Source organism: Nocardia sp. NPDC056541, from assembly GCF_042794235.1.
Taxonomy (GTDB): Bacteria; Actinomycetota; Actinomycetes; order Mycobacteriales; family Mycobacteriaceae; genus Nocardia.
The window spans coordinates 1-56,346 of sequence record NZ_JBHTUD010000024.1; the positions used below are offsets into that span (position 1 = coordinate 1).

General features: G+C 67.4%; 52 protein-coding genes, 1 tRNA gene and 1 pseudogene (1 of these 54 only partly in view). 33 read left to right on the forward strand and 21 right to left on the reverse strand.

The window, feature by feature from the left end; translation table 11 throughout:
- Positions 1-81 precede the first annotated feature (81 nt).
- A complete protein-coding gene (locus ACFQ9R_RS30405) occupies positions 82-2,112 on the reverse strand; it encodes an FAD-dependent oxidoreductase (RefSeq protein ID WP_378995503.1) in 2,031 nt (676 codons plus the stop codon).
- Positions 2,109-2,663 carry a PadR family transcriptional regulator gene (locus tag ACFQ9R_RS30410; RefSeq protein WP_378995505.1) on the reverse strand — a complete coding sequence of 185 codons (555 nt, stop codon included), beginning with the start codon at positions 2,661-2,663 and terminating at the stop codon, positions 2,109-2,111. The genes ACFQ9R_RS30405 and ACFQ9R_RS30410 overlap by 4 nt, the downstream gene beginning before the upstream one ends.
- A gap of 109 nt (positions 2,664-2,772) precedes the next feature.
- Here ACFQ9R_RS30410 and ACFQ9R_RS30415 point away from each other — a divergent pair, with 109 nt between their 5' ends.
- Entirely contained in the window at positions 2,773-4,110 is a 1,338-nt protein-coding gene (locus ACFQ9R_RS30415; protein ID WP_378995507.1) for an MFS transporter, read from the forward strand.
- Positions 4,111-4,162: 52 nt separating this feature from the next.
- On the opposite strand, the gene ACFQ9R_RS30420 is transcribed toward ACFQ9R_RS30415, so the two are convergent.
- Positions 4,163-4,810: a TetR family transcriptional regulator gene (locus ACFQ9R_RS30420; RefSeq protein ID WP_378630033.1), complete on the reverse strand. Its 648-nt coding sequence runs from the start codon at positions 4,808-4,810 to the stop codon at positions 4,163-4,165.
- Positions 4,811-4,965: 155 nt separating this feature from the next.
- Between ACFQ9R_RS30420 and ACFQ9R_RS30425 the strand changes: the two genes are divergently transcribed.
- From ACFQ9R_RS30425 to ACFQ9R_RS30435, 3 genes are read left to right on the forward strand one after another with little or no spacing between them, the layout of a single operon-like run.
- The gene (locus ACFQ9R_RS30425; RefSeq protein ID WP_378995509.1) at positions 4,966-6,057 is read left to right on the forward strand and encodes a ferredoxin reductase; all 1,092 of its coding nucleotides are present in this window, start codon (positions 4,966-4,968) and stop codon (positions 6,055-6,057) included.
- Between the two features lie 36 nt (positions 6,058-6,093).
- Positions 6,094-7,242 (forward strand): fatty acid desaturase family protein, encoded by a 1,149-nt coding sequence (locus ACFQ9R_RS30430; protein ID WP_378995511.1) that lies wholly within the window; start codon positions 6,094-6,096, stop codon positions 7,240-7,242.
- Positions 7,243-7,560, forward strand: a complete 318-nt coding sequence (locus tag ACFQ9R_RS30435; RefSeq protein WP_378995513.1) for a hypothetical protein — start codon at positions 7,243-7,245, stop codon at positions 7,558-7,560.
- 4 nt (positions 7,561-7,564) lie between these two features.
- Here the strand turns inward: ACFQ9R_RS30435 and ACFQ9R_RS30440 are convergent, their stop codons facing one another.
- Positions 7,565-8,095, reverse strand: coding sequence for a DUF4254 domain-containing protein (locus ACFQ9R_RS30440; RefSeq protein WP_378995515.1), 531 nt, complete (start codon positions 8,093-8,095; stop codon positions 7,565-7,567).
- 335 nt (positions 8,096-8,430) lie between these two features.
- Here ACFQ9R_RS30440 and ACFQ9R_RS30445 point away from each other — a divergent pair, with 335 nt between their 5' ends.
- Positions 8,431-8,751, forward strand: a complete 321-nt coding sequence (locus ACFQ9R_RS30445) for a hypothetical protein (RefSeq protein WP_378629895.1) — start codon at positions 8,431-8,433, stop codon at positions 8,749-8,751.
- 2 nt (positions 8,752-8,753) lie between these two features.
- Here ACFQ9R_RS30445 and ACFQ9R_RS30450 read toward each other — a convergent pair whose 3' ends face one another.
- The 4 genes from ACFQ9R_RS30450 to ACFQ9R_RS30465 all read right to left on the reverse strand — a co-directional run bounded on the left by ACFQ9R_RS30450 (position 8,754) and on the right by ACFQ9R_RS30465 (position 12,247).
- Complete coding sequence (locus ACFQ9R_RS30450) at positions 8,754-9,746, reverse strand: ATP-binding cassette domain-containing protein (RefSeq protein WP_378995517.1); 993 nt, start codon at positions 9,744-9,746, stop codon at positions 8,754-8,756.
- Between the two features lie 2 nt (positions 9,747-9,748).
- Positions 9,749-10,582, reverse strand: coding sequence for an ABC-2 family transporter protein (locus ACFQ9R_RS30455; RefSeq protein ID WP_266298325.1), 834 nt, complete (start codon positions 10,580-10,582; stop codon positions 9,749-9,751).
- Positions 10,575-11,438, reverse strand: a complete 864-nt coding sequence (locus ACFQ9R_RS30460; protein ID WP_378995519.1) for an ABC transporter permease — start codon at positions 11,436-11,438, stop codon at positions 10,575-10,577. The genes ACFQ9R_RS30455 and ACFQ9R_RS30460 overlap by 8 nt, the downstream gene beginning before the upstream one ends.
- Positions 11,439-11,713: 275 nt before the next feature.
- A complete protein-coding gene (locus tag ACFQ9R_RS30465) occupies positions 11,714-12,247 on the reverse strand; it encodes an OmpA family protein (protein WP_378995521.1) in 534 nt (177 codons plus the stop codon).
- A gap of 411 nt (positions 12,248-12,658) precedes the next feature.
- Between ACFQ9R_RS30465 and ACFQ9R_RS30470 the strand changes: the two genes are divergently transcribed.
- Entirely contained in the window at positions 12,659-13,225 is a 567-nt protein-coding gene (locus tag ACFQ9R_RS30470; RefSeq protein WP_378995523.1) for a nucleoside deaminase, read from the forward strand.
- A 1-nt stretch (position 13,226) separates the two neighbouring features.
- The gene (locus ACFQ9R_RS30475) at positions 13,227-14,198 is read left to right on the forward strand and encodes an antibiotic biosynthesis monooxygenase (protein WP_378995526.1); all 972 of its coding nucleotides are present in this window, start codon (positions 13,227-13,229) and stop codon (positions 14,196-14,198) included.
- Between the two features lie 118 nt (positions 14,199-14,316).
- Here ACFQ9R_RS30475 and ACFQ9R_RS30480 read toward each other — a convergent pair whose 3' ends face one another.
- Positions 14,317-15,135, reverse strand: a complete 819-nt coding sequence (locus ACFQ9R_RS30480) for an MBL fold metallo-hydrolase (protein ID WP_378995528.1) — start codon at positions 15,133-15,135, stop codon at positions 14,317-14,319.
- Between the two features lie 108 nt (positions 15,136-15,243).
- On the opposite strand from ACFQ9R_RS30480, the gene ACFQ9R_RS30485 reads away from it, so the two are divergent.
- Positions 15,244-15,852 (forward strand): helix-turn-helix domain-containing protein, encoded by a 609-nt coding sequence (locus ACFQ9R_RS30485; protein ID WP_378995530.1) that lies wholly within the window; start codon positions 15,244-15,246, stop codon positions 15,850-15,852.
- An 82-nt stretch (positions 15,853-15,934) separates the two neighbouring features.
- Here the strand turns inward: ACFQ9R_RS30485 and ACFQ9R_RS30490 are convergent, their stop codons facing one another.
- Positions 15,935-16,342: a RidA family protein gene (locus ACFQ9R_RS30490; protein ID WP_378995532.1), complete on the reverse strand. Its 408-nt coding sequence runs from the start codon at positions 16,340-16,342 to the stop codon at positions 15,935-15,937.
- A 228-nt stretch (positions 16,343-16,570) separates the two neighbouring features.
- Here ACFQ9R_RS30490 and ACFQ9R_RS30495 point away from each other — a divergent pair, with 228 nt between their 5' ends.
- Positions 16,571-19,315: an AAA family ATPase gene (locus ACFQ9R_RS30495; RefSeq protein WP_378995534.1), complete on the forward strand. Its 2,745-nt coding sequence runs from the start codon at positions 16,571-16,573 to the stop codon at positions 19,313-19,315.
- Here ACFQ9R_RS30495 and ACFQ9R_RS30500 read toward each other — a convergent pair.
- Positions 19,304-19,951 carry a TetR/AcrR family transcriptional regulator gene (locus tag ACFQ9R_RS30500; protein ID WP_378995536.1) on the reverse strand — a complete coding sequence of 216 codons (648 nt, stop codon included), beginning with the start codon at positions 19,949-19,951 and terminating at the stop codon, positions 19,304-19,306. The two genes, ACFQ9R_RS30495 and ACFQ9R_RS30500, sit on opposite strands and share 12 nt — an antisense overlap.
- 103 nt (positions 19,952-20,054) lie before the next feature.
- Between ACFQ9R_RS30500 and ACFQ9R_RS30505 the strand changes: the two genes are divergently transcribed.
- From ACFQ9R_RS30505 to ACFQ9R_RS30520, 4 genes are all read left to right on the forward strand, one after another.
- On the forward strand, positions 20,055-20,759 hold the full coding sequence (locus ACFQ9R_RS30505; RefSeq protein WP_378995538.1) for a hypothetical protein: 705 nt from the start codon (positions 20,055-20,057) through the stop codon (positions 20,757-20,759).
- Between the two features lie 38 nt (positions 20,760-20,797).
- Complete coding sequence (locus ACFQ9R_RS30510) at positions 20,798-22,330, forward strand: alpha/beta hydrolase (RefSeq protein ID WP_378995540.1); 1,533 nt, start codon at positions 20,798-20,800, stop codon at positions 22,328-22,330.
- Between the two features lie 80 nt (positions 22,331-22,410).
- Complete coding sequence (locus ACFQ9R_RS30515; RefSeq protein ID WP_378995543.1) at positions 22,411-23,226, forward strand: MerR family transcriptional regulator; 816 nt, start codon at positions 22,411-22,413, stop codon at positions 23,224-23,226.
- A 24-nt stretch (positions 23,227-23,250) separates the two neighbouring features.
- The gene (locus ACFQ9R_RS30520; RefSeq protein WP_378995545.1) at positions 23,251-23,991 is read left to right on the forward strand and encodes an SDR family NAD(P)-dependent oxidoreductase; all 741 of its coding nucleotides are present in this window, start codon (positions 23,251-23,253) and stop codon (positions 23,989-23,991) included.
- A 403-nt stretch (positions 23,992-24,394) separates the two neighbouring features.
- Here the strand turns inward: ACFQ9R_RS30520 and ACFQ9R_RS30525 are convergent.
- A tRNA-Arg gene (locus ACFQ9R_RS30525) sits at positions 24,395-24,468 on the reverse strand.
- Positions 24,469-24,604: 136 nt separating this feature from the next.
- Between ACFQ9R_RS30525 and ACFQ9R_RS30530 the strand changes: the two genes are divergently transcribed.
- From ACFQ9R_RS30530 to ACFQ9R_RS30560, 7 genes are all read left to right on the forward strand, one after another.
- A complete protein-coding gene (locus ACFQ9R_RS30530; protein WP_378995547.1) occupies positions 24,605-26,653 on the forward strand; it encodes a cytochrome c oxidase assembly protein in 2,049 nt (682 codons plus the stop codon).
- Positions 26,650-27,627, forward strand: a complete 978-nt coding sequence (locus ACFQ9R_RS30535) for a serine/threonine dehydratase (RefSeq protein WP_378995549.1) — start codon at positions 26,650-26,652, stop codon at positions 27,625-27,627. The genes ACFQ9R_RS30530 and ACFQ9R_RS30535 overlap by 4 nt, the downstream gene beginning before the upstream one ends.
- Before the next feature lie 127 nt (positions 27,628-27,754).
- Positions 27,755-28,321 (forward strand): single-stranded DNA-binding protein, encoded by a 567-nt coding sequence (locus ACFQ9R_RS30540; protein WP_378995551.1) that lies wholly within the window; start codon positions 27,755-27,757, stop codon positions 28,319-28,321.
- A gap of 69 nt (positions 28,322-28,390) precedes the next feature.
- The gene (gene ettA, locus ACFQ9R_RS30545; protein ID WP_378995554.1) at positions 28,391-30,067 is read left to right on the forward strand and encodes an energy-dependent translational throttle protein EttA; all 1,677 of its coding nucleotides are present in this window, start codon (positions 28,391-28,393) and stop codon (positions 30,065-30,067) included.
- 233 nt (positions 30,068-30,300) lie between these two features.
- Entirely contained in the window at positions 30,301-35,187 is a 4,887-nt protein-coding gene (locus ACFQ9R_RS30550) for an NAD-glutamate dehydrogenase (RefSeq protein WP_378995556.1), read from the forward strand.
- Positions 35,188-35,228: 41 nt separating this feature from the next.
- A complete protein-coding gene (locus ACFQ9R_RS30555) occupies positions 35,229-35,654 on the forward strand; it encodes an acyl-CoA thioesterase (protein ID WP_378995642.1) in 426 nt (141 codons plus the stop codon).
- Between the two features lie 4 nt (positions 35,655-35,658).
- Positions 35,659-36,333 carry a hypothetical protein gene (locus ACFQ9R_RS30560; protein ID WP_378995558.1) on the forward strand — a complete coding sequence of 225 codons (675 nt, stop codon included), beginning with the start codon at positions 35,659-35,661 and terminating at the stop codon, positions 36,331-36,333.
- 98 nt (positions 36,334-36,431) lie between these two features.
- Here ACFQ9R_RS30560 and ACFQ9R_RS30565 read toward each other — a convergent pair whose 3' ends face one another.
- Positions 36,432-36,752, reverse strand: a complete 321-nt coding sequence (locus ACFQ9R_RS30565) for an AzlD domain-containing protein (protein ID WP_378995560.1) — start codon at positions 36,750-36,752, stop codon at positions 36,432-36,434.
- Positions 36,749-37,441, reverse strand: a complete 693-nt coding sequence (locus ACFQ9R_RS30570; RefSeq protein ID WP_378995562.1) for an AzlC family ABC transporter permease — start codon at positions 37,439-37,441, stop codon at positions 36,749-36,751. Before ACFQ9R_RS30570 ends, ACFQ9R_RS30565 begins: the two co-directional genes overlap by 4 nt.
- A gap of 67 nt (positions 37,442-37,508) precedes the next feature.
- Here ACFQ9R_RS30570 and ACFQ9R_RS30575 point away from each other — a divergent pair, with 67 nt between their 5' ends.
- On the forward strand, positions 37,509-38,078 hold the full coding sequence (locus tag ACFQ9R_RS30575; protein ID WP_101464034.1) for a helix-turn-helix domain-containing protein: 570 nt from the start codon (positions 37,509-37,511) through the stop codon (positions 38,076-38,078).
- Positions 38,079-38,139: 61 nt separating this feature from the next.
- Here ACFQ9R_RS30575 and ACFQ9R_RS30580 read toward each other — a convergent pair whose 3' ends face one another.
- On the reverse strand, positions 38,140-38,853 hold the full coding sequence (locus ACFQ9R_RS30580; protein ID WP_378629923.1) for an HNH endonuclease: 714 nt from the start codon (positions 38,851-38,853) through the stop codon (positions 38,140-38,142).
- 164 nt (positions 38,854-39,017) lie between these two features.
- Between ACFQ9R_RS30580 and ACFQ9R_RS30585 the strand changes: the two genes are divergently transcribed.
- The 4 genes from ACFQ9R_RS30585 (at position 39,018) to ACFQ9R_RS30600 (ending at position 42,042) form a co-directional block, all read left to right on the forward strand.
- Positions 39,018-39,428, forward strand: a complete 411-nt coding sequence (locus ACFQ9R_RS30585) for a globin (RefSeq protein ID WP_101464033.1) — start codon at positions 39,018-39,020, stop codon at positions 39,426-39,428.
- A 208-nt stretch (positions 39,429-39,636) separates the two neighbouring features.
- Entirely contained in the window at positions 39,637-41,238 is a 1,602-nt protein-coding gene (locus ACFQ9R_RS30590) for an alpha-amylase family glycosyl hydrolase (RefSeq protein WP_378995567.1), read from the forward strand.
- A gap of 74 nt (positions 41,239-41,312) precedes the next feature.
- A complete protein-coding gene (locus tag ACFQ9R_RS30595) occupies positions 41,313-41,591 on the forward strand; it encodes a hypothetical protein (protein WP_194829561.1) in 279 nt (92 codons plus the stop codon).
- Positions 41,578-42,042, forward strand: coding sequence for a DUF5130 domain-containing protein (locus ACFQ9R_RS30600; RefSeq protein WP_378995570.1), 465 nt, complete (start codon positions 41,578-41,580; stop codon positions 42,040-42,042). The genes ACFQ9R_RS30595 and ACFQ9R_RS30600 overlap by 14 nt, the downstream gene beginning before the upstream one ends.
- Positions 42,043-42,096: 54 nt before the next feature.
- Here ACFQ9R_RS30600 and ACFQ9R_RS30605 read toward each other — a convergent pair whose 3' ends face one another.
- Positions 42,097-42,366 carry a helix-turn-helix domain-containing protein gene (locus ACFQ9R_RS30605; RefSeq protein WP_378995572.1) on the reverse strand — a complete coding sequence of 90 codons (270 nt, stop codon included), beginning with the start codon at positions 42,364-42,366 and terminating at the stop codon, positions 42,097-42,099.
- Between the two features lie 154 nt (positions 42,367-42,520).
- Between ACFQ9R_RS30605 and ACFQ9R_RS30610 the strand changes: the two genes are divergently transcribed.
- The 4 genes and pseudogenes from ACFQ9R_RS30610 (at position 42,521) to ACFQ9R_RS30625 (ending at position 46,488) form a co-directional block, all read left to right on the forward strand.
- Entirely contained in the window at positions 42,521-43,666 is a 1,146-nt protein-coding gene (locus ACFQ9R_RS30610; protein ID WP_378995575.1) for an MFS transporter, read from the forward strand.
- 63 nt (positions 43,667-43,729) lie between these two features.
- Positions 43,730-44,595 (forward strand): annotated as a pseudogene (locus ACFQ9R_RS30615) (alpha/beta fold hydrolase).
- A gap of 133 nt (positions 44,596-44,728) precedes the next feature.
- Positions 44,729-45,907: an alpha/beta hydrolase family protein gene (locus tag ACFQ9R_RS30620; RefSeq protein ID WP_378995577.1), complete on the forward strand. Its 1,179-nt coding sequence runs from the start codon at positions 44,729-44,731 to the stop codon at positions 45,905-45,907.
- Between the two features lie 179 nt (positions 45,908-46,086).
- Complete coding sequence (locus tag ACFQ9R_RS30625) at positions 46,087-46,488, forward strand: helix-turn-helix domain-containing protein (RefSeq protein WP_378995579.1); 402 nt, start codon at positions 46,087-46,089, stop codon at positions 46,486-46,488.
- 27 nt (positions 46,489-46,515) lie between these two features.
- Here ACFQ9R_RS30625 and ACFQ9R_RS30630 read toward each other — a convergent pair whose 3' ends face one another.
- Entirely contained in the window at positions 46,516-47,130 is a 615-nt protein-coding gene (locus ACFQ9R_RS30630; protein ID WP_378995581.1) for a TetR/AcrR family transcriptional regulator, read from the reverse strand.
- Positions 47,131-47,190: 60 nt separating this feature from the next.
- Here ACFQ9R_RS30630 and ACFQ9R_RS30635 point away from each other — a divergent pair, with 60 nt between their 5' ends.
- From ACFQ9R_RS30635 to ACFQ9R_RS30645, 3 genes are all read left to right on the forward strand, one after another.
- Positions 47,191-48,183 (forward strand): patatin-like phospholipase family protein, encoded by a 993-nt coding sequence (locus tag ACFQ9R_RS30635; RefSeq protein WP_378995583.1) that lies wholly within the window; start codon positions 47,191-47,193, stop codon positions 48,181-48,183.
- 157 nt (positions 48,184-48,340) lie between these two features.
- Entirely contained in the window at positions 48,341-49,813 is a 1,473-nt protein-coding gene (locus ACFQ9R_RS30640) for a flavin-containing monooxygenase (protein ID WP_378995585.1), read from the forward strand.
- A 76-nt stretch (positions 49,814-49,889) separates the two neighbouring features.
- A complete protein-coding gene (locus ACFQ9R_RS30645) occupies positions 49,890-50,723 on the forward strand; it encodes an SDR family oxidoreductase (RefSeq protein WP_378995587.1) in 834 nt (277 codons plus the stop codon).
- Positions 50,724-50,741: 18 nt separating this feature from the next.
- On the opposite strand, the gene ACFQ9R_RS30650 is transcribed toward ACFQ9R_RS30645, so the two are convergent.
- The 3 genes from ACFQ9R_RS30650 to pepN all read right to left on the reverse strand — a co-directional run bounded on the left by ACFQ9R_RS30650 (position 50,742) and on the right by pepN (position 54,839).
- A complete protein-coding gene (locus ACFQ9R_RS30650) occupies positions 50,742-51,332 on the reverse strand; it encodes a ClpP family protease (RefSeq protein WP_378995589.1) in 591 nt (196 codons plus the stop codon).
- A gap of 132 nt (positions 51,333-51,464) precedes the next feature.
- Positions 51,465-52,070 carry a ClpP family protease gene (locus ACFQ9R_RS30655; protein ID WP_378995592.1) on the reverse strand — a complete coding sequence of 202 codons (606 nt, stop codon included), beginning with the start codon at positions 52,068-52,070 and terminating at the stop codon, positions 51,465-51,467.
- Between the two features lie 177 nt (positions 52,071-52,247).
- Positions 52,248-54,839, reverse strand: coding sequence for an aminopeptidase N (pepN, locus tag ACFQ9R_RS30660; protein ID WP_378995594.1), 2,592 nt, complete (start codon positions 54,837-54,839; stop codon positions 52,248-52,250).
- Positions 54,840-55,094: 255 nt separating this feature from the next.
- Here pepN and ACFQ9R_RS30665 point away from each other — a divergent pair, with 255 nt between their 5' ends.
- Positions 55,095-55,931: a phosphoribosylaminoimidazolesuccinocarboxamide synthase gene (locus tag ACFQ9R_RS30665; protein WP_378995596.1), complete on the forward strand. Its 837-nt coding sequence runs from the start codon at positions 55,095-55,097 to the stop codon at positions 55,929-55,931.
- Positions 55,932-56,015: 84 nt separating this feature from the next.
- On the opposite strand, the gene ACFQ9R_RS30670 is transcribed toward ACFQ9R_RS30665, so the two are convergent.
- Positions 56,016-56,346, reverse strand: partial view of a winged helix-turn-helix transcriptional regulator gene (locus tag ACFQ9R_RS30670; RefSeq protein ID WP_378995598.1) — the 3' portion only. It continues 26 nt past the right edge of the window; only the last 331 of its 357 coding nucleotides appear in the window; its start codon lies off the right edge, out of view; its stop codon occupies positions 56,016-56,018.

Consider the following 56,346-nt stretch of genomic DNA (forward strand, 5'->3'; position numbering starts at 1 on the left):
CCGTTGCGTCCGCGGCGTAGCCGCCAGCAACGGTGGCTAACTCGCGGCCCTCAGGGGCCGCGCTCGAGCGCGCCAGCGCTCCTACAACACAGCCGCCAGGCGAGTGCCCTGGTTGATCGCGCGCTTGGCATCCAGTTCGGCGGCCAGGTCGGCGCCGCCGATGAGGTGCAGGTCGACACCCGCGGCGCGCAGCGGCTCTTCGAGTTCGCGCACGGATTCCTGTCCGGCGCAGACGATCACGTTGTCGACCTCGATCACCCGCGGGTTCTCGTGCTTCTCGCCGAAGCTGATGTGCAGGCCCGCGTCGTCGATGCGGTCGTAGTTCACGCCGCCGACCTGCTCGACACCCTTGGCCTTGAGGGCCGCGCGGTGCACCCACCCGGAGGTCTTGCCGAGGTCCTTGCCGAACGGGGTCGACTTGCGCTGCAACAGCACCACGTCGCGCGCCGCGGGGGAGGGCTTGGGCTCCTTGAGCTGGCCGGGCGCCTGCTCGTTCTCGGAATCGACGCCCCACTCCTCTTTCCACTCGTCGAGCTTGAGCGTGGGATGTCCTTCGACGGTGAGGTATTCGCTCACGTCGTAGCCGATGCCGCCCGCGCCGATCACGGCGACCTTCTTGCCGACCGGCTTCTCCTCCTTCACCAGTTCGGCGTAGGAGAGCACCATCGGGTGATCGATCCCGGGGATGTTGGGGATGCGTGGACGAACACCGGTCGCCAGGATCACCGAGTCGTACTTGCCCGCGATCAATTCCTCAGCGGTTACCCGCTTTTGGAGATGCAGGGTGACGCCGGTGACGTCGATCTTGCGGCGGAAGTAGCGGATCGACTCGTCGAACTCCTCCTTGCCGGGGATGCGGCGGGCGATGTCGAACTGGCCACCGATCTTGTCGTCGGATTCGAACAGGTCGACGCGGTGGCCGCGCTCGGCCAGACTCACCGCGGCCGACAGCCCGGCCGGGCCCGCACCGACGACGGCGATTCGCTTGGCGCGCCGAGTCGGCAGCAAGTTCAATGTGGTCTCGCTGCCCGCACGCGGGTTGACCAGGCACGACACCTTCTTGTTGCCGAAGGCGTGGTCGAGGCAGGCCTGGTTGCAGGCGATGCAGGTGTTGATCTCGTCGGCCCGATCCTGCTCGGCCTTGTTGGCCCATTCGGCGTCGGCCAGCAGCGGGCGGGCCATGGAGATCAGCGCCGCGTCACCGCGGGTCAGGATCTCCTCGGCGACCTCGGGCATGTTGATCCGGTTCGAGGCGCAGACCGGGATGTTCACCTTGCGCGCGATCTTGGCGGTGAACTCCACGAACGCCGCGCGCGGCACCGAGGTGACGATGGTGGGCACCCGCGCCTCGTGCCAGCCGATGTCGGTGTTGAGGATGTCGACGCCGACGGCCTCCAATTCCTGTGCCAGGGCGACGATTTCGTCGAAGGTCTGGCCCTTCTCCACGAGCTCGGCCATCGACAACCGGAACACGATGATGAAATCGGGGCCCACCTCGGCGCGGATGCGGCGGGCGATCTCGACGGGCAGCCGACGCCGGTTCTCCGGGGTGCCTCCCCACTTGTCGGTGCGCTTGTTCACCCGCGGTGCGAGGAACTGGTTGAGGAAATAACCCTCACCGCCCATGATCTCGCAGCCGTCGTACCCGGCGAACTTGGCCAGGCCCGCGCAGCGCGCGTAATCGTCGATGGTGCGCTCCACGCCCTTCGACGACAGCGCCCGAGGCTTGAACGGGTTGATCGCGGACTTGATCGCCGACGCCGAAACGCTGGTCGGCATGTAGGAATAGCGCCCCGCGTGCAGGATCTGGATGGCGATCTTGCCGCCCTCGGCGTGCACCGCCTTGGTGATCGTGCGATGCCGGTACGCCTCGGTCTTGTTGGTGAGCTTGCCGCCGAGCGGCAGCAACCAGCCGGTGCGGTTGGGGGCGTAGCCGCCGGTGATGATCAGGCCGACACCGCCGCGGGCACGCTCGGCGAAGTAGGCGGCCAGTTTGTTGGTGTCCCAGGCGCGGTCCTCGAGACCGGTATGCATGGAGCCCATGACCACGCGGTTGCGCAGCGTGGTGTGGCCGAGGTCGAGTGGCTCGAACAGATGGGGATAGGCAGTCATGGGCGGTCGTCACCTTTTCGCGGTCGCAGGGCCTGCAGTACTTCGTCGCACCATTCGAGGTAGCCGGTCTCCGCGCGGATGCCCGCGCGAAGCACCAGATACTGGTGCAGAGCGGTGCCGGAGAGCTGGTCCGGCACCGGGAAGAATTTCTTTTCGCTGAGGCGGTACTCGTCGAGGCGCTGGGCGTGCTGGCCGCGATGGCGCTGCACCTCGGCGCAGACGGCATCGATGTCGCCGTACGCGGCGGCGCGGATCTTCACGCCCAGTTCGTCGCGGGCGGGGGTGGCATCGGTGGGCTCGGCGAGCCAGCGGGCGATCTCGGCCTGACCGGCCGGAGCCACCGAGTACACCTTCTTGTCGGGTTTGCCCTGCTGGTTCACCGATTCGACGGTGACCCAGCCGGAGGACTCCATCCGCTTGAGCACCCGGTAGATCTGCTGGTGGGTGGCACTCCAGAAGTAGCCGATCGACTTGTCGAATCGGCGAGCGAGCTCATACCCCGACCCGGCCCGCTCGGTGAGCGAGACCAGTAGCGCGTGCTCCAGTGCCATGGCACGAGAGTATCCGGAACGCTGGGTACTATGCAACCAGGTTCATATGAACTGACGGCGCGGATGTAATAGACGGCGGGGGTGCCGGTTCGCCGTTACTCTTCGGCTTATGACCGAGGTGAACGCGGCCGAAACCGTCGGCGAGGCGGCCGGACGCGGGCAGGTGCTGGCGTGGGGACTCTGGGACTGGGGATCGTCGGCGTTCCAGGCTGTGACGCTGACCTTCGTCTTCGCGGTGTATCTCACCGACAAGGTGGGCGAGGATCTACCGGGCACGACCCCGGCCAGTGCGTGGCTGGGCTGGGCGCTGGCGGGGGCGGGACTGATCGTCGCGCTGACCGCGCCGGTCTGCGGGCAGTACTTCGACGCGGTCGGTTCCCGTAAACGGGCCTTGGCGACCTTGACGGCGCTGACGGTCGGCGCGATGTCGCTGATGTTCTTCGTGCGCGACGACTATCACGATCTCTGGCTCGGCCTGGCACTGCTCGCGTTCGCCTCGGCCACCTTCGAACTCGCCGGCGTCCCCTACAACGCGATGATGCGGCAGGTGTCGACACCTGCCACGGTGGGGCGGGTCTCCGGATTCGGCTGGGCGATGGGCTATTTCGGTGGCATCGTGCTGCTGCTGATCTGCTACGCGGGGTTCTTGGCCGGGGACGGTGACACCCGCGGCCTGCTCGCGATGCCCACCGATCAGGGCCTCAATGTCCGGCTCGTCATCGTGCTCGCGGCGGTGTGGTTCACGGTGTTCGCGCTGCCGGTGCTGTTCGCGGTCCCCGAGATGCCGCGCACCGGCGCCGACCCCGGCGCCGCGAAAGTCGGCTTCCTCGGTTCCTACCGGGTGCTCGCCCGGGACGTGCGGGAGCTGTGGGGTCAGGATCGGCACACGGTGTACTTCCTGCTGGCCAGCGCGGTGTTCCGGGACGGTCTGGCAGGCGTGTTCACCTTCGGCGGGGTGCTCGCGGTGACGGTGTACGGGTTCGCCGACGCCGATGTGCTGCTGTTCGGGATCGCCGCGAACGTCGTCGCGGGGGCGGCCGCGGTCGTGGCCGGGCGGTTCGACGACCGGATCGGGCCCAAGCGGGTGATCGTGGCGTCACTGGTCGGGATGCTCGGGTGCGGTCTCGCGCTGCTGATGGTGTCGGGCTCGACGATGTTCTGGATCTTCGGGCTCGCGCTCACGGTGTTCGTCGGTCCCGCGCAGGCCTCGGCCCGTTCGTTCCTGGCGCGACTGGCACCGCCGGGACGGGAAGGTCAGCTGTTCGGTTTGTACACCACGACCGGCCGGGCGGTGTCGTTCCTGGCGCCCGCCCTGTTCGGGGTGTTCGTCTCGACCTTCCACAGCGATCGCGCCGGCATCGCCGGACTTCTGGTCGTGCTGGCGGCGGGTCTGCTGGTGCTGCTCCCGGTGCGTGCGCCCTCGCGCGCGGTATCCGCCGATATGTGACACCTCACCGATGGGGCGCCCGTCGAATTGTGTGTACGCCCGTACTCTGAGTTCAGTCCGCGTTTTTGGGTACCCAGCCCGCGATGCCCAACGCGATCAGGCGCATCTGCATCACGGTGCGCTCCACGATCGCCGATTCCTCACGGGGGGTGGACGCGACGAACGCAGCGATACCGTCGGTCACGGTGGTGACCAGTAGATCCGCGGCGATCTCCAGCTCGGTGGTGCTCCACGAATCCAGTGCACGCAGGCGCGACAGATCGGCGACGATCTCGCGCACGATGAGCTGCATCTCCATCGCGATCGCCTGACGCAGCGGAGCAGGCCCGCCGTGACGCTCGCGAATGAGGAAACCGAACAGGGCGCGTTTGGCGCGAACCTGTTCGAAGACGAAGCGGACCGTATCGGCCAGATGCGCGTCCGGTTTCCGCCTGACCTCGCGCAATGCCAGCCGCAGCGCGGTGACGCCCTCGTCGACGATGGTCGCGCCGAGGTCGTCGAGCGAGGCGAAGTGGCGGTAGAAGGCGGTGGGCACGATGCCGGCCGAACGGGCGATCTCACGCAGGCTCAATGCCGCGAATCCGCGCTCCGAGGCCAAGGCCAGGGTGCCGTCGAGCAGGGCTGCCCGGGTATGCGCTTTGCGCTCGTTGCGGGTTCCTGCCTGCTCAGTCACATCGGTGAGCATACATCCGTTCACCATAGCGGCCTTCGTCATGATGTTGTCCGCCTCACATTATTGCCGGTTGACAGTGGCCCGGGGTCATCGGGCACACTGGTGAGTGTACAGACGTGCACTGAAATTTGAAGCGCACGTCGCAGGACTTCTCCGTACTTCGCAATAAGGGGCAACACGACATGGTGGGACTGATCGATCTGGTGCAGACGTTGACGACGCCGCACCCGCTGGACCGGTACCTGGAGCTCGTCCGCCCCGGGCTCACCGCTCGGGAGCTGCGCGCCGAGGTCACTCATGTCTCCCACGCGGTGCCCGGCTCGGTGACGCTCACCCTGCGCGCCTCACGGCAGTGGCGCGGCCACGCCGCCGGTCAGTACGTGCAGATCGGCGTCTCGATCAACGGCGTGCGCCACACCCGCTGCTACTCGCCGATCGACCCGGAGAGTCGTGGCGAGCGCTACCTGCAGCTCACCGTCAAGGCGCACCCGGGCGGGCTCGTCTCGAACTACCTGCACGCCAACGCGAAACCGGGCATGGTCGTCGACCTGGCGCCCGCCTCCGGTGTGTTCCACCTGCCCGAGCGTCGGCCCGACAAGGTGCTGCTGGTCAGCGGTGGCAGCGGGATCACGCCGGTACTGTCGATGTTGCGGACCCTCGACGCCGAGGGATACACCGGGCAGGTCACCTTCCTGCACTACGCCCGTCAGCCCGAGATGGTGCCGCATCGGGCCGAGCTGTCCTCGATCGCGCAGCGTCGCGCCAACTTCCGCATCGAATACCGCTACCCGGTCGAGCCGGGCACGGTGATCGACGGTGAAACCTCCACCGGCAGTGGATTCTTCGACTACGACGAGCTCGAGCGGGTGGCACCCTGGTTCGCCGACGCGCAGACCTTCGTGTGCGGGCCGCCGCCGCTGATGCGCGCGGTGCACACGATCTTCGAGGCCGAGGGTCTGCAAGACCGGGTGCTCAGTGAGGAATTCACACTCACCACGGTCCCGTCGGATCCGTCGGAGGCCACCGGCACCGTCACCTTCTCCGGCAGCGACGTCGCCGCCGACAACACCGGAGCAACGCTGCTCGAGCAGGCCGAAGCGTCCGGCCTGACCCCGGAATACGGCTGCCGCATGGGGATCTGCTTCTCCTGCACCGCGACCAAGGTCTCCGGCTGCACCCGCAATATCCGCACCGGCGAACTCGACGCCGAGCCCGACAAGCAGATCCAGGTCTGCATCAACACAGCTGTCGGCGACGTCGACATCGCACTGTAGAACGACACCGAAATACCAGCAAGGGGAGATACAGCCATGACGATCCTCACCGAAGGCAAAGACGGTCCGGTCATCCTGAGCCCGGAGCAGGTCGAAGAACTCGGCGCCGCGCTCGACGCGATCCGCGCCCGCGTCGTCGACGATCTCGGCGAACGCGACCGCGACTACATCTACAACATCATCAAGACCCAGCGCGGCTTCGAGATCGCCGGCCGCGGCCTGATGTACCTGGGCTTTCTGCCGCCGTTCTGGCTGGCCGGCGTCGCCGCCCTCGGTGTGTCGAAGATCCTCGACAACATGGAGATCGGCCACAACGTCATGCACGGCCAGTACGACTGGATGCGTGAGCGCGGCATCAACTCCCGCGAATTCGACTGGGACACGGTCTGCCCGGCCGACCAGTGGAAGCACTCGCACAACTACATGCACCACACCTACACCAACATCGTCGACATGGACCGCGACATCGGTTACGGCATCCTGCGGATCGACGAGGCGCAGAAGTGGAACCCCTACTACCTGGGCAACCCGCTCTACGCCTTCCTGCTGATGACGTTCTTCGAGTGGGGCGTGATGCTGCACGACCTCGAAGCCGACAACATCATCAAGGGCAAGCGCAAGTGGTCCGACCTCAAGCCGCTGCTCAAGGGGCAGGGCAAGAAGGCGGGCAAGCAGGTCCTCAAGGACTACGTGATGTTCCCGGCGCTCACCGGCCCGCTGTTCCTGCACACGCTGGCAGGCAACGCGGCCGCGAACCTGGTGCGCAATGTGTGGACCTACTCGATCATCTTCTGTGGTCACTTCCCCTCGGGCGTGCAGACGTTCTCCAAGGAGGAGACCGAGGTCGAGACCCGCGGTGAGTGGTACGTGCGTCAGATGCTCGGCTCGGCCAACATCAACGGCTCGCGGCTGTTCCACATCATGTCGGGCAACCTCTCGCACCAGATCGAGCACCACCTGTTCCCCGATATCCCGGCGAACCGGTACCCGGAGATCGCGCCCGAGGTGAAGGCGCTGGCCGAGAAGTACGGCCTGCCCTACAACACCGGTCGTTTCTCCAAGCAGATCGGTTCGGTCTGGGTCAAGATCTTCCAGCTCGCGCTGCCCGATCGTTTCGTGAAGAGGGCGCCCAAGCCCGGTGTTATCGTTATGCGTAATCGGAAGGCAACCGAAGTGGGCGTGTAAATGGTCGGCAAATTCGAAAGCAATAAGGATCTGGTCCAGGAACTGACGTCCTCCGGTGCCCAGCGGGTCGGCAAGATCGCGACTCTGATCACCGGAACGGTCGCCGAGGTCGCTCGGGAGATCGGTGAGTTCGTCACCGACGCGATCGAGATGCGAGAAGCCGCGGCCGCCGCTCGTCGCGACGCGGCGCAGGACCGGGCCGAGGCGGAGTTCGCGAAGGCGCGCGATGTCGAGACCGACCCGGTCGACCTCGACACCGCGACCGACGGCGATCTCGATTCGGCGCCCGTGTTCGCCGAGCCGGGCGACAAGGCCTGACGATTCACCACACCGGCAACCGCCTGCGGTGTTCGGTGACATCGGTGATCAGATCCCGGTAGCCGTCGGTCAATTCGGCAAGACGACACCACTGCAGATGGGTGCGAGCCTCCCGCTGCCGTGGTGTCGTTGTCGTTGGGGCCGGTCCCGCGATGGCCTGCTGGGCGGCGATCCATTTCGCCGCCATCCGGTCGATCACCGCGCCGAGGGTCTCGGTGTGCAGCGAGGCGCCGTCGCGGTGTTCCACATGGGCGGCGACCCAGCCGTCAATGCGGGCGATCAGCGCGCCGCGGTCGTTGTCGATGTCGTCGACCAGGCGCGCGCACGCCGCCCCGGTGCTGCTCGAGGCGGCGGGGTCGCGTGCCTGCTCCAGCACTCTGCGCCGGCGATCGTGGCAGCTCGCGAGCCCGCGGGCGGCGTCGAGAACCCGGTGCGGTGCCGGGTCGGGGTGGTCGGTTTCCAGAAAGGCCCGCAACAGCGCTGAAGGAGTCGGCAGCTGTGCGGCATCCAAACGGTGGCCGTGATCGATCGGCATGGGCACGCCCCCTGATAACACTGTTGTGCATGGATACGCCAGAGCCGAGGAGGATGGGTGTGGGGGTGCACTCCCCGGCACCGGCGTAGCCCCGCCCGGACGTCGACAAGAGTCCGCGACGCTGCGGGTGGAGAAGACGGCCCGGGGGAAATCGGGACCCTTTCAGGAAAGCGCGATTCGGCGCCGACGCGCAATAGCGTGGTGGACAAACCCGGTGGTCGGCGGAAATTGTTATCCACCATTACGGCCGGGTCTCCCCACGAGCACTCCCGGGTAACCGCGGTGGCACATTTCCGGCAATCATTTCGGCGCCGAATGCACTAACCTCGATAATTGTGCCCGCTTACGTCTCATCGCCCGAGCTGACCTTCGGGTTCCTGTTCGCCCTGGAGGACCCGGAGCGCATCGCCGATGTCGTGCGCGGCCTCATGGAACGCCGTGCGGTATCGGTGTTCCGGCTCGCGCGCCTGTCCGACGACGACGGCCCCCCCGAGCGCTACGTCGTGAACTGGGCTGCCATCCCGCAGATTTCGATCACCACCGGAGCCCCCGACGACGAGGAACTGCGCGCGCAGCGGATCATGCTGGTCAACGCCTTCCTGGGGGAGGGCGGCGAGGTGAGCATGTACTCGGGAAACCCGGACGGACCGAGCTGAATTCAGCGGGTCGACTCGTAGATCCGGCGGACTACGTCCTCGATATCGGGCTCCTCGATCGACAGATCGCGCACCTGCGCCCGGTCCGACACCGCCGCCAGTAAAGCCGCGGCAGTGGTCTTCTCGGCGTCGAACGCCAGGCGCTGGCGCATGCCGCCCGCCTCGCTGGACAGCAACTGTGCCCCACACGGCAGATCATCGAGATCCGGTGCGGGAGCGGCCAGGTCGACCACCAGCACCCGGCGCGCGCCGACGGTGGCGCCGAGCCCGGCCAGTGAACCGTCGTACACCAGCCTGCCGTAATCGACGACGAGCACCCGATCACAGAGTCGTTCGATATCGCCCATATCGTGGGTGGTGAGCAGCAGCGTGGTGCCGCGCTCGATCCGTTCGGCGCGCAGGAACTCCCGTAATCGTTGTTTGGACAGCACATCCAGGCCGATCGTCGGCTCGTCCAGGATCACCAGCTCGGGCGAATGCAACAGTGCGGCCGCAACTTCCGCGCGCATGCGCTGACCGAGCGAGAGCTGGCGGACAGGGGTGTCGAGGGTGTCGGCCATTTCCAGCTGTTCCACCAGTTCGTGGGTCCGCTTGTCGGCGATATCGGGATCGAGGCGATGGATCGCGGCCAGGATCGCGAACGATTCGTGCAGCGGCAGGTCCCACCACAGCTGCGAACGCTGCCCAAACACGACGCCGATGCGCGAGGCGAGCTCCTTACGCTGACGCACCGGCTCGAGGCCGCAGGTACGCACGGTTCCGGTGGTCGGCACCAGGATGCCGGTGAGCATCTTGATGGTCGTCGACTTGCCCGCGCCGTTGGCGCCGATGTAGCCGACCGCCGAGCCGCGTTCGATCCGGAAACTCATCCGGTCGACGGCGGTGATGGTGTCGCGATGTCGGCGCCAGCGGCTGCCGTTCTTGCGATAGACGGTGAATTGCCGGGTGAGGTCATCGATGTCGATGATCGGATCCTGGTGCTCGTGCTCGTCCATCGTTATCCCCCTCCTCCCTGATAGTGCCTCGTACCGATCCGCCATGCCGCCGATGCGAGCAGCCACACCCACGCCGCGGCGAGTGGCGTCAGCCACGCCGACCACGCGGGCAACAGTGGTGGGCCCGGCAAACCGAGCAGGGCGATCGTCGGCACGTATGCCGTGAACGCGACGGGAATCGCGAACCCGAACAACAGTTTCAGCGGTGTCGGGAACACCGAGGCCGGCTGCATCGCGGCGAACGAACCGCCGTAGGTGAAGCTGTTGGTGAGCTCGGCACCGTCGATCAAGAAGAACTGTAGTCCGGCCGCGCATACGAAAAGGCCACAGAACAGCGCGATTCCACTGATCAGGGTGATCACGATCAAGGTAACCGGGGCGATGCCCCAGTCGATATCGTTGCGCCACAGCCCGATCCCGAGCACGATCACCGCGACCGCGGCCCGCGCGAGTCTGCGTAACGAGATGTCACTGGTCACCAGCTGCAACAGCAACGGTTGTGGGCGAAGGTGATACGCGTCGAGGGTGCCCATCCTGATCATCGAGGGCAGGGAATCCAGATGCCCGACCGCGACCTGGGCCAGCGCGAAGGAGGTGTTGGACAGCCCGAACAGCAGCAGCGCGGCATCCACATCGAGGCCGCCGAGGGTCTTCACGTTGTGGAAGATGACCCACACCTCGGCGAACTCCACCAGCCCGATCAGGAAGGCACTGAACACCTCGGTGGCGAACGAAAGGCGGTACACCTGCTGTGCTTTCACACGCGAACGCAATACTGCGAGATAGGGAGTGAACCAGGTCCCGGCAACAACGCGCGCGGAATCCGGTTCAGCCACCCTGTACCTCCAGCCTGCGTTGTCCCGCCCGCAGCAACACCCTGCCGAGCAGTCCGATCACCAACACCCAGAAGCCTTGTATCGCAACGATGATCAAGGCGTCCGACCCGGCGGCGCGCCCTGACAGCGTATCGATCGGGGCCTGCAGGATGGAGGGAAACGGCGTAGACATGGCGACGACACGCAACCAGTCGGGGAACATGTGCACCGGGACGAAAAGCCCGGCCAGGAACGTTCCGACGATCTGATACAGCACCCGGATGCCGCGGATCTCGACCACCCAGAACCCGATCAGCGCCACCGCGAACAGGCACAGAAACGACAGGGCCACCGCGAGCAGCACACTGATCAGGCCGAGCAGATAGGCCACCGGCGTACTCGGCATCGACAAACCGAAGGTGGCGGCGCCGATGACGATGCTCGGCACCCCGCGCGGCAGGATCGTGCAGGCGGCGCGGCCCATGTCGGTGGCCAGGTAGCCGAGTTGCACGTCGATCGGACGCAGGAAATCGATCGCGACGTCACCGGTCTTGATCCGGTCGACCAGGTCGATCTGCGGTCCCATGAACTGAGTGGCGCCCAGTAACGCCTGCGACAACCACACATAGGCCCCGATGGTGCCCTCGTCGTACCCGCCGAAATCACCGGCGGCACGCACCGCCGCGACCATCACCGCCGCACGAACGAACCCGAACACACAGTTGGTGAACAGCCCGGCGAACATCGCCAGCTTGTATTGGGCCTGCCGCTTGAATCCCGCCCGCGCCAGCGTCCAATACACCCGGAAAGCCCCGGGCTTGCGACGTCGCCGCACCGCGAAGGCAAGCCCACCATCCCCCGCCACATTGCCCCGCACAATCAGTCAACTCTAGGCCGATCGCCACGAATCAGGACGAGAACGGCGCGGATCGCCGACGCCCGCCGCGCACCGGGCTATCGGCACATGCTCAGTCCTTGGGGAAGCCCGTCGCGAACAAGATCGCGATGGCGACCGAGCTGACCACGGAGATGGCAAGGATGATCCACATGGGGCGAAAGATTACCCGGCCGGGGGCACCACCCCGGCATCGCACCGCCGTGACCGGCATCAGTGCAGGTCACGGCGGTGTCTGGGAGGTCGGCGGCAGCCCGCTATTTGTCGACCACGGTGATCGCGGCCTCGTTGGCGTCGACCTCCGGGTCGGAGGGATTCGCGTCGGCCTTCACCGTGATGCGCGACTTGTCGATGCCGTCGCTCTCGAGGGCGGCCGCGATGTTGTCACCGCGCGCCTCGGCCAGGGATTTCGCCGAGGCGGTATTCGAATCCTCGGCGTAGGTCGTGATCTGGATCTCGGTGTCGTTGCCCCGCAACGGGACGGCTACCGCTTTGAGAGTCGCGACGGCAGCCGTGCTGAGATCGGAACTACCCGCGTCGAAGGTGATCGGTGCGGCGGCCAAGACCGTGTTGATCGCGTCCTGCACCGCTTGCTCCGCGGTGTCGCGCACCGTGCTCATCATCGAGGATGCCGTCGCGGCGACGCTGCTGCGCATGGCGTCGGTCTGGGTGGTCTGGGTGGTCGTGGTGGCTGCCGGTGCGGAGGAGTCGTCATCGGAGCTACACGCCGCGGTCATCAGCAGGACCACCGCGATCGAGGCGATCCCACAGACGCTGTTTCTGAGTTTCAACGGATTCTCCTTGTGTGTGAATGCCGGACAGTGGGTCGTGCGGAAGAGCTGCGGTTCGGCCGGTTCGCTGGATCGCAGAACAGTGCCGCGATGGCGAGAGTCACACAGCGGCGGCGTGTGCGGCTCACCCGAAAAGGGTGAGTCGGCCGAACATGGCGAACTCGGCACGGTTGCCGTCGGCCGCGCCCTGCCTCAGGACACGGAGCGGTGTCCAAAACCAGGCAAATGCGTCGCCATTGCGCACGCTGTTCCGCAGCGGTCGGGCCGGAGGTAGATTCGATATGCGGCAGAGGCTGAATTGCGTGTGCGGTCGGGCCGCGACGGCATCGAAAAGCCGTCAGGTGTGGCGCCGGGAGAATACGCCGTGTGCCTGTCAAGTGCGTCCGATCCACAATTCGAGGTGCAATACCTATGACACCGGATGAACTCATGGAAGAAGCATGCAGGCTGGCGAAAGAGTCTGTCGACAACGATTGGGGTGGACCGTTCGGCGCGGTGATCGCGAAGGACGGGGTGATCGTCGCGCGCGGGCAGAATCGGGTGCTGCTCACCGGTGATGCCACCGCACACGCCGAAATAGAAACCATCCGCAAGGCCACCCAGGTCCTCAACGGCGAGGCCCCGAGTATTTCCAAAGAGCATCAGAACGAGTCGACGCTCGAATTGGTCCCGCGACCTGAAGGATCACCCGACAAGGTCCCGGAACGCGCGAAGATGTTGATGGGGATGGAGATATTCATCAGCGGCGCACCGTGTCCCATGTGTATGAGCGCAATCTATTGGGCACGTCTCGACGCCGTGCATTTCGCGAGCGACCTGGCCGACACCAGCGAAATCGGCTTCGACGACGCGTATCAATACGAGGACTTCACCAGGCCCCTGCCCGAGCGGTCCGTGAAAATCGAACAGTTCCGCAGGGATCTGGGCGCCGAAGCGTACAAGACCTGGGCCGAAAAGGCCGATAAGCACCCGTACTGACATGACGGCCTCGAAGGCGCCGTCGCCGAGGCCCGCCGCGGCGACGGTGGTCATCACTCAGCAGCCCCGAGTCGGCCGCGAGAGCGAGTTCCGGCGGTGGCAGGCGGAGGTGAACGACGCTGCGGCGACCTTCCCCGGATTCCTCGGCGCCGACGTGACGCCACCGGGCGACGCTCAGTCCGACTGGTCGGTCGTCTATCGGTTCGACGACATCGTCAACCTCAAGCGCTGGCTCGCCAGCGATACGCGCGACGAACTTCTCGCCCGCGGAACCGGGCTGTTCGAACGGCCGTCGACGCAGCATGTGCTGGTCGACGAGCCGGCCGAAGAGGTAGCGACCGTCGTCGTCTCCCATCCCGTGGCAGCCGACCGCGAAACGGAATTCATCGCGTGGCAGGACCGGATGACCGAGGTCGAACGGACATTTCGAGGTTTTCGCGGATCCGGGCTGCACCGGCCGATCCCCGGTGTTCAGAGTGACTGGACGATCATCTATTCCTTCGCTTCGGCCGAACATCTCGACCATTGGCTCGAATCGCCCCAGCGCAAGGCCCTGCTCGAAGAGGCGCCGGACTTCAGGGACTTCGAGGTTCACCGAATCGCCAACCCCTACGGGTCGTGGTTTCCGCCGAGCCGGACCGGCGAGGACGGCGGTCCGGCATCGTGGAAGACGGCCCTGTCGGTCCTGGTAGGGCTGTATCCGACGGTCGTGATCCTCACTGTGATCATCGCCGAGGTCTGGCCCGGCGCGCAGCTGTGGATCAGCCTGCTGGTCGGGAACATCCTGTCGGTCAGCCTGCTGACCTGGGTGGTGATGCCGGTCGTCACCCGCGCGCTGGGATTCTGGATGCGATCGGACCCCCGCCCCGATCCCCGCACCGACCTGGTCGGTCTCGCCTGCTCGGTGGGTTTCCTGACGCTCGCCGCGATCTTCTTCTATCTGGTGACAAGGGTGTTCTGGACGCTCCCGTGACGTCGATTTCGTCAATAGGCCCGGTGAAGTCCAACTGTTCCCGGTTCGTCTCGGCTGGCAGGCGAGTTCGGCCTCCTGGGCCGCCATGACGAGCGTGGCCCCGCGCCGACAGGCTCGATCAGCCGATCGGTGGTGCGAGATATTCCAGCGCGTAACCATCGCCGGAGGGGGTTACGCGGGCGATGCCGGGTGAGTCGAGGTGGGCGCCTGCCACGAAGTGGTCCGGTTGAGTCAGCTGTTCGAGCAGGGCCGCTCGCGCGGCGCGGGCCTGGGACTGGTTGCCGTCGAACTCCCAGGTCACGTTCGGCTGATCGAATTGGAGCGTGGGGACGTGGACGGTGTCACCCCAGACGAGAAGGTGGCCGGTGGCGCTGCTGACGTCGTAGACGGTGTGACCGGGTGTGTGGCCCGGTGTCGGAATCGCGGTGACCCAGTCGTTGATCGTGACTTTCTCGGACACGGGTACGACCCGGTCGCGGATCGGCTCGAGCCGCCCCGTGAACACCGAGGTGTCGCCCGCGCCGATCCACACCCGCTCGAGTTCGGGGAACGCCTCCGAACCGTCCGGCGTGATCAGGCCGCTCACGTGGTCTTCGTGGTTGTGGGTGATGGCGACATCGGTGACCTGCGCCCGGTCGATTCCCGCTTCGTCGAGTGCGTCGTAGATCAATCCCATGGTGGGGTCGTGCCAGACGTCGGACGCGCCGGCGTCGATGAGAACCGACCGCGTGCCGTCGGTGACGAAGAAGGCGTTGACCGACAGCCGCAAGTTGTCGCCGGCCAGCGGCACGGCGGTCGGCAGCGCGGGGAGCGGGCGCCCGTCCTCGCCGCGGAGCCGTGTCGGTGGCATGTCGATGTACCCGTCTCGCAACGAGATCACCTGCAGACCGCCGAATTCGAACGTGGCATGGTGCCGACCACTCGAGATCAAACGCATGGAGCCTCCATCGTGTTGGGCGCGTATCGCGCCTCTCCGATGGAAGACTAAATCTTCTTTAGGAGAAAGTCTACACTGCAGCGAGGTATCCATCGATCGAGGAGCACGGTGGTCGAGCAAGACGCAAACGTGGCCGAATCACAGGATCGTGATGACCTGGCAGGCGCGTTCGGCCGTAACGTACGGCGACGCCGTGAGGAAGCGGGCCTGACGCTGGAACAGCTGTCCACACAGTCGTCGGTCAGCCGGGCGATGCTGTCCAAGGTCGAACGCGGTGAGAAGAGCCCGACAATCGGTGTCGCGTCCAGGATCGCCCACGCGCTCGACGCGTCGCTCTCGGACCTGGTCGGTGGAGCAGCTGCGGCCGCGTCCGGTGTGGCCGTTGTCCTGCGCAAGAACGATCGCCCCGTTTTCCGTGACCCGGAAACCGGCTTCGAACGGCACATGGTGTCGGCGGCCCCGGGGGCGGGAGGCGGCGAGATGGTTGTCCATTACCTCCCCGCACAGGTCTCTACCGGGTTGCTGCCCGCGTATCCGGCGGGTACGGAGAAGCAACTCGTGGTACTCGAAGGCACCCTCACCGTCGCGATCGGCGGGATCATCGAAATCCTGAATACAGGCGACTCCCTGTTCTTCCAGGCCGACGCGGACCACGGCTTCGCCAACCGAACGGACGCGCCCTGTGAATACATCATGGTCATCTCGCGCAGAACCTGAACGGCCGCAGCTCGCGGGCCCGGACGAGGCCGGCGGCCGATGGCCATGGTCGGCGTTTGCCGACCGTGGCCATCCTCATGAATCAGTCCAGGACGGCAGTGGCTTCGATCTCCACCAGGAGGTCGGGCCTCCACAGGGTCTGTACGCCGATGACGGTGACAGGAGGCAGCGGCGCACTGAAGCCGTCGGATTCCTGGGCCCGTGAGGTGCCTTCCCACAGTTCGTCGGCCATGTCGGTGGTCCAGCCGGCGACGTAGAAGGTCAATCGGGCGATGTCGGTGACATCGCCCCCCGCGCCCCTCACCGCTGTCGCGACGTTGCGAAGGGCATCATGGACCTGCGATGCGAGGTCGGTCGCGGTCGTTTCACCGAGAGGCGTCACGGCCAGCTGTCCGGCCAGCAGAAGCAGCCGCGACCCGGTGGTCGTGGCGACGGGCGCATAGTCCTTCTGTTGGAGCAGGCCGTCGGGGTGGCTGAGGTGCGCGGTCATCGTGGATCTCCTTCGTCTTCGGTCGCGAGCGCACTCGATGCCACGTCCACGGCGATCGAGTCCTGCCAGCGAGCCAACACCGTGTGGTCACCACACAGTCAAGATGTCCACGTCCGCGCACCCGTGCAGGCTCGACCGGGGTGGCAGCCGGCCCACTCTCGTGCGTCATGAACCACGCGGGGTGTTGTGTACCCTGCGGTGCAGGACATACTTGCGGATCGGACGCCTATGAAGCTGACGACGCTGCTGGGCCGTCGCGCGGAACGCGAGGCGGTCGAAAAGCTGCTCGAGGCCGCGCGCGTGGGTAACAGCGGGACGATCATCCTGCGCGGGCAACCCGGGATCGGCAAGACGGCGCTCTTGGACTATGCCCGAGAAGCCGGCAGCCCGGTCTTCCGCGTGGTGGGCTGCGTCGGTGTGGAGTCCGAGGCGCTCTTCGCTTTTGCCGCCCTGCACCAACTGTGCGCGCCGCTGCTCGACGAAGCGAAACGGCTTCCCGAGTCTCAGCGCGTCGCTATCGATGTGGCTTTCGGCAGTCGCGGTGGGCCTGCGCCCGATATGTTCCTGGTCGGCCTGGCGACATTGAACCTCCTGACCGACGCTGCCGAAGCTGCGCCCCTGCTGTGCCTCATCGACGACGCGCAGTGGCTCGACCCGGCGTCGGCGCAGGTCCTCGCGTTCGTGAGTCGGCGGATCGCACACGAGCGGGTGGCGATGATGTTCGCCTCACGCGAGCTCGAGACCGACGGCCTCCACCCCGTGACCGCCGATGCGGTGGAGTTGCGCCTGGAGGGCCTGCGGGATGCCGACTCGCGCTCGCTGCTCATGCGGGGGGCACACGCTCCCGTGGACGAGAAAGTGCGCGATCGGATCCTCGCAGAAGCGAGAGGTAACCCGTTGGCGCTGCTGGAGTTTCCGCGCCGCGCTCGTCTGACTGAACTCGCGGGAGGTTTCGAATCGCCCGGCGCGCTCAACGTTCCTCGTCGGATCGAAGAGGGATTCCGGCGTCGCTCGGCAGGGCTGTCCGAAGACGCCCAGCTCTTGCTTCTGCTCGCCGCAGCGGACGCGACCGGGGATGCGGTGCTGCTGTGGCGAGCAGCCGAAGAGTTGGGGATAACGCCGGCGGCCGTCGAACCTGCCCAGGAGACCGGGCTGATAGAAGTCGATACCAGAGTGCGGTTTCGTCACCCCTTGGTGCGCTCGGCTGTGTACCGGTCCGCTACGCCGGAGACTCGTCGCCGCGCTCACCGCGCACTCGCCGCAGCGACTGATCCCCGCACCGATCCTGATCGCCGAGCCTGGCACCACGCATCCGGGGTCGTGGGGGTCAGTGAGGACGCAGCGGCCGAACTCGAGCGATCCGCCGAACGGACACGCGCCCGCGGTGGCGTCGCGGCGGCGGCGGCATTCCTTCAGCGCGCCACGGAACTCACCCCTGAACCCGCGGTACGTGCACGGCGAGCGCTGGCGGCTGCGCATGCCAAACACGACGCGGGAGCATCGGCGGCCGCCGAGGAACTGCTCACGGTCGCCGAACTGGGCCCGCTCGATGAGCTCCAGCGCGCCCGAGTCGATCTACTTCGAGCGCGAATCACCTTTCATCTGACCCAGAGCAACGACGTTCCCGCGATGTTGCTCGAAGCCGCCAGGAACCTGACGGTTCTCGACCCGGCACTGGCGCGCGAAACCTACCTGCACGCCATCGACGCAGCCCTGGTCGTCGACGCCTCCAGCGTGGCCGAGGTTGCCGACGTGGCGCGATCGGCGCCGCCACCTCCGGGTGAACCGAGCCCGCCGGATCTGCTTCTCGACGCGTTGGTGGCGACATTCGCGATCGGGTACGCAGCGGGCGCCCCTCCTGTTCGACGCGCGATGGAAGCGTTCCGCGACCATGGCTTCGATGGGGAGGCGACGGGCGAGATGGGCAGCCGACGGTGGTTATGGCTGGCGACCCGAACCGCGGCGGCTTTCTTCGACGATGACATCGGCATCACGCTCGCCGACAGGAACGTACGGCTCGCACGCGAGGCGGGCGCGCTGACGACGCTTCCACTGTCCCTCGTCGCGTTGTCCTCGGCATTGGTTCTGACAGGCGACCTCTCCCGCGCCGCGGAAGTCGCGGCTGAGGAAGCTGCGATCACCACGGCGACAGATGCCGTACCGCTGCTGTACGGACAGCTCTACGTCGCCGCGTGGGGCGGGCACGAACTCGACACGCGAAGGTTGTTCAAGGCCAGTGTCGCGAACGCAGGTGAAAGGCTCTCCGAAGCGGCGACCGCACACTACGCGCTCGCGGTGCTTCTCAACGGTCTTGGCCAGTATGGGGCTGCGCGCGACGCTGCTGCCTGGTCGAACGAGATGGGCGAGCTCGTGAACAGCAGTCTCACCCTTCCCGAGCTGGTCGAGGCGTCGGTTCGGGCGAACGACCCGGATGGGGCAAGCGCTGCGGCGGACGAGCTCTCCACGCGAGCTGCCGCCAGCGGCACTGCCTGGGCGCTCGGGCTCGCCGCCCGTTCGCGAGCCCTCGTCACCACCGATCCCACCGCTGAGACCTGTTACCAAGAGGCGATCCGCCACCTTCAGAACAGCAGAATGAAAGGTCATCTCGCGCGGACCCACCTCGTCTACGGCGAGTGGTTGCGACGAGAAGGACGTCGACAGTCGGCTCGTGAACAACTTCGCACCGCACACGAGATGCTCACAGACATGCGCGCCGACGCGTTTGCCGCGCGCGCTGCACGGGAATTGCGCGCCACTGGACAGCATCCGCGCAATCGCTCAACCGAACCCGGCACCGAACTCACCGCTCACGAGCAACTGGTGGCTCGCCTCGTCGCGACGGGGTCAACCTCCAGGGAGGTGGCTACCCAGCTGTTCCTGAGTCCCCGCACTATCGATGCCCACCTGCGCAACATCTACCGCAAACTCGGCATCAGCTCCCGCAAACAGCTCCGCGACCTGCTAAACCCCTGAGGGAGCCTGCGGATCGGCCCGCTCCCGGACGGCTTGTTCGGAAGGCGGATAGGCGCCGCGCAGACGGAGCATGGTCGCCGTCACCACGGCACGGATGTCCGTTTCGCGCAATGGGGCGGAGAACAGCGCCGAACTGAACGAGAAGCCCTCGATCAGGGCGAACAGCAGCAGCGCCTCGCGGTGCAGCGCTTCCTCATCGATCGCACGGTCGGCCAGCGCATCACGCATCAGCGAGCGGATCACCTCCGCGCCCGCGAGAGAGGTCGCAGCGACGTCGGCCGCGAGCTCGGGGTCCGTGCGCGCCATGACGCGGTATTCGACCATGGCGATGTTCTCCTTGCGCTCCTGCTCGCTGGTGGGTGCGGCGAAGGCGATGACGTCCACGATCCGTGTTGCCGGGTCGTCGGACATCGTCGCGGCGCGATCCACGGCGCGCTGCATGAGGACGCCCAAGGTGAAGCGCATGACCTCGCGGACGGTGTCGCCGAAGTAGTACCGGATGCTCCCGATGGCCAAGCCGGTGCGTGCGGCGATCCGGGCGAGGGTCACCGAGCGGAGCCCGTGCTCGGCGATCTCGTCGATCACGGCGTCGGCGATCTGCTCCCGGCGGACATCCGGGTCAACTCTCTTGGGCACGAACCTGACTGTAGCGCTTTTAGCATGTACATGCTAATTTTTCTGGCATGGTCATGCTAGAAAAATCCTGCTGCGATGGTCCCGACCTCGGACGGCACCCGACGTGAGCGACTGGCGCGACCCCTGGGACGGTGCGCGGCAGGGCTCTCGATACGACGGCCGGATCGACGGCTGCGACGGGTTCGACGGCGACGCGGGAGCGTGGTCGACGCCGGCTCCGGAGCCGGGAGCGTCGTTGCCGCCGTTCCGCCGCTCCCTCTCGCTGCAGCGCACGCGATTCGCGGTCGGCCTTCCCGATGCGTCGACGGCGACAGTCGATGTCGATCACCTGTCGGGGCGAGCGTCGCTCTATCGGGACGACCGGCACGTGCGGACCTCCGACATGCCGGTCCGGTTCCCGCTCGGCTCGGAAGCCATCGTCGTAGCCGCGAGCAGATACGGCATGCGGCGGATCCACCTGATCGGTGCGGACGGCAGCGAGCGACGCCTCGATCCAGCGCCGGGGACACCCGAGCACTGGCGCGCCCAGCTCTCCCGGCGACACCCGGGGGTTGGGCGCACGCTGGCCGCCTGCGCCGTCATCGTGCTGACGGTCGATCTGATTCTCGTCGCGCCACAGCTGCTCGAGCTGGTCACCCACCTGCGGTTCTGGGCTGATCGCTGCAGCCCGTTCGTCTCGCCCGTCGACTTGCCGGTATGGGCGAACACGGCTCTCGCCATCAGCGCGGGCCTCGCGGGAATCGAACGAGCGCTCACCTTCCGCCATCACCGGCTCCTGGATGCCGAGACCGACGGGATCGGGAGCTGATGCTCCGGATCCAGCCCTGGACACGACAAAGGAAACGCATGCGATCACGTCTTCGACTCCCGAATCGATCCCGGCGCCTCACGACCGGGCTCGCCGCGGCCGCCACGCTCCTACTCGCCGGCTGTACGCCTGCTGCGCCGGGCTCCGGCGCCGATGCGGACCTCGGCGCCTACCTCGGGCAAGAGCTCGACTGGGGCGGGTGCGCGGGCACCGCGACGAGCGCGGCGGACGCCGAGCTGTTCGCGAACCCCGCGCTCGAATGCGCCTCGGTGGAGGTGCCGCTCGACTACGACACGCCAGCGGGTGCGAGGGCGCGGGTCGCGCTCCTGCGCCTGCCCGCCACGGGCGAGGCCGAGGGCTCGCTGCTGATCAACCCGGGCGGCCCGGGCGGCTCCGGCACCGGCCTCGTCGCGTCGACCGTGCCGCTGTGGCAGGCGAGCCGCGTCGGCGAGCGCTTCGACATCGTCGGCTTCGATCCTCGCGGGACCGGATCGTCGACCCCGGCCCTGGACTGCTACACCGACGAGGAATACGACGCCGGCGACGGGCCGCGATTCGGCGCCGTGTACGACATCACGAGCGCCGAGCAGGCAGTCGAACTCGCACAGCGCTGCACCGACGGCTCCGGCGGCGTCGCGAACCTGGTGAACGCCGGGTCGACGAACGTTGTGCGCGATATGGACATCATGCGAGCGGTGCTCGGTGACGACCAGCTGACCTACCTCGGCTACAGCTACGGCTCCGAGCTCGGCGCCATGTACGCCACGACCTACCCCGAGAAGGTCCGCGCGATCGTCCTCGACGGAGCCGTCGCGCCCGACCTGACGGCGAGCCGATTCCGCCTGTCCCAATTCAAAGGCCTGCAGGCCCGGTTCGACGACGTCGCCGCGCTCTGCGCCGAATCGCCCGACTGTGTACTCGGCACCGATCCCGCAGCCGCCAACGATCGCCTGCACGAGATCGTGCGGCCTCTCATCGAGACGCAGGCGCCGACGGCCGGCGGCCGAGCTGCCAACGTCTGGGACGTCTACCTCGGCATCAGCGGCGGCCTGTACGCGGAGGCGAAATGGCCCGAAGTCATCTCCGCCCTGACAGCGCTCGAGGCCGGGCGCACCGACGAGGCGCTCGCCCTACGCGCCGGCTTCCCGGACCTCGACACCAGCATCGCCGTGCGTTGCATGGACTGGCCCCGCTTGGCGCCCGCGGAACACACAGCGCTCGCACGCGAGATCGGGCAGGTCGCGCCGATGTTCGACCTCGACGTCTTCACAGGGGGGAACTACCACAGCGAGTGCGAGGCGTGGCCCGCACCGCCCACGCGTGCGGAGCCCTGGCTCGCCGATGCCGAAGGCCTCCCCAAGCCACTCGTCGTGTCGACCACCGGTGATCCCGCGACGCCACACGAGGGCGGCATCGCGATGGCGCAAGCCCTCGGGGCAAGCCTGCTCACCGTCGACGGCAAGCAGCACGGCGCCTACCTCCTCGGGGGTAGCGAGTGCGTCGACGACGTGGTGGACACGTATCTCCTCGACCTCGAAACCCCGCCCGCCGACGCACGCTGCAGCCTGTGACGCTCCACGCCGGCACACGGTCAGGAGCGGAGGACTTACGTAATAGTCACCGACGCGAATCGAGTCGTGACTCTGAGACGGTGGGTGAGCACAGGCGAAGACTGGATGGCATCGAAACCGCACTTGTCACCGCATGTATGCGCCGCAATCCGCATGAGGAGGACACAGTGACATGGAGTACTCGCGAGCTGGCCGACCTCACGGGGACGACTGTGAACACCATTCGGCACTATCACCACGTGGGACTTCTGGAAGAACCAGAACGCCGTGACAACGGGTATAAGCAATATCGCGTAAGGCACCTGATTTCGTTGGTGCGTACACGCCGGCTGGTCGGGATCGGTTTACCGCTCGCGCAGATTGCAAAAATAGACGTCACTTGCTCCGACGCATTGCGCGAGCTCGATGAGGAGCTGCGAGCAGGTATCGACCGTCTCGTGCGGGTACGTGACGAGGTGGCTGCGATCGCTCGAGAACATGCTCCACTCGACACTCCGCGCGGCTTCGAAGCAGTCGCGAGCGGGCTCTCCGGCCCCGACCGATCATTCCTCCAGATCTATGCGAGTCTCGCCGCGCGAGATGCGCTTCCCGACCTGTTGCCGATGATCTCCAAAGAGTCAGCCCCGCTGCGTAAGGCCTTCGATGCTTTACCCGACGATGCGGACCAGGGCGCGCGGCAACGAATTGCGGACTGGATTACAGAGTCGGACGCGAACTGGCGAGCTGTCGACGGCTCAGGGGCCGTCGGCGGCGCGCTCACTGAGGCCCGGCGCGAGCTCTACAACCCTGCGCAGCACGAGGTGATCGCGCGAGCAACGACGTCACGGCGTGCACGTCGACTTTCCTGTCGCCAGTTCGAGATCGCTGAAGAGTTCCTAGTGCCAATCGGTACATAAATCGGAAGATGGGTTACAGACCACATGGGGTATTTCGACAACAAGACGGCTGTCGTCACGGGCGCCAGCATGGGCATCGGACTTGCGACGGCGAAGCAGCTCGCCTCCGAGGGCGCGCACGTTTTCATCACCGGGCGACGCAAAGACGAGCTCGAGAAAGCCGCCGCCGAGATCGGCCACGCGACGGCAGTGGTCGGCGACGTCAGCGTCTCAGCCGACGTGGATCGCCTTTATGAGCAGGTGAGTCAGCGCGGGCAGGGCCTGGACATCCTGTTCGCGAACGCGGGAATCAACCACCTCGCCTCTCTCGAGGACCTCACTGAGGAAGACCACGACAGAATCTTCGACATCAACGTGAAGGGGACCTTCCTGACCGTGAAGAAGTCCCTGCCATTTCTCAACGAGGGGGCCGCAGTCATCCTCGCGGCCTCCACTTCGGCTGAGAGCGGGGCGCCATCCTTCGGTGCGTACGGGGCGTCGAAAGCCGCTGTGCGAGCGTACGCTCGCACCTGGGCCAACGAACTGAGTGGTCGAGGCATCCGGGTGAACGTCGTCTCGCCCGGGCCGGTGAATACCCCGCTGTGGGACGATGTCTTCGGTGAGCGCGCCGAGGAGATGAAAGCGGCCATCGCGTCGGGATTGCCCGCTCAGCGGGTCGGCGAACCGGAGGATGTCGCTGCCGCCGTCACGTTCTTGGCATCGCCCCTGAGCAGCTTCGTCTACGGCGCGAACTTCTACATAGACGGTGGAATGAATCAGGTCTGATGCCGCTCCAATATCGCACTCTCCCAATCTTTTACCGCAAGCAACTGGCGTAGCGCCCGCGCTTCCGAGGTCGAAGAAGCTCTCGACGTCGCGGTGTATGGCGGGGATCACGGCGTCCTTCGATGGTCGGTACGTCGGTGGTGCGGAAGGTGAACGTATCGCTGCAGCGCAGGCCAGGACGGTGGCCGCGCTGTTGAGCCGGCTGCAGGACCGTGGCGATATCGAGCCGCGCTGACGCCCGTGTCGACGCGGGTTCTTGTCTGCTGACGGCTCGTGCCAGGAAGTGGTTAACCTACGCATTTGCGGTGAAAGTGTGGGTCGAACGACGTTACGGTTCCCGAGTGGATCGAACCCGCGATGCTAAAACAAGCCCTCCACCTGCGGAAACGCAGGTGGAGGGTTGCGCCCCCGGCAGGAATCGAACCTGCGACCTAGGGATTAGAAGGCCCTTGCTCTATCCAACTGAGCTACGGAGGCAGTCGCATCAACCTTGGCCGAAGTCGGCCACGCTGTCCAGCTCGAAAAGTATAGCGACCGACCGGATCGTCGAGCGCAGGCTCGGGTGAGCGCCCCCTCGGGGCGTCGCCGGGCACGTCGAACTACCCTCGTTGTCATGTCGTTATCGCAGGACCCCACCGCTGGACCCGCCGTCGACGGCGGACCGTCGGCGGATACGGGTCCGGCGGCGCCGTTCGGTGTACTCAGTGTCGTGGCCGGGTGTATCGCCGCGGTTGTCGCGGCCATGGTGGTCGGGTTGTCGGCGGCGCACGCGCTCAGTTTGCTCGGTATACCCGATCCGGGGGCGTTGACAACATATGGATTGCCCGCGTTGCGCGCGGTGGCCGATCTGGCCGCCGCGATGACCGTCGGCTCTCTGTTGTTCGCGGCGTTCCTGCTGCCCCCGCGCGACGGCGGGCTGCTCGAGGTCGGCGGTTATCGGGCGGTGCGCCGCGCCTCCGACGCCGCGCTGGTGTGGGCCGCGAGCGCGGCGCTGCTGGTGCCGTTGACCGTGTCGGATACGACCGGTCAGCCGGTGAGTGCCATCTGGCGACCCGAAGTGCTGTGGCCGGTGATCACGCAGGTCGAGGTCGCGGGCGCCTGGCGGACAACAGTGTTGTTCGCGCTGATCGTGGCGATCGGCTGCCGGTGCGCGTTGCGCTGGGGCTGGACGCCGGTGCTGCTGGCAGGCGCGTTGGTGACCATGATGCCGCTGGCGCTGACCGGGCACTCGTCCTCCGGTGGCTCCCACGACGTGGCGACCAACTCCCTGATCCTGCACATGGTGTCGGCCTCGGTCTGGGTCGGCGGGCTGATCGCGGTGCTGGCGCACGCGATGCGTGGCGGCGCGAACACCGATATCGCCGCCCGCCGGTTCTCGGTGGCCGCGACCATCTCGATCGTGGTGATCGGCCTCAGCGGCGTCGTGAATGCCTGGGTGCGGGTGCCCGTTTCGGACCTGTTCACCACTACGTACGGCAGGCTGGTGCTCGCGAAAGCGGCCGCGCTGCTGGTGCTGGGCGCCATCGGCTACCTGCAGCGCCGGGCCGCGCTGCCCGCACTGGCCGCCGACTCGCGCGACCGCGGCGCGCTCATCCGTTTCGCCGGCGTGGAGATGCTGATCTTCGCGGCGACCATCGGCCTGGCAGTCGGCCTCGGCCGCACCCCGCCACCGCCGCCGACCACGGTGCCGACGCCCGTCGAAGTGGAGCTGGGCTACACCCTCGCGGGCCCGCCGACGGTGAGTCGCCTGCTGTTCGACTGGCGCTTCGACCTGATCTTCGGAACCCTGGCGATCGTGCTCGCCGCGCTCTATCTGCTCGGCGTCCACCGGCTGCGCAAGCGCGGCGATGCCTGGCCGATCGGGCGGACCATCGCCTGGTGCAGTGGCTGCCTGGTGTTGTTGCTGGCCACGTCGTCGGGGGTCGGTCGTTACGCGCCGGCGATGTTCAGCGTGCACATGGGCGCGCACATGGCGTTGTCGATGCTGGCGCCGATCCTGCTCGCCCTCGGCGGCGCGGTGACCCTGGCATTGCGCGCGCTCCCGCCCGCGGGCCGCGGTGGTGTGCCGGGGCCGCGCGAGTGGATTCTGGCGGCCGTGCACAACCCGGTCTCGCGGTTCCTCACCCAGCCGGTGGTGGCGTCGCTGATCTTCGTCGCCGGGTTCTACGCGCTGTATCTGGGCGGAATCTTCGACACCTACGTCGACTCGCACGCCGCCCACCTGATGATGAACACGCACTTCCTGCTCAGCGGCTACCTGTTCTACTGGGTGGTGATCGGCATCGATCCCAAGCCGCGCGAGGTCGCGCCGCTGACCAAACTCGCGATGGTGTTCGGCACGCTGCCGTTCCACGCGTTCTTCGGCATCGCGCTGATGAGCATGACCACCGTGCTGGGCGACTGGTTCTATCGCACCCTCGACCTAGGCTGGAACATCGACCTGCTCGCCGACCAGCGCAACGGCGGCAGTTTCGCCTGGGCCAGCGGTGAGGTGCCGCTGGTGGTGGTGATGCTCGCCCTGCTGATCCAGTGGTCACGCAGCGACACCAAGCTGGCCAAGCGCACCGACCGGGCCGCCGATCGCGACAACGACGCCGACCTGACCGCCTACAACGCGATGTACGCCGAGCTGGCGCGGCGTGACGGCGAGGTCCGCCGGTGAGCGGATTCGGTGTGCCGTCGAGCGAATCGACCGAGCGGGCCGAACCGGAGCGGGTGCTGCGCACCGATGTGCGGGCGGCGCGGCGGCGGCTGGCCGGTCGGGTACGCAAGACACCGGTGTTCCACACGAGTGTGGACGGGCCGAACGGGCCGGTGCCGGTGTCACTGAAAATGGAATTCCTGCAGCACGGCGGCACATTCACGGTGCGTGGCGCGCTCAACGCCCTGTTGTCGGCAGGCAGCGGCGCCGACCATGTGGTTGTCGCCTCGGCGGGCAACGCGGGTATCGCGGTGGCGCTGGCCGCGGCACAGCTCGGCAAGGAATGCACGGTTGTCGTGCCGGAATCCGCGCCGCACACCAAGGTGGCCGCGATGTGGGCGCACGGCGCCGAAGTGCTGTGGCACGGAACGACGTACGCCGAGGCGCAACGCCGGGCGCTCACCCTGGCCGCCGAGCGCGGGGCCGACCATCTGCATGCCTACGACATGCCCGCCGTGGTGGCGGGCGCCGGCGTCATCGGGCTCGAGCTGGAAGAACAGGTGCGCGGCAGGCCGCCGGTGCTGGCCGCGGTCGGCGGCGGCGGGCTGATCGCGGGCCTCGGGGCGGCACTGGGCAAGCGCAGGGAGATCGTCGGCATCGAATCCGAGCACATACCCGTGCTCTCGGCGGCACTCGCGGCGGGCGCGCCGGTCGATATCGACGTGGCCTCGTGCGCCACCGAGCTGCTGTGCGCGACCAGGGTCGGCGACATCGCCTTCGACATCGCCCAGCGGCACCAGATGCCCGCGATCGCGGTGGCCGACGACGCGGTCGCCGCCGCCCGCGAATACCTCTGGCGGGAGTTCCGCGTGGTGGTCGAGCTCGAAGGTGCCGCCGCGCTGGCCGCCGTGCAGAGCGGTGTGTACACACCTGAGCCCGGCGTACGGCCGATCGTGGTGCTGTGCGGAGCGAACACCGAGCTTCCCGTGCTCTGACACCGACGTTGTCCACAACTGCCCGATTCATCCACAGATCGACTGCGCGCGCCCCACACTCCCGTTCGCCAGGTCATTCTTGGGTGGTCAGAGCGAAAACGGTGGATTCGAGCGGGGGGCGAGCACGATGTACGAGGCACACGCGACGGTGATCGGGACCGTCATCACCCATCCGGTGCGGCGCGATCTCAGCAACGGTGAGCAGATGCTCACGTTCCGGATGGCGAGTAATTCGCGGCGATTCGACGTCAAAACGGGGGAGTGGACCGACAACGGCACGTTGTATCTCACGGTCTCGTGCTGGCGCAGGCTGGTGGCAGGGGTGGATCGATCGTTGCATCGCGGCGACCCGGTGATCGCCTACGGGCAACTCCGCTCGCACGAGTACCGCGGCAAGGACGGAACCGAGCGGCGGGACCTCGAGATGCGCGCGGTGGCGGTCGGGCCCGATCTGGCGCGCTGCCACGCGAGCGTTGTTCGCCGGTCCGAGGGCCTGCGATCACTGCCGCATGCCGCGGTGCGGAATATTTCCGATGCCCGCGGCGCTGCCCTACCGAAGGCCGACGACGCTGCCACCGGGTATGCGTCGACCGAGGCCGTTGCCGTAGCCTGTACGACCGTGGCGGATCCTGTCCCCGCGCGATCGCCGGACGTGGTGTCGAGCACCAACGGTGCCGAGCAGGTTGACGCATGAGGGTCGTTTCCGCGGCACTCGACCCTTCCGTATCCCGTCCCCGTTTCTCCCACCGATAGGCTTCCGCGTATGGCTGAGTTCATTTATCAGATGATCAAGGTTCGCAAAGCACACGGCGACAAAGTCATCCTCGACGACGTGTACTTGAACTTCCTTCCCGGCGCCAAGATCGGTGTGGTGGGTCCCAACGGCGCGGGTAAATCCAGCGTGCTGAAGATCATGGCGGGACTGGACCGGCCGAACAACGGTGAGGCGTTCCTCGGCTCGGGCGCCACGGTCGGCATCCTGCAGCAGGAACCGCCGCTCAACGAGGAGAAGACCGTCCGCGGCAACGTGGAGGAGGGCCTCGGCGAGGTCAAGGTCAAGCTGGATCGGTTCAACGAGATCGCTGAACTGATGGCCACCGACTACTCCGACGAGCTCATGGACGAAATGGGCAAGCTCCAGGAGTTCCTCGACCACGCCGACGCCTGGGATGTCGACTCCCAGCTCGAGCAGGCCATGGACGCGCTGCGCTGCCCGCCGCCGGACGAGCCGGTCACCAACCTCTCCGGTGGTGAGCGCCGCCGCGTCGCGCTGTGCAAGTTGCTGCTGAGCAAGCCCGATCTGCTGCTGCTCGACGAACCGACCAACCACCTCGACGCCGAGAGTGTGCTCTGGCTCGAGAAGCACCTCGCCGACTACCCGGGCGCCGTGCTGGCCGTCACCCACGACCGGTACTTCCTCGACAATGTCGCCGAGTGGATCCTCGAGCTCGACCGCGGGCGTGCCTACCCCTACGAGGGCAACTACTCCACCTACCTGGAGAAGAAGGCGCAGCGTCTCGAGGTCCAGGGCAAGAAGGACCAGAAGCTGCAGAAACGCCTCAAGGACGAACTGGCCTGGGTGCGGTCCGGCGCCAAGGCCCGCCAGGCCAAGAACAAGGCTCGCCTCGGCCGTTACGAGGAGATGGCGGCCGAGGCCGAGAAGCACCGTAAGTTGGACTTCGAGGAGATCCAGATCCCCGCCGGTCCGCGACTGGGCGACATCGTGGTCAACGTGTCGAACCTGGACAAGGGCTTCGGCGATCGTCAGCTCATCAAGGATCTGTCCTTCACGCTGCCGCGCAACGGTATCGTCGGCGTCATCGGACCCAACGGTGTCGGTAAGACGACGTTGTTCAAGACCATCGTCGGTCTCGAATCACCCGACAGCGGTGAGGTGAAGGTCGGCGAGACGGTCAAGCTGAGCTATGTCGACCAGAACCGCGGCGGCATCGACCCGAAGAAGAACGTCTGGCAGGTCGTCTCCGAAGGTCTGGACTTCATCCAGGTCGGCAACCAGGAGATGCCCTCGCGCGCCTACGTCAGCGCGTTCGGCTTCAAGGGGCCGGACCAGCAGAAGCCGGCGGGTGTGCTCTCCGGTGGTGAGCGCAACCGCCTGAACCTGGCGCTGACCCTCAAGGAGGGTGGCAACCTGATCCTGCTCGACGAACCGACCAACGACCTCGACGTCGAAACCCTCAGTTCGCTCGAGAACGCGCTCGATCAGTTCCCCGGCTGTGCCGTCGTGATCTCCCACGACCGGTGGTTCCTCGATCGCACCTGCACCCACATCCTGGCGTGGGAGGGTGACAGCGACAATGACGCCAAGTGGTACTGGTTCGAGGGCAACTTCGAGGCGTACGAGGCGAACAAGATCGAGCGCCTGGGCGCCGAAGCCGCTCGCCCGCACCGTGTTACGCACCGCAAGCTGACGCGCGACTGATACGCGCGGCCCGCTCGACGGCCCGGTGGAACGATCTGTGAACGGTCGCTCCGCCGGGCCGTCGGCGTTGTGCCGATCGGTGCTCCCTGGCGTTCACCCAGCATTCTTCAAGTTACCGGCGCGGCAAGCCCGAATTCCCTCAGCGTGTTCGAGTACCCGGAGCTAGTCTCGAAAATGCGTCACCTGCGTTGCGAAATCGAAGCGAACCACAATCCATGGGAGTGGGCTAAACGATGACGGTCTCGTCGGAAATCTCCAGCGCGGCGTGGGCCGCGGGAATGCCGCAGAGCTTGCGCGGCGATCTCGCGACCCTCGAGGAGGCGTATTTCCGACACGTCGATGCCGGTGACGTGGACTTCCCGATCCCCGGAATCACCCAGATCTTCCGGCACCACATGGAATTGGCCGCCGTGCGGATGCCGGGTAAGGCCAGCGTGCGGGTGCACCATCCCGACGACGGGACCGGGATGGGTGCCGCGGTGCAGGTCGTCACCGACGACATGCCGCTGCTGGTGGAGTCGATCACCGCGGCGCTGGGCCGGATGCAGGTGAGCGTCTCCGAGGTGATCCACCCGATCTTCGAGGTCATCCGCGACGAGGAGGGCCACCTCACCGGCGCCGCGGCGCACGAGGTGGACGGCCACGGCGCGACCGGGCTGACCGAATCGTGGATGCACCTGCAGCTGCACCCGTCGACCGGCCGGGCCCAGCTCGATCACATCGAACGCACCATGCCCGAGGTGATCGACGATGTCCGCCAGGTGATCGACGACACCGAGGCCATGGCCGCGGTGCAGAGCTCGCTGGCCGACGCGCTCGACCGGTCCTCCGCCCAGGGCTCCACGCCGTTCCCCGCTGTCGATGTGGCCGATTGCGCCCAGCTGCTGCGGTGGCTGGCCGCGGGCAACTTCACCCTGCTGGGGTATGCCCGCTACCGGCGCGGCGTCGAGGACGGCCACACGGTCTCGACCGTGGTGCCCGGTGCGAGCCTGGGTGTGCTCCGGCCCGATGTCGGCACCGATTTCAAAGTGCCCATCAACGGCGAAGACCGCCCGTTGCTGCTGCTCACCCAGGGCCTGGTGCGCGCGACCGTGCACCGCTCGGTGTACCCGTACTTCGTCGGTGTCGCCGATGTCGACGAGACGGGCGCCGAGGTGGGGGTGCACCTGTTCATCGGCGTGTTCACCGTCAGCGCGGTGCACGAGAACGTGCTCGACATCCCGGTGATCAATCGCCGGGTGCGGACCGCGATCGAGGGCGCCGGGTTCGACAAGGACTCCTTCTCCGGGCAGGCGATGCTCGAGGTGATCGAGTCGTTCCCGCGCACCGAACTGTTCTCGGCCGACACCGAAACCATGCGCCGCACCGCCGTCGCGGTCCTCGGCGTCGGCCTGCGCAGGCAGGTCCGGCTCTTCCTGCGCAGCGACGGCTACGGCCGCTTCGTGGCCTGCATGGTGTATTTGCCGCGCGATCGTTACACCACCGCTGTACGCCTGGAGATGCAGGAGATCCTGGTCGCCGAACTCGGTGGCGTGGATATCGACTACTCGGCGCGGGTGAGCGAAAGTGAGCTCGCCAGTGTGTATTTCACGGTGATGATGCCCGCCGAGGCCACCGGCGAGGCAGGCCCCGACACCTCCGAGGACAACCGGCTGCGTTTGCAGGGCCTGCTCAACGCCGCCAGCCACACCTGGGACGACCGGATCGGTGATGCGGTCGCCTCCTCTACCGTGCTCGATCCCGCTGTGGTCAAACGGTATTCGGAGGCGCTGCCCGAAAGCTACAAAGAGGACTTCGCGCCCGCCCGCGCGCTGGCCGACATCGTGCGTCTCGAGCGACTCACCGAAGGCGGCATCAGGCAGCACCTCTACCGCAGGCCCGAAGCGGAGCCCGGTTCGTGGCGCTTCAGCCTCTACATCGCCGGTTCCGGTGTCTCGCTGAGCCAGGTCCTCCCGGTCTTGCAGAGCCTGGGTGTCGAGGTGGTCGACGAACGGCCCTACCAGCTCGAACACGAAGGCGGCACCGAGCGCTGGATCTACGATTTCGGTTTGCAGGCTCGCCCGGAGCTGCTGCGCAACGCACTGGGCGGCGATCTCGACGCCGCACTGCTCGAGGCCCCCGGCCAGCTCGACGCCCTGCGTACCCGGTTCACCGACGCCTTCGAGGCGGTCTGGTACGACCGGGCCGAAGCCGACGGTCTCAACGAACTCGTGCTGCGTGCCGGCCTGCCGTGGCGGTCGGTCGCGATCCTGCGCGCGTACGCGAAATACCTGCAGCAGGCCGGATTCCCGTACTCCCAGGTCAATATCGCCCGTGTGCTGCTGGCCCATCCGGAGGTCGCGCGCGATTTCGTCGACCTGTTCGCCGCCCGCTTCGATCCGGCCATCGTCTCCGCCGAGGCCGCCGTCGAGCTCGAGACCCGGGTGCGGGCCGGGATCGACGAGGTGGTCAGCATGGACGCCGACCGCATCCTGCGTGCCATCCTCGGCCTGATCAAAGCCACGCTGCGAACCAACAACTATGTTCTCGACGACGAAGGTCGCCCACGCGACTACCTGGCACTGAAGCTCGAGCCGCGCGAGATCGCCGAATTGCCCAAGCCGCGACCGCAATTCGAGATCTTCGTGTACTCGCCGCGGGTCGAGGGCGTGCACCTGCGGTTCGGCTCGGTAGCGCGTGGCGGCCTGCGCTGGTCCGACCGGCTCGAGGACTTCCGCACCGAGATCCTCGGGCTGGTGAAGGCGCAGGCGGTGAAGAACGCGGTGATCGTGCCCGTCGGCGCCAAGGGCGGTTTCGTGGTGAAGCGTCCGCCCGCCCCGATCGGTGACCCGGCCGTCGACCGCCAGGCGAGTATCGCCGAGGGCGTCGCCTGCTACCGCACCTTCATCTCCGGGTTGCTCGACGTCACCGACAACGTCGACCTGGCCACCGGCGCGGTGCTGCCGCCCGATCGGGTGGTCCGCCGCGACGGCGACGACACCTACCTGGTGGTCGCCGCCGACAAAGGCACCGCCAGCTTCTCCGATATCGCCAACGATGTGGCCACCCGCTACGGCTTCTGGCTCGGCGACGCCTTCGCCTCGGGCGGCTCGGCGGGCTACGACCACAAGGCGATGGGCATCACCGCAAAGGGGGCGTGGGAAGCGGTCAAACGCCACTTCCGTGAGATGGACATCGACACCCAGAGCCAGGAATTCACCGTGGTCGGCGTCGGCGACATGAGCGGTGACGTATTCGGCAACGGCATGCTGCTCTCGCCGCACATCCGGCTGGTCGCCGCGTTCGACCACCGGCACATCTTCCTCGACCCGAACCCCGACGCGTCGAGCTCCTTCGCCGAACGTGAGCGCTTGTTCGCGCTGCCGCGATCCTCGTGGGCCGACTACGACCGGAGCCTGATCAGCGAGGGCGGCGGCGTGTTCGAACGGACCGTGAAGTCGGTGCCGATCTCGCCGCAGGCACGGACGGCGCTCGGCCTGCCCGACTCGGTGCAGACGCTCTCGCCGCCGGAGTTGGTGCGCGCGATCCTGCTCGCACCGGTGCAGTTGCTGTGGAACGGCGGCATCGGCACCTATGTGAAGGCGAGCACCGAATCCAACGCCGAGGTGGGTGACAAGTCCAACGACGCGGTGCGCGTCGACGGAAACCAATTGCGGGTCAAGGTGATCGGCGAAGGTGGCAACCTGGGGGCCACCGCGCTCGGCCGGATCGAGTTCTGCCGTGCGGGCGGCAAGATGAACACCGACGCACTCGACAACTCCGCGGGCGTCGACTGCTCCGACCATGAGGTCAATATCAAGGTCCTGCTCGACGGTGTGGTCAGCGCGGGCGGTCTCGCGCCCGCCGACCGCAATCCGCTGCTGGCCTCGATGACCGACGAGGTCGCTCGAATGGTGTTGCACGACAACGTCGATCAGAACACCTTGATCGGTATCGCCCGCACCGACGCGCCCCAGATGCTCAATGTGCACGGTCGTGTGATCGCCGACCTCGAACAGCGACGTGGCCTCGACCGGGAGCTCGAAGCGCTGCCGTCGACCGCCGAGCTGGCTCGCCGTGGCGAGGAGGGCGCCGGGCTCGCCTCACCCGAGCTGGCCAACCTGCTCGCGCACGTGAAGCTCGGCCTCAAGGCCGACCTGCTCGACACCGACCTGCCCGACAGCGCCTACTTCGCGAGGAAACTGCCCCTGTACTTCCCGACGCCGCTGCGGGAGCAGTTCGGCGCCGCCATCAAGAAGCACCGGCTGCGCCGCGAGATCGTCACCACGATGATCGTCAACGAGGTCGTCGACTACGGCGGCATCACCTACGCCCACCGCCTCAACGAAGAGGTCGGCGCCACCACCACCGATACGGTGCGTGCGTTCGCCGCGGCCACCGAGATCTTCCAGCTCCATGACGTGTGGTCGCGCATCCGCGGCGCCGACGCGGCCGCCGGAGTCTGTGACCTGCTCGAATTGGAATCCAAGCGGACGCTGGACCGCGCATCGCGCTGGCTGCTGAGCAACCGGCCGCAGCCGATCGCGGTCGGCGCCGAGATCAACCGCTATCACCGCCGGGTCCAGGAATTGGCGCCGCAGGTGCCGGGCTGGTTGCGCGGGCACCATGTCACCTCCCTCACCCAGGGCGCCGCCGAGCTGATCGCCCGCGGTGCGCCGACCGACCTGGCCACCGAGGTGTTCGGGCTGCTCGGGTTGTTCCCGCTGCTCGACATCGTCGACATCGCCGACATCACCGATCGCGACGGCGCCGAGGTGGGCGCCCTGTACTACGCGCTCAACGACCATCTCAAGATCGACTGGCTGCTCGAGGCGGTGAGCCATCTCGAACGCGGCGATCGCTGGCACGCGCTGGCCCGGCTCGCTCTGCGCGACGACATGTACGGTTCGTTGCGCTCGCTCACCCTCGATGTGCTGTCCGCGGGTGACCCGGAGGAAACTCCCGACGAAAAAATTGCATACTGGGAGTCGAAGAACCAGTCCAGGCTGGGCCGTGCGCGCGCGGCCCTGTCGGAGCTGTTCGAGTCCGGGACCCACGACCTCGCCACACTGTCGGTTGCCGCGCGACAGGTGCGGAGCATGGTGAGCGGGGTGGGCGCCCAATCGGAGGTACCACGGTGACGAGTTCGCCGAACGGCAACACCGGCACGCCCGCACCGGAGCTGGTGTTGCCGCAGCGTTTTCACGCGAAGGTCGAGATCCGCTGGTCGGATATGGACGTGTTCCAGCACGTCAACCACGCTCGGATGGTGACCCTGCTGGAAGAGGCGCGGATTCCGTGGCTGTTCGACGACGACAAGCCGACGGCGTCGATGGGGCGGCAGGGGTGTGTGCTGGTCGACCTGCATGTGAAGTACCGCGGACAGTTGCGGCACGAGGACACCCCGCTCGACATCGCCATGTGGGTCAAGCAATTGCGCGCGGTCGATTTCACCATCGGTTACGAGGTGCGGGCCAACGGCGCGGCTCCCGATTCGCCGCCCGCGGTGATCGCGACCACCCAGCTCGCCGCGTTCGACATCGACACCCAGCGGCTGCGCAGGCTCAGCGAGTCCGAGCGCGGCTACCTGGCACTGTGGCGGGCCTGATTACGTGAGCTCCTCCGAACAACGGGTGCTCCACACGCCCGACCCGGCCGAACGCGAAAACCTGGCCACCTTCCTCGGTCGCGCCCTCCGGCTGGACCCGGCCGCTGTCGTCCGATTGCGGCGGCGTGGTTCCAGTCTCGTATCCGCGTGGGTGGCAACGGGGTTCGAGACGCTGGCGGTGCGCACGATCACCGCGGAACTCGGTGTCGACGATGTCACCGTCGGTGCGGACACGGTGCTCGCGGGACTGGGTACCGGCCATCCGATCGACCTCGGTTACTCGATGGACTCCGCCTGGCGCGGTGCCCTTCCGCCGACCGACGGCTTCTCGCATGTGGATGACGTTCCGGCGCGCACCCTGGTGGAGCTGGCCGAACGTGGCGCGGATGTGGCGCGCGAACACGGCGGTCCCAAAGGGCCGCCCGCGTCGCTTCTCGACCAGTCGGTTCTTACGGTTACCGGGACCGGTGATCTCGAGGTGCAGGTGCCGATGCGCGTTGTCTTCGCGCTCACTGCGATGGATTTCATTCCGCATGCGGGGGAGAAGGCGGAGTCGCGTCGGATTCAGCCGTCGGAGCTGGTGCGGGTGCGGGCTACTCGGACGTGGTTGCGGTTGGATGCTCGGTACGGGTCTGTCGCGCGGCGATTGGGTGGCGGGATTCCGTTGTCGCCCAGTTGAGTTGGGCGGATCAGGGTCTCGGGTGCGGTAACTCCGCACCCGAGGGGTCGCGGGGCGGGCTAAGGGTGCCGTCGTGGCGCAGCGTGGTTTGCAGTGAGTCAGTGCACGCCGACGAGGCGTAGCAGAGCCGTTGTCGTGGCTGCTGCCAACACGGTGACGAGTAGAGGGGCGCGCCGCCACGCGAGGACTCCGCCCACGCCGACACCGGCGGGTAGGGCGACGCCGAGGTGGCCGGAGCCGGTCGGCAGCGTGGCTGTTGCTACCAGCGCGGCGAGCAGAATGAGGGCGCCGGTGTCCAGGAGGTGGATTGCCCGGGGGGACAGCCGCAGCCGATGGCGCATCGCGGGGCCGGTCCATCGCAGTGCGTAGGTTCCCACGGCGAGCGCCAACATGGCGGGCAGCAGATACGGCGCGTTCATGCCGCCACCGGTTCGCCGGTGGGGGTCGGTGGGCGTAGAGCGAAGACCAGTCCGCCCAGGGCGATCAGCACCGGGAGCCCGGCAGGCACGAACGGTGCGACCGCTACCGCCAACCCGGCACCGACCAGTACCGGCCGCAATGTTGCCCGGTCGCGCAGGGCGGGCAGGATCAGCGCGAGCAGGATCACCGGGAACACCGCGTCCAGGCCGAGCGCCGAGGTATCGGGTACGAGCGAACCCAGTGCCGCGCCGAGGGTGGCGCCCAGCGGCCAGCACAGTGCGACGCCGATGCCGCAGGCCCAGTACGCGGCGCGTTTGCGTTCCTGATCACCGGGGGCCGTGGCGAAGGCGACCGACTCGTCGTTGAGGACGTGGATGCCGAGCGCGCGCTTCCAGCCGCGCCCGAACACCTCGGGCGCCGACAACCCGTACGGCAGGTGGCGCGCGTTGAGCAGCAGTCCGGCCACCACCGCCGCCAGCGGACTACCGCCGGCCGCGACGATCCCGAAGAACAGCAATTCCGAGCCGCCTGCCAGCACCGTGACCGCCATCACGATCGGCATCCACATCGGGAACCCGGCCGCGATCGTCGACGCGCCATAGGACACTCCGAACAGGCCGACGGCAAGGCACGCCGCGGCTACGGCAGCCACGGTTCTCCGGTCGAGTGTTCGCCAAATCGAACGCATGTTGTTTATATTGAACGCACGGGGTGGGTAAAGTCAACGCGGTATCGCCAGCCCTCAGGAGGCGTAGATGGACCGGCAGGACCCCGTCGTCGGACCGCCCCAGGCGGTGATCGCCGCGGCGCTGCGTCGTGAGCGCGCCCGCGCCGGCCTCTCGCTCACCGAGGTCGCTCATCGGGCGGGTGTCGCGAAATCCACACTGTCGCAACTGGAATCGGGCACCGGCAACCCCAGCCTGGAAACCCTGTGGGCGCTGTGCGTCGCCCTCGAAATGCCGTTCTCCCGGCTGCTCGATCCGCCGCGGGCCAATGTTCAGGTGATTCGCGCCGACGAGGGCGCACCCGTCCCCTCGGCCGACGCCGACTATCGGGTGACATTGCTCGCAGCGGGCCAGTCACACACGCGCTGTGATGTGTACCGCATCGCGGCCGAACCCGGCCACACGCGTCGCTCGGATCCGCACAGCCCGGGCGTCGTCGAGCATGTCGTCCTGGCGGCGGGCCGCGCCATGGCGGGCCCGGCGGACGAGCCCGTGGAGATGCGCCCCGGCGACTACATCCGCTACCTGGGCGATCTCCCTCACATCTTCGAAGCGCTCGAGCCGGGAACGTGGGCGACGATGGTCATCGAGAGCGCCTGAGCTGATCGAGCGCTGGTCAGGCGTAGCTCGCCTGCGTTCCGGCCATGCGCGGCTGTGCCTATCAGGCGGCCCCTTCGCCGAGGTACTGCAACCAGATCGGATCCAGATCGGCGGTGGTGGACAGCAACCGCCAATGCGGGCCCTTGGGCGAGACCAGCGGGTGGCGCAGGTGCCAGCCCAGGTCGGCCAGCATCTTGTCGGCCTTGCGGTGATTGCAGGGGGCGCAGCTGGCGACGCAGTTCTCCCACGAGTGCTCGCCGCCGCGACTGCGGGGGATCACGTGGTCGATGGTCTCGGCCTTGCCGCCGCAGTACCCGCATCGGTAGTGGTCTCGATGCATGAGCGCGGCGCGGGTCATCGGCACGCGGGCGCGGTAGGGCACCCGCACGTAGGTGCGCAGGCGGATGACGGACGGAATCGCCACTTCGGAGCCCGCGGAATGCAGGACCGGTCCTTCGGGATTGTCGTGAACGGCGTCTGCTTTGGCGCAGATCAGCAGCACGACAGCGCGACGCGCGGACAGCGCGGTGAGCGGCTCGTAGGTGGCGTTGAGGAGGAGGACCCGGCGTTTGCGCCACGCGGCGGCGTCGTGGTCTCCGGCGAGGTGCAGAGGCGCGGGGAGATGCGGCAGGTCGTGAAGACCGTGTGCGCCCGGATGGTGATCGGACAGGATATGCAGCGGAACAGCCCCCGAGCCACGATTGTGGACGTCGGCGGGCTGGAGTTGTCGGTGCGTGCGCGCCTCGTGTGAACGGGCGCTCGGTCGCTGCTTCATCCTCGTGACCTCAATTTCATGATTGGCAGGATCATGTGGTATCTGGGGCCGATACTGACCCCAGTTGACCATGGTTCCGGCGGTATTGCACGGCTATTTTTCAAACTTCCGGATGAACTGTGGTTGAAGGGCAGCGCGTTCGTGACCGTGGTGATCGGGGCACAATGGAGCGCGTGACTTCCGGTGAGCAGACAACGACCTCCTTCTACGAAGCCGTGGGCGGCGCGGAGACGTTTCGCCGTCTGGTGTCGGTGTTCTATCGCGAGGTCGCGGCCGACGAGATCCTGCGCCCGCTGTACCCGGAGGAGGACCTGGGTCCGGCCGAGCGCCGGTTCCGGATGTTCCTCGAACAGTACTGGGGCGGGCCGCGCACCTACTCCGACGAGCGCGGGCACCCGCGGCTGCGCATGCGCCACAATCCGTTCGTCATCGGGCCGCTCGAGCGCGACGCCTGGATGCGATGCATGCGGATCGCGGTCGGTGAGATCGAACCGTCGATCCTGGACGACGAACACCGCAAAGCCCTGCTGGACTACTTCCAGATGGCAGCGGCCTCCCTGCAAAACGCTCCGTAGCGGGACGAGAGCCCTATTGGGGCGCACTCGAGCCTTACGGGTGCCCGCCGTTCGCTGATAACCAGCGGATGGCCGCCCGGTTTCGCGTCGATGCCGCCCTTTACCACGATGTTTCGCCGCGGCGTGGCGAACGCTGGTGATTTGCCGGATTCGCAGAAAGTCTCGCCCCGCCTGAATATTGCGGGCGATCTTTGGCAATATTGCGGGTGTGACACAGACACCTGCCTCGCCGGTGCCGGGGGAAGCAAGCACCGCTCCGTGGTGGAAAACCGCCGTGTTCTATCAGGTCTATCCGCGTTCGTTCGCCGACTCCGATGGTGACGGTGTCGGCGACCTGGGCGGGGTGCGCGAGAAGATGGGATACCTGGAGCTATTGGGCGTCGACGCGCTGTGGATCTGTCCGGTGATGCGGTCACCACAGGCCGACGGTGGTTACGACGTGTCCGATCCGCGCGACATCGACCCGCTCTTCGGCGGGCTGGGGGCGCTGGACGAGTTGATCGCCGAGGCGCACGACCGCGAGATCAAAGTGACGATGGATCTGGTGCCCAACCACACCAGCATCGAACACGCGTGGTTCGCCGAGGCGCTGGAGGCTGCTCCGGGCAGCCCGGAACGGGCTCGCTACCTCTTTCGGGACGGTCGCGGCAAGGACGGGGATGAGCCACCCAACAACTGGCCGAGCATTTTCGGCGGCCCCGCCTGGACCAGGATCACCGAACCCGACGGCTCTCCAGGACAGTGGTACCTGCACATCTTCGCGCCCGAACAACCCGACCTGAACTGGGACAACCCCGAGGTCGCCGACGATTTCGAGAAGACCCTGCGCTTCTGGCTCGACCGTGGCGTCGACGGGTTCCGCCTCGATGTCGCCCACGGGATGGCCAAACCCGAGGGCCTGCCCGACATGGACCGGGTCGAGACCAAGATGCTCGTCCACGACGACGACGATCCCCGCTTCAACAACCCGGGCGTGCACGCCATTCACCGCCGCATCCGCACGGTGCTCGACGACTACCCGCACGCGGTGTCGATCGGCGAGGTGTGGGTCGACGACAACGTCCGCTTCGGCGAATACGTCCGTCCCGACGAGCTGCACCTGGCGTTCAACTTCCGCCTCGCCGAAACTCCCTTCACCGCGCAGGGCGTCCATGACGCGATCACACACTCCCTCGACGCGGTCGCCGACGCGGGCGCCCCGCCCACCTGGACGCTGTCCAATCACGACATCGAACGGGAGGTGACCCGCTACGGCGGTGGCAAGGCCGGCGTCGCGCGGGCGCGGGCGATGATGATGGTCGAACTCGCCCTTCCCGGTGCGGTGTTCATCTACAACGGCGCCGAATTGGCTCTGCCCAACGTCGACGACCTGCCCGAGGAGGTCTTGCAGGATCCGGTGTGGGAGCGCACGGGCCACACGGAACGTGGTCGTGACGGTTGCCGGGTCCCGATGCCGTGGGAGGGCCCGACCACGCCGTTCGGTTTCACCGTGGGTACGCCGTGGTTGCCGATCCCGGCCGCCTGGGCCGACCGCACCGTCGAGGCGCAGCTGGAAACCCTGCACTCGACGCTGTCGCTGTACCGGCTGGCGATCGACCTGCGCGCCACCCGGCCGGAGTTCGCGGGCCAGCGGATCGAGTGGTACGGCAGTCCCGACGGCTGCCTCGCTTTCCGTCGGCCGGGCGGGTTGATCTGCGTGCTCAACGCCTCGGACGGCCCGATCCAGTTGCCGCCGGGGGAGGTGCTGTTGTCGAGCGCTCCGGTCGCCGACGACCGGTTGCCACCGAACGCGGCGGCCTGGTTGGTGTAGCACCGCCGGACACGCGGTGCGGGAACTGCCAGCCGGAGGATGAACTACTACACAGCATCGTCTACCGTTGGTGCGTGAGCATTCTCGAGACAGTGCTGATCTTCGTCGGCATCCCGGCCGCGATCTACTTCGCGATCGCGGGTTTGTCCTATCTCGGTAAGCCATTCCCCGGTGAGAAGCCGGCCCACTTCGCACTCGGGCAGAAGTGGACCCACCGGCCGGTGCTGTGGAGTGCTACCGATGAGGTGACCGCCGCGGCGGGGCACCACACCGCCGAGCCGCATGGCAGTCATGCGGCTCTCGAAACCGCGCATGCGGAGCTGATCGGAGGCCGGGCAAGTGGCAAGTTCTAATTGGCCCGCGGTGGTCGAGGCCGACCTGCCGCACGGGTTCGCCCTCACCAGCAGCGGCCGGGTGTCCGGCGTGCACGAGCCCGGCACCGTGTTCGACGAGGTGCCGTTCACCGATCGTGAACGCATCTCCCTCGACAACGCGCTCACCGAGGCGACCCGCGCCACCAAGGTCCGCTTCAACATCTACCTCGGTGACCTCGGCTCCGATCCGGCGGCCGGTGCCGACGCGATTCTGCCGAACACCCCGGAGTCGGCCGATTCGGTGCTCATCGCCGTGTCCCCGAACCAGGGCGCGATCGAGGTCCGTTCCGGTGCGAATGTGGCCGAGCGCGCCAACGACCGCATCTGCCAGCTCGGCGTCACCGCCGCGCTGGCCTCGTTCCGTCAGGGCAACTTGATCGACGGCCTGATCTCGGCCACCCGCGTGATGGCCGCCGCGATCGGCCGCTAGTTCGTTCTCCTCCGGACGGCGCGTTCACCTCATGGTGAACGCGCCGTTCGTGTGTCACGCGCCGGGCGTGCGGCGAAAGATGTCGGGGGACTGGCCGTTCCAGCGGCGGAACGCGCGGCACAGGGTGCGGGCATCGGTGTAGCCGAGCTGGGCGGCGATCGACTGCACGGGGATGTCGGAGTCGCGCAGGGGCCGTTCGGCGCGGTCGCGGCGGGCGGCGTCGCGCCAGGTGGTGCCCGCTTCGGCGAGGCGCCGCTGGAAGGTGCGGGGGCTGAGGGCGAAGCAGGCGCCTCGGGCGGCGGCCGCGCTGGCTGAGCGCGACATGGACGGGCGTGAGCGCCGTTCGAGTGGCCCCGCGCATCCGCCGCAGCACAGTCGAGAGTATTCGTCTGGACCGACTTCCCGAGAAGGGAATGGGGCCGGACATTCGCCTGTTGTAACCATTCAAATGGCAATAGGCAGTTAGGAACTGATGGACATGCGACGTGAGCATCTTGCCTGGGTGGGGCTGACGGCGATGACCGTCTCGTTCGGGCTCAACTTCACGATGGGTGTGTTCTTCGCGCCGACGGCCGCGTCGTACGGGGTGTCGGCGACGGCGCTGGCCGTGGCCGCCGCGCTGGGCACCACGGTCACCGGCCTGGCGCAGCAGGGTATCGGCAGGCTGCTCGATCTCCTCGGGCCCAAGCTCGTGCTGATCGGCGGGCTCACGCTGATCTCTAGCAGCTATCTGGTGCTGGCGACGGTGACCGAGACCTGGCAGTTCGTCGCGGCCTACATGGTGCTCGGCGGATTGGGGTTCGCGTCGTCGTCGACCCTCACCGTGACCACCCTGCTCGGGCGGGCACACGGTCCGCAGGTAGGACCGGCCATGGCACGCGCCGCGATCGGCATCAACCTCGGCCAGCTGATCACGCCGTGGGCGGCGACCGCGCTGTTCGATCCGATCGGTGTGCGCGGCACCTTCGCGTTGCTCGGCGCGATCGGACTGGCTTCGACCGCCGTGCTGTGGCTACTGCTGCCCGCCGATCAGCGGGCGACGACCAGCGCAGGCGCCCGCGAATCGCTGGCGGACCGATGGAAAGTGCTGGTGTCCTTCGGTTTCCACGCGGCGACCCTGTACGTGGTCGTGTTGATGCTGCCGAAACACGCGGTGGAGCAGGGCTGGTCGGTGGCCGGTGCGGGCAGGCTCGTGGCGCTGGCCGCGCTGGCGGCCGGGCTGACCTCGGCCGCGATGGTGCGGCTGCTGCGGCACTACCCACCGGAATCACTACTGCGGGTGCTGTATTCGGTGCGCCTCGCAGCCTTGCTGCCCGCGGTGCTCGTGCCGGGGCCCGCGGTGCTGGTCGTGGTCGCGGTGCTGTTCGGTATCGCCTCGTTCCCCGTCATCCCGCTGACCATGGCCATCCTGTCGCATGGTCTCGACCCCGCGCGGATGGGCCGCACGCTGGCGCCCGCGTGGGTGATCCACCAACTCGCCGCCGCCGCCGGGCTCGGCGAGGCCACCGTCGTGCACGCCCTCACCGACAGCTATCGCGGCTACTTCGCCCTCGGCCTGGTATTCACCGTCGTTGCCGTCGGCCTGATCTCCCCGGTTCGCCGTCGCGCACCGGTCACCGTCTGAATCCCGCCCGGCCGAGCTTCCCGGGCTCGGCGCGAGTATCACCCACACAGAAAGAGATCCACGATGAACCAGGTAAGCCACCACACCGTCGAGATCCAGGGCCGGTCGGTCTTCTACCGCGAAGCCGGCGACTCGGGCAAGCCGACTCTGCTTCTGCTGCACGGCTTCCCGTCCAGCTCGGCCATGTTTCGCAACCTGATTCCCGCACTGGCCGACGACTACCACGTGATCGCACCCGATCACCTCGGCTTCGGCCAGTCGGCGATGCCGGCGGTCGACGAATTCGACTACAGCTTCGACACGCTCACCGAGATCACCCTGGAACTGCTCGACACCCTCGGCATCGACCGTTTCGCGCTCTACATCCAGGACTACGGCGCCCCATCGGCCTGCGCATCGCCTCGCGCAATCCGGAGCGGGTCACCGCGATCATCACCCAAAACGGCAACGCCTACCTCGACGGCTTCACTCCGTTCTGGGACGTGTTGTTCGCGCATGCGAACGACCGCGCGACCCATGAGCCCGAAGTGCGCAAGCTGCTCGAGCTCGACGCGACGAAATGGCAGTACACGCACGGCGTTCCGGCCGACCGGCTCGCACTGGTCAGCCCGGATGCGTGGACCCTCGATCAGGCCTACCTCGACCGTCCCGGCAACAAGGAGATCCAGCTGCAGCTGTTCTTCGATTACAAGAACAACCTCGACGGTTACCCGGCCTTCCAGCAGTATTTCGCCGAGCATCGGCCGCCGACGCTCATCGCCTGGGGTGCCCACGACGAGATCTTCGGTGCCGACGGTGCCCGCGCCTATCTGCGTGACCTGCCCGACGCCGAACTGCACCTGCTCGACGCGGGCCATTTCGCGCTGGAGACGCACGGACCCGAGATCGCCGCGCTGATCCGCGACTTCCTCGGCCGGGTGCTGGGCTGAGTACGGGTGGACGGCTGGGGGTCGTGGGGCGCCCGGCCGTCCGGACGGCATCGAGTAACCTGGTCGGCGGTTTATCGGCCACGTCATGGGCCGTCGGCGTATCGGGGGAAACTTGCACGCACGTATTGCTCGGGTGATCGCAGCGGGTTGCCTGGCGCTGTCCGCGCCGGCCTGCGCCCAGGACAGCAGGCCCGCCGAATTCGCCGCGGCCGCACCGCTTTCCGCGTTCTACAACCCCAGCGCGGAATCGATTCCGGGACAGCGTGGTTCGGTGATCCGCGCGCAGCCGCTCACCGGTGCGCAGGCGGTGCCGGGTGCTCGCAACTTCCTGACGCTGTACCGGTCACTGGACGCACAGGAGAAACCCGTCGCGGTATCGGGAACACTCGCGGTGCCCGAAGGCGTGGCGCCCGCGGGTGGTTGGCCGCTCATCTCCTGGGGGCCGGGTAGCACCGGGGTCGCCGACGTCTGCGCGGCCTCGCGATCCGAAGGCTCATCCCCGAGCAGGGACGAACAGGCTCGCTGGGTGGCCAAGGGGTACGCGGTGGCCAGGACCGACTATCAGGGTTTGGGGACACCGGGCGGTCACGGGTACATGATCGGCGAGACCGAACAACGCGCGATGGCCGATATCGCCACGGCGGCAAGGGAAATCGACAAGACGGTCGGTTCGCGCTGGGTGGCGATGGGGCATTCGCAAGGTGGACACGCGGCCCTGTTCGCCGCCGTCGACGCCGCGGGATGGACGCCGAACACGCCGCTGCTCGGCGCCATCGCGCTGGCGCCCGCCTCGCACCTGGGCGAACAGGTGCGGATGGCGAAGTGGGCGGCGTCGAATCCGCTGGGCAAGCTGGGTACGGGCGAGGTGTCGGTATACCTGCCGCTGCTGGTTCGCGGCGCCCAGACGGTGACCGATGTGGACCCCGCCCGATTCCTCACCGGCCGGGCGCAGTCGCTGCTGCCGGTCGCCGACTCCGAATGCACCGGCGGGCTGCGCGACAAGAGCAAGTGGGGCGGCCTGTCGGCGAAGGACGTGTTCACCGCCGACGGCGATGTCTCCGGGCTGCTGCGAGTCCTCGACGACAACGACCCGAGCGGCCTGCGATTCACCGTCCCCGTTCTCGTCCTCCAAGGCCGTTCCGACCTCACCGTCCCGCTGCAGGCGACGGACGCGATGGTCGCCGAACAGCAGGGGCGAGGCGAGTCGGTCGACTACCGCAAGTACGACGATGTCGACCACAGCGAGATCGTCTCCGCGTCCTTCGCCGACGCGCTCGGCTGGGCAGACACCCGCTTCGGCATCACCCGCTGAACTCTTGGAGCGCTGGCGCGCTCGAGCGGGGCCCTTCGGGCCCCTGATCTTCCCTCCCTCCGGGTACTCCTTCGTCGCACCCTCCGCTCAGTCCAGATCAGGGCGGGCCCCTTGGTCGTTGGTTACGCCCAGAGCAGAAGAGCCGGGTGTTTCGGTCCGGGGATCCCTACGCTCGGAGTATGGGCGAGCACAGCGGGTTGCGGGTGATTCCAGGCGGACGCGGCGAACAGCAGTCGCGGCCGGAACCACTCTGGCGTGAGGCGCTGGGTGAACGGCTGCGCGCGCTGCGCCTGGAACAGCGCTCCACCCTCGTCGATACCGCGGGCCGGGCGGGTATCTCGCCGCAATATCTCTCCGAGGTCGAGCGCGGGCGCAAGGAGCCATCGAGCGAGATGATCGCCGCCCTGGCCGGCGCCCTCGGTACTTCGCTGGGCGATCTCGTCGCGCAGGTAGCCGAATCCATGCGCAGGCACGCCCTCGTGCCGACACGCGCGGTCGTGCTGGGCGGGCAACGCCAGATCGCTCCCTCGAGCTCCGCTCCTCTCGCGTCGGCCCCGAACGCTGTCCTGCTCGCCGCCTGATCAGGCCGTCACCAGGCCGTGGTGGGGTCAGCCGTCCACTGCCGCGCTCGTGCGGCCGGCGGCGATCTGGCTGCGGAGTAGGTCGACGATCGCGCTGACGGGGAGTTCGGGGTCGATCGCGCGCTGTACGCCGAGGCCGATTCCGAGCGAGAGTAGTTGCAGCGCCGCATCTTCGGCGGAAAGTGGGAGTTCTAGGCCGAGTTGATCGGCCTGCGTCTGGATCACCGAGGCGAGCATTGCCGTCAGGGTGCGTCGGCGCTCGGCGAGTTCGGTGCGGATCTCGGGCATGTGCCGGGTGCTCGTCGCGAACTCGACTTCCAGCGCGGTCCAGCCGACATCGCCGATGTTCTCGTCGGCCCATCGCGCGAATCCTTCGATCCGCTCCGTCAAGGTGTCGTGCGCCAGCATCGCGTCCACGAGCGACTGGGCGCGCTCCACGTGGACGACGTCGAGCACGGCCAGGCCCAATTCGTGCTTGGTCGCGAAGTTGGAGTACACCGCGCCCTTGGAGAACCCGGCCTCCGTGGCCACCTTCTCCAAGGGGGTCACGTTGTAGCCGTCGGCCATGAACAGCCGTTTGGCGGTCTCGACCAGTCGTTCACGCGTGTGGGCGTGCGACTCCTTGCGCGTCATCCTGGCCATGTGCAGGAGTTTAGCAAAATGGACTACCGCTGGAATTCAAATACCGTTAGTATTCGAAATATGACTACACGACGTGGCGTAGCGATCGGCTGTGGTGGCCTGCTCGGCTTCGCCTGGACCGCCGTAGCCCTCGACGCCGTCGAACGCGCGCTGAACTGGGACACCCGTACCGCCGATGTCCTGATCGGCACCTCAGCGGGCGCGGAACTCGTGGCGACCCTCGGCTCCGGGCGTACCCCCGCCGACCTGCTCGCCGCACTCGACGCCGCTCCCGGTGCCGACCCGATCCTGGCCGGTCATGTCGCCGTCGACCCCGGCAAATTCCCGCCGCGCCCAAGACTCGGATTCCCCGGCCTCGGCCTGGTCGGCGCCGGTCTGCGTGCCAATTCGCCCTACACCGCGCTGGCCGGACTCCTGCCGCGCGGCGGCGGCGACGCCGACTGGTTGCGTTCCTTCGGTCAGGCGCTGGCCGACCTGAGCGGCTGGGTGCGCCACCCCGCGACCTGGATAGTCGGCGCCGACGCGGCAACGGGTGCGCGGGTTGCCTTCGGAGCGGGTGACACTCGCATCGCGACGGCAGGCAGATCGGTCGCCGCCGGTGCGCAGGCGGTCGATCTGGGTGATGCGATCGCCGCGTCCTGGGCCATTCCCGGTTGGTTCCCGCCCGTGCGAATCGGGGGCAAGAACTACGTCGACGGCGGTTCGGTGTCGTCGGTGTCGGCCGATCTCCTTGTGCCACTCGACCTCGATGAGCTGGTGATCATCGCGCCGATGACATCCGAGGGCGGCGCACCGGCCACCGGCCTGAACCGGGTCGAACGCCTGCTCCGTACGCAGATGACCCGCGGACTCGATCGCGAAGTCGCGCTGCTGCGCGCCGCGGGCACCCGCGTGATCCGCGTCGAACCGGGTCCCGAGGAACTCGCCGCCATGGGCCCGAACTTCATGGATTCGGCGCGGCGCCCGGCCACCATCGCCGCCGCCCGTCGCAGCGCCGCCACCCGGGTCGCCGACGCCCTGCGCGCTTCCACACTCGCGAACCGGCCCGCATGATCCGCCCGGCTCAGCGGCGGCGCCGCACCCGATCTCCTGGATCCACTCGGTCACCGGCGGATGCGCGCTGCTTCGCTGTCGGGTCGCCGGTCTCGGATTTCGTCAGCTCGCGCGTCGGGATCGGCGCACCACTCGTTTCGTTCGAAGGAGAAGTCGTATGAGCCGCCAGCACGAAGTTGTTGTGATCGGAGCGGGAGTTTCCGGCATCTGCGCGGCGATCAAGTTGATCGAGGCCGGGATCGAGGATGTGGTGATCGTCGAGAAGGCCGCAACCTTCGGCGGCACGTGGCGGGCCAACACCTATCCCGGCTGTGCCTGTGATGTGCCGTCCGGCCTGTACTCGTTCTCCTTCGCGCCGAACAGCGAGTGGTCGCGGCTGTTCGCGACCCAGCCCGAGATCCTCGACTACGTCGACCGGGTGGCGCGCGAGCACGGGCTGGCCGAACACACCCGCTTCGGGGTGGAAGTGGTCGGTTCGCGGTTCGACGAGGCGGCGCAGCTGTGGCGGCTGGAAACCAGCGAGGGCCCGCTGAGTGCGCGCTTCGTCGTGTCGGCCGCGGGTCCGTGGAACGAACCACGCCTGCCCGATATTCCGGGTCTGGCCGAATTCCCCGGCGAGGTCTTCCATTCCGCGCGCTGGAACCACGATTACGACCTGCGTGGCAAGCGGGTCGCGGTGGTCGGGTCCGGTGCGTCCGCGGTGCAGTTCGTGCCCGCGATCCAGCCCGAGGTCGCCGAACTGCACCTGTTCCAGCGCACCGCGCAATGGGTGCTGCCGAAACTCGATCACCGCGTGCCCGGCTTCGAGAAGAAGGTGATGCGCCGATTCCCGTTCGCGCACAAGGCCTTGCGCTCGACCGAGTACGCGCTGATGGAAGGACTCGGGGTGGCGTTCCGGCATCCACGGCCGCTGATGCAGACCGTGCAGGCCGTGGGTTCGGCGTATCTGCGTGCCGTGGTGCGTGATCCGGCGCTGCGGGCGAAGCTGCGGCCGGACTACCTGCTCGGCTGCAAGCGGATCCTGTTCTCCAACAGCTATCTCCAGTCGCTGACCAAGAGCAATGTCGACGTGCACGCCACCGGGGTCGCCGAATTCCGTGGCAACACCGTGGTCGGCGCCGACGGCACCACCGCCGAGGTCGACGCCGTCATCCTCGGCACCGGCTTCCACATCCTCGACACCCCGCTGGCCGACATCGTGCGCGGCGCCGACGGCCGTACGCTGGCCGAGCATTGGAAGGGCTCACCCGAGGCCTACCTCGGCACCGTCACCACCGGTTTCCCCAACGCTTTCACCGTGCTCGGCCCCAGCCTCGGCACCGGCCACTCGTCGGCGTTCGCCATCCTCGAAGCCCAGGTCGCCTTCCTCGTCTCGGCGATCGAGCGGGCCCGCCACGAAGGCTGGGCGGCGCTGGACGTGCGTCCCGAGGTACAGGCGCGCTACGTCGACCAAGTACAAACCGCGCTGGCGAGCACCGTCTACAACGCGGGTGGTTGCCACAGCTATTACATGGATGCCAACGGCCGCAACAGTTTCAGCTGGCCCTGGTCCACCGGGGAGCTCACCACCCGGGTCAGTGCGTTCGACCCCGCGGACTTCACCATCACCGACGTGACGGTGTCCGCGTGAGCGCTTCCATCGCACGCCCGTCGAGCGACATCGGCTGCGCGACAAACACATCGACCACCAGACGAGAGGCCACACAATGAGCTACCCACGGATCGATCTCGCGGGCGCGACGATCGCGATCACCGGCGCCGCGCGCGGCATCGGGCTGGCCACCGCCCGGGCGTTCGTCGAGGCGGGCGCCTACGTCGCGCTCGGTGACCTCGACGAAGCCATGGCCGTGCAGGCCGCCGCCGAACTCGGCGACCACGCGATGGGCCACGTGCTCGACGTCACCGACAAGGGTTCCTACGCGGCGTTTCTCCAGGCGACCACCCGGTGGCGCGGCCCGCTCGACGTGCTGGTGAACAATGCCGGCGTGATGCCGAACGGCCCGTTCCTGGAGCAGTCCGACCGGATCGACCAGCTCACGATGGACGTCAACGTCTTCGGCGTCATCCACGGCATGCGGCTGGCGCTGCCCGCGATGGTCGAGCGCGGCTACGGTCACGTCGTGAACGTCGCCTCGCTGGCGGGCAAGTTCCCGCTCAAGGGCCTGGCCGTGTACAACGCCAGCAAGTACGCGGTGGTCGGCCTGACCGCCGCTACCAGGCTGGAAATGGATGGCACCGGTGTCAGCGTGAGCGCGGTCCTGCCGTCGGCGGTGCGTACCGAACTCAGTTCCGGCATCGACTACGGCATCCTGCCCGCCGTCGATCCCGAGGACATCGCCGCCGCTGTTGTCCGCTCCGTCAGGACTCGGGCAGCCGAGACCGCGGTGCCCGGCTATGTCGGACTGATGGCGAACGCGTCCGGTTTGGTGCCGGAGCCGGTATTGCGGGCCTTGCGCAAGGTGGCGCACGACGACGCCGCGATCAACGGCGTCGACGACAGTGTGCGGCGGGTCTACCTGGACCGCATCGAAAAGCAGTGAGCGGCGGGTAGACCGGGATCACTCCCGCTCGTGCAGGACCTGATCGACCAGTCCGTACTCGAGCGCGGTCTCGGCCGTGAACACCCGGTCGCGGTCGGTATCGCGGCGCAGGGTTTCCGGGGTCTGGCCCGTGTGCTTGGACAGGATCGCCTCGATCGCCGCGCGCATCCGGACGATCTCGTCAGCTTGCAGGATCAGGTCGGGGATGGTGCCCTGGCCGCGAGTCGCCGGTTGGTGCAACACGATTCGGGTGTGCGGGAGCATCGCGCGATGACCGGCCGCGCCACCGGCGAGCAGGACGGCTCCGACGGCGATCGCCTGGCCGACACAGGTGGTGTGCACCGGCGCCTTGATGAAGCGCATGGTGTCGTACACGGCGAGCATGGCGGACAGGTCGCCGCCTTCGCAGTTGATGTAGAGGCTGATCGCCTGGCCGGGACTGTCGGATTCGAGGTGCAGCAGCTGGGCGATGAGCGCGTTGGCGACGCCGGAGTCGATGGGGGTGCCGAGGTAGACGATGCGTTCGCTGAGCAGGTGCGAGTAGATGTCGGTGATTCGCTCACCGCCGCCGCGATGCTGCGACACCACATTGGGAATCGTGTAGGTCATGAGATCACTGCCCGCCTCTCCGTGTATTTCTGCCTGATTCGTCTGCCTCGTGGATCGTGTCGGCGGCAGGCGGTTGTGCTGTTACCCGTGTGCGTGCGCAATCAGTGGCGGCTGTCGGTGCGGGAGATAGTTTCATGCGGTGATTCCGATGCGGTGGCGGTTCGGGACGACCTGATCGAAGGATTCGACGATGTGGTCGATGAACCCGTACTCGAGGGCCTGGGGTGCGGTGAACCAGCGGTCGTGCAGCGAGTCCTCGTAGACGCGGTCGAACGGCTGGCCGGTGTCGCCGGCGATGAGGCCCAGCACGGTGTCGACGGTGTAGCGCAGGTCATCGGCCTGCACCTCCACCTCCACCGCGCTACCGCCGATGCCCGCCGAGCCCTGGTGCATGAGGACGCGGGCGTGCGGCAGGGCGTACCGCTTTCCCGGTGCACCGGATGAGAGCAGGAATTGACCTGCGCTGCAAGCCAATCCGAGCGCCAGGGTGGACACCTCGCACGGAACGAGGCGCATCACGTCGCGGATCGCCAGCATCGACGGCACCGAGCCGCCGGGGGAGTGGATCCACAGCGAGATCCCGGCCTCGGGGCTCTGGGCGCCGAGGGTGAGTAGTTGGGTGATGAGCAGGGTGCCGTTGTCGTCGTCGAGGGGGCCGTCGAGGACGAGGATTCGGCGGCCGAACAGTTGTTCGCGGGCTCGCCAGCTGAACATCGGGGTCTTGTCGTCGTGTGCCATGGGTCCACGGTGCCTCGCGCGCACCCCCTGGCGCCGCCGTTGCTGCCCCCAGCAGATCCGCTGACAGCAGCAAGGTCGGTCGCCCGAAGCTCCAGCGCGGGCGCGGGCCTCGGGCGGGCTCCGGACAGGGAAAGGGCCCGGTGTGGCGAAATCGCGGCACCGGGCCCTTCGGTCGAACTACTTGGCGTCGAATTCCCGTGCGCGCAAGGAGCGTTCGATGCCCGCTCGGCCCTCGGAGACCAGGCGGTACAGGGCGGGTGGGTGGTCGCCTGCCAGGAACTCGTCGGCCTTGGTGACGGCTTCCTCGCTGATCGCCCAGTGCGGGTACAGCCCGATCACGACGGTCTGGGCGACCTCGCTCGAGCGGCGGCCCCAGACGGCGGGGATCTCGGCGAAGTACTTGTCCACATACGGTGCGAGCACCGCACCCTGACCGGCCGGCGCGAACCCGCCGACGATGGCGCGGGCGGTGATGTTGGGCACCGAGTCGTCGCCCATCACCGTGTCCCAGGCCTGCGCCTTGACCTCGGGGATCGGGCGTGCGGTGGCCGCGGTGGCGGCCTGGCGTTTACCTGCCGCGGTCGGGTCGCCTTGCAGTTCGGCGTCGATGGTCGGCGAGGCCGGACCGTCGGCGTCGATCCGGCCCGCGGCGGCCAGCGCGGTGATGACGCGCCAGCGCAGGTCGGTGTCGACGGTGAGACCGGGCAGACCGGCCGCCGCCGGGTCGGCGTCGAGGAGCCGCGCCAGCACCTCGACGTGGCGCGATTCCAGCTTCGCCCCGGTCAGCGCGTTGACGAAGGCGAGCTGATGGTCCGAACCCGACTCGGCGGCACGGGCCAGCTCGAGCAGCCGGTCGGCGTATGCCGCCCAGCCTTCCTGCTCTGCCCACGCCGGATCGGCGTAGCTCGAGATGGCGGTGTTGGCCTGCATGAGCAGTCGCTGCACCACCCCGATCTCGGACTCGGAGCCGATCCCGCGCTGCACGAGCGCCACGAAATCGCGGGCCTTCATCTCGGCCTGGCGGGTCATCTCCCAGGCGGCCGACCAGGCCAGCGTGCGCGGCAGCGAGTCGGCGATGTCACCGACGCGCTGCACGACCACGTCGAGCGAATCGGCGTCCAGGCGCAGCGAGCAGTAGGTGAGGTCGTCGTCGTTGACCAGCACCAGCGCACCGCGCGGCACGCCGACCAGTTCGGGCACCTCGGTGCGCCCGGTGGCGTCGAGGTCGAGTTCGACCCGGTCGGTACGCACCAGCTTGCCGTCGACATCGTCGTAGACACCGATCGCGATGCGGTGCACGCGGTACTCGCCCGCACCGGGCGCGGCACCTTCCTGCACAACCGCGAAGCTCGAGAACGTGCCGTCCGCCGCGACGACGAAATCGGGGCGAAGGATGTTGAGGCCGGTGGTCTTGAGCCACTGCGCACCCCAGTCCGACAGGTCACGACCCGAGGCCTTCTCCAGCGCCGCGAGCAGATCGTCGAAAGTGGCGTTGCCGTAGGCGTGTTCGGCGAAGTAATCGCGCAGCCCCGCCAGGAACGGCTGGAGTCCTACGTAGGCGACGAGCTGCTTGAGCACCGAAGCGCCTTTGGCGTAGGTGATTCCGTCGAAGTTGACCTCCACCGCGTGCAGGTCGGGGATGTCGGCGGCGATCGGGTGGGTCGAGGGCAGCTGGTCCTGGCGGTAGGCCCAGGACTTCTCCACATTCGCGAAAGTGGTCCAGGCGCTGGTGTATTCGGTGGCCTCGGCCTGGCACAGTACCGAGGCGAAGGTCGCGAACGACTCGTTCAGCCACAGGTCGTCCCACCACTTCATGGTGACCAGGTCGCCGAACCACATGTGCGCCATCTCGTGCAGCACGGTCTCGGCGCGACGCTCATAGGACGCGCGGGTCACCTTGGACCGGAACACATAGTCCTCGAGGAAGGTGACAGCGCCGGCGTTCTCCATCGCGCCCGCGTTGAACTCCGGCACGAACAGCTGGTCGTACTTGCCGAAGGCGTACGGCACGCCGAAGTTGTTGTGGTAGAACTCGAAACCCTGTTTGGTCTCGGTGAACAGCCGTTCGGCGTCCATGTGGTCGGCCAGCGACGCACGGCAGTACAGGCCCAGCGGGATCTCGCCACTCGCGTCGGTGAAGGTGTCGGACCACTTCGCGTACGGGCCCGCGATCATGGCGACCAGGTAGGTGCTCATCCGCGGGGTGGTGGCGAAGGTGTGGCGCACGACCGCGCCGATCTCGTGCTGCTCGATATCGGCGCCGTTGGAGATCACGGCCCAGTCCTCGGGCGCGGTGGCGACGATGTCGAAGGTGGCCTTGAGATCGGGCTGATCGAAGCAGGCGAACATCCGCTTGGCATCGGCGGTCTCGAACTGCGAGTACAGGTACACGTTGTCGTCGGTCGGATCCACGAAGCGGTGCAGACCCTCACCGGTGTGCGAGTACTCGCAGTCGGCCTCGACCACCAGCTCGTTGTTCTCGGCCAGCCCCGGCAACGCGATCCCGGTCGACTCGTCGTAGGAGCTCACATCGAGCGCGACGCCGTTGAGCACCGCCGACCGCACGCGCGGCGCGACCAGATCGATGTAGGTGTCGGCACCGGGGGTGGCGGTGAAGCTGACAGTGGTCTTCGACCCGAAGGTGTCGGACACCTCGGACCCCGCTCCGCGCGGCTGATCGGTGAGGTCGAGTTCGATCCGGTAGTTCTGCACGGCCACTACGGCCGCGCGTTCGACCGCCTGGTCGCGGGTGAGATTCGGGGCGGACATTGATCTCCTTCGTCGTCGACGAACACGGCACGGTAGTTCGGCGTCCACAATGCCACTTGCCGTCGGCCCCCGCTCACGAGTTTCCCGCCCACGCCGGCGTGACGGTCGTGCGGCCACCCTCCGGCCGTGGCGCGGATCACGAGGAGAGCGACCGACTCCGCGTCGCGGTGACCAGGCGTGATTCGGCCCTCGGGGCCGTCTGTACAGTTCGTACATACTCAGTATGTAGACGACCCATGATTCGGAGGCTCGACGTTGAAGCATGTGCACGCCGGGAAAGTTCGTGACCTCTACGAGGACGGCGATACCCTGCTGCTCGTCGCGTCGGACCGGGTCTCGGTCTACGACGTGGTGCTGCCGACGCCGATTCCGGACAAGGGCGCGCTGCTGACGCAGCTGTCGAACTGGTGGTTCGAGTACTTCACCGGAATCCCGAATCACGTGGTCTCGGCGACCGACGTGCCCGCGGAGTTCGCCGGCCGCGGGATTCGGGTGAAGCCGTTGAAGATGCTGGCTGTCGAGTGCATCGCGCGGGGATATCTGACCGGGTCCGGACTCAAGGAGTACCAGCGGTCGGGGACCGTGTCGGGGATCGCGCTGCCCGCGGGGTTGCGTGACGGCGACAAGCTGCCGGAGCCGATCTTCACGCCGTCGACGAAGGCGTCCGAGGGCCACGACGAGGCGATCAGTTTCGCCGATGTGGTGAACCAGGAGGGCCGTGAGGTGGCCGAGAAGCTGCGCGATCTGACCCTCGAGATCTACTCGCGCGGGGCCGAGCACGCGGCGAAGGCCGGTGTGATCGTGGCCGATACGAAGGTCGAATTCGGGTGGGACGGTGACGTTCTCACCCTCGGTGACGAGGTACTGACCTCGGACTCCTCGCGCTTCTGGCCCGCCGACGAGTGGGAGCCGGGTCGAGCCCAGCGCTCCTTCGACAAGCAGTTCGTGCGCGACTGGTCGACCTCCACCGGCTGGAACAAGGAATACCCGGGCCCCGAGATCCCCGCCGATGTCGTCGAAGGCACTCGCCGCAAGTACGAAGAGGCCTACGAGCGCATCACCGGCCAGAAGTGGGCCGGAATCCAGGCGTGACGCGAGCGGCGCCGGTCGACGCACCGGCGCCACCATCGTTCGCCTATCGAACACGGTGCGGGCCCGGCGTGGTCCTGTGGCGCGTCAGTGCACGGGTGCGTCGACGCCTTTGACCGCGCAGATGTGGTTCATGTTCTCCCTGCCCCAGGCGCCGAGTGCGGCAAGGGCCGCGTTGAGCGACACCCCGCGCTCGGTGAGTGAGTACTCGACCTTCGGGGGAACCTGCGCGTAGACCTCGCGATGGATGATCCCGTCGTGTTCGAGCTCGCGCAGTTGCTGGATCAGCATTTTCTCGGTCACGCCGGGAATCAGGCGTTTCAGGTCGCCGAAGCGCTGGGTACCGGTCGACAGGGCCCACAGGATCAGCGCTTTCCACTTACCGCCGACGACGTCGAGCGCGGCGTCGAGTTCGCAG

Excerpts from the sequence above, each read along its gene's own strand:
- ACFQ9R_RS30405 (WP_378995503.1), bottom strand. The coding sequence starts at position 2,112 with ATGACTGCCTATCCCCATCTGTTCGAGCCACTCGACCTCGGCCACACC.
- ACFQ9R_RS30410 (WP_378995505.1), bottom strand. The coding sequence starts at position 2,663 with ATGGCACTGGAGCACGCGCTACTGGTCTCGCTCACCGAGCGGGCCGGG.
- ACFQ9R_RS30415 (WP_378995507.1), top strand. The coding sequence starts at position 2,773 with ATGACCGAGGTGAACGCGGCCGAAACCGTCGGCGAGGCGGCCGGACGC.
- ACFQ9R_RS30420 (WP_378630033.1), bottom strand. The coding sequence starts at position 4,810 with ATGGTGAACGGATGTATGCTCACCGATGTGACTGAGCAGGCAGGAACC.
- ACFQ9R_RS30425 (WP_378995509.1), top strand. The coding sequence starts at position 4,966 with ATGGTGGGACTGATCGATCTGGTGCAGACGTTGACGACGCCGCACCCG.
- ACFQ9R_RS30430 (WP_378995511.1), top strand. The coding sequence starts at position 6,094 with ATGACGATCCTCACCGAAGGCAAAGACGGTCCGGTCATCCTGAGCCCG.
- ACFQ9R_RS30435 (WP_378995513.1), top strand. The coding sequence starts at position 7,243 with ATGGTCGGCAAATTCGAAAGCAATAAGGATCTGGTCCAGGAACTGACG.
- ACFQ9R_RS30440 (WP_378995515.1), bottom strand. The coding sequence starts at position 8,095 with ATGCCGATCGATCACGGCCACCGTTTGGATGCCGCACAGCTGCCGACT.
- ACFQ9R_RS30450 (WP_378995517.1), bottom strand. The coding sequence starts at position 9,746 with ATGGACGAGCACGAGCACCAGGATCCGATCATCGACATCGATGACCTC.
- ACFQ9R_RS30470 (WP_378995523.1), top strand. The coding sequence starts at position 12,659 with ATGACACCGGATGAACTCATGGAAGAAGCATGCAGGCTGGCGAAAGAG.
- ACFQ9R_RS30475 (WP_378995526.1), top strand. The coding sequence starts at position 13,227 with ATGACGGCCTCGAAGGCGCCGTCGCCGAGGCCCGCCGCGGCGACGGTG.
- ACFQ9R_RS30480 (WP_378995528.1), bottom strand. The coding sequence starts at position 15,135 with ATGCGTTTGATCTCGAGTGGTCGGCACCATGCCACGTTCGAATTCGGC.
- ACFQ9R_RS30490 (WP_378995532.1), bottom strand. The coding sequence starts at position 16,342 with ATGACCGCGCACCTCAGCCACCCCGACGGCCTGCTCCAACAGAAGGAC.
- ACFQ9R_RS30495 (WP_378995534.1), top strand. The coding sequence starts at position 16,571 with ATGAAGCTGACGACGCTGCTGGGCCGTCGCGCGGAACGCGAGGCGGTC.
- ACFQ9R_RS30510 (WP_378995540.1), top strand. The coding sequence starts at position 20,798 with ATGCGATCACGTCTTCGACTCCCGAATCGATCCCGGCGCCTCACGACC.
- ACFQ9R_RS30520 (WP_378995545.1), top strand. The coding sequence starts at position 23,251 with ATGGGGTATTTCGACAACAAGACGGCTGTCGTCACGGGCGCCAGCATG.
- ACFQ9R_RS30530 (WP_378995547.1), top strand. The coding sequence starts at position 24,605 with ATGTCGTTATCGCAGGACCCCACCGCTGGACCCGCCGTCGACGGCGGA.
- ACFQ9R_RS30540 (WP_378995551.1), top strand. The coding sequence starts at position 27,755 with ATGTACGAGGCACACGCGACGGTGATCGGGACCGTCATCACCCATCCG.
- ettA (WP_378995554.1), top strand. The coding sequence starts at position 28,391 with ATGGCTGAGTTCATTTATCAGATGATCAAGGTTCGCAAAGCACACGGC.
- ACFQ9R_RS30550 (WP_378995556.1), top strand. The coding sequence starts at position 30,301 with ATGACGGTCTCGTCGGAAATCTCCAGCGCGGCGTGGGCCGCGGGAATG.
- ACFQ9R_RS30565 (WP_378995560.1), bottom strand. The coding sequence starts at position 36,752 with ATGAACGCGCCGTATCTGCTGCCCGCCATGTTGGCGCTCGCCGTGGGA.
- ACFQ9R_RS30570 (WP_378995562.1), bottom strand. The coding sequence starts at position 37,441 with ATGCGTTCGATTTGGCGAACACTCGACCGGAGAACCGTGGCTGCCGTA.
- ACFQ9R_RS30575 (WP_101464034.1), top strand. The coding sequence starts at position 37,509 with ATGGACCGGCAGGACCCCGTCGTCGGACCGCCCCAGGCGGTGATCGCC.
- ACFQ9R_RS30580 (WP_378629923.1), bottom strand. The coding sequence starts at position 38,853 with ATGAAGCAGCGACCGAGCGCCCGTTCACACGAGGCGCGCACGCACCGA.
- ACFQ9R_RS30585 (WP_101464033.1), top strand. The coding sequence starts at position 39,018 with ATGGAGCGCGTGACTTCCGGTGAGCAGACAACGACCTCCTTCTACGAA.
- ACFQ9R_RS30605 (WP_378995572.1), bottom strand. The coding sequence starts at position 42,366 with ATGTCGCGCTCAGCCAGCGCGGCCGCCGCCCGAGGCGCCTGCTTCGCC.
- ACFQ9R_RS30610 (WP_378995575.1), top strand. The coding sequence starts at position 42,521 with ATGCGACGTGAGCATCTTGCCTGGGTGGGGCTGACGGCGATGACCGTC.
- ACFQ9R_RS30625 (WP_378995579.1), top strand. The coding sequence starts at position 46,087 with ATGGGCGAGCACAGCGGGTTGCGGGTGATTCCAGGCGGACGCGGCGAA.
- ACFQ9R_RS30630 (WP_378995581.1), bottom strand. The coding sequence starts at position 47,130 with ATGGCCAGGATGACGCGCAAGGAGTCGCACGCCCACACGCGTGAACGA.
- ACFQ9R_RS30635 (WP_378995583.1), top strand. The coding sequence starts at position 47,191 with ATGACTACACGACGTGGCGTAGCGATCGGCTGTGGTGGCCTGCTCGGC.
- ACFQ9R_RS30640 (WP_378995585.1), top strand. The coding sequence starts at position 48,341 with ATGAGCCGCCAGCACGAAGTTGTTGTGATCGGAGCGGGAGTTTCCGGC.
- ACFQ9R_RS30645 (WP_378995587.1), top strand. The coding sequence starts at position 49,890 with ATGAGCTACCCACGGATCGATCTCGCGGGCGCGACGATCGCGATCACC.
- ACFQ9R_RS30650 (WP_378995589.1), bottom strand. The coding sequence starts at position 51,332 with ATGACCTACACGATTCCCAATGTGGTGTCGCAGCATCGCGGCGGCGGT.
- ACFQ9R_RS30655 (WP_378995592.1), bottom strand. The coding sequence starts at position 52,070 with ATGGCACACGACGACAAGACCCCGATGTTCAGCTGGCGAGCCCGCGAA.
- pepN (WP_378995594.1), bottom strand. The coding sequence starts at position 54,839 with ATGTCCGCCCCGAATCTCACCCGCGACCAGGCGGTCGAACGCGCGGCC.